Below are 57,671 nucleotides of genomic sequence, written 5' to 3'. Positions count from 1 at the left end.
ATCGAGCGTGAACTGATTAACAGCGGCCGTGTCCGTTTTGTTGCCAGTGCGGTTGAACGTGAGGAAGTCCGTGAAGAGCGTGAAGATCAGCAATCTAATTCAACCGAAGAGACTGCAAACGCTTTGGCCGCAGAAACCGGTGCAGATTATATGATGCAGGGTGTTATCACTTCCATCACAGATGCTGTTGAAGGAAAGAAAGTAATCAAATATCAGGTCAGTATGGAATTGATTCACCTGCAGACAAATGAGAAAGCCTGGATTGGTGAGAACGAAGTCAAAAAATTGATTAAACAATCCAAATCCAAATGGTAATAGGGAATGTCTCAATCTAAAAATAGCATTTATTTAAGTATCAGCCTGATTTCTGTTCTCTTTATTTCCTCCTGTGCCAGTACTCAGACTTTTCAACAGCAGTATGTTGAGGCCTCTGAGTCGGTCTCCAGGAGGGATTTTCAGGGTGCCAGTACAATTATTGAGTCACATAAGGAAGAGAGTTATAAGGAGAAAGACCGGGTCCTGTATTTTCTGGATGTGGGAATGCTTTACCATTATTCCGGTGAGTATGAAAAGAGTAATGCTGCACTGGATAATGCTGAGCGGGGCATCGAAGAGCTTTATTCTAAGAGTATTTCTAAAGCAATAACTTCTGGAATCCTTAATGACAATGCCCTGGAATATGCCGGTGAGGACTATGAAGATATCTATCTGAATGTCTTTAAAGGGCTGAATTACATTGCCCTGGGTGATGAAGAATCCGCCATGATTGAGATTAAACGTGTGCATATCAAACTCAATATTCTTGAAGATAAATACCGCTCTCTTATTGAGGAATATAACGATTCCTCAGAAGCAGAGGGGCAGATTGAAGCTCTGAAAAACCGTTTTCACAATGATGTGCTGGCCCGTTATCTTGGACTGTTGCTCTATCGTTATGAGAACAGTCCTGACAGTGCCCGGATTGAGCGGGATTATATCAAGGATGCTTTCCTGTCCCAGAGTCATCTATATGACTTTGATATTCCTGAACTTCCGGAACTTGAAAATGATTCGGAAATGGCACGGCTCTCTGTTCTGGCATTCTCAGGAGTTTCTCCCCGGAAGGTTGCCGAGACATTTTATCTGGATACAGTAAAAAATGGTGTTTTTATCACTTCTGTCAGTCAGAATGAAGAGTATATTAAGTCAGTTGTGGGTTTTAATTTTCTGCTGATGCCCGGAATTGGCTCCGGTTATCATTTTAAATTTGAGTATCCCCGGATGGAACAGATGCACAGTAAGGTCAACAGAATTGTCCTTCTTGTGGACGGAGTTCCTGTGAAAGAGCTTCCTCTGATTGAAAACATGGAGAGGATTTCAAGAGAGATCTTTTTAATCAAGCAGCCTCTGGTTATAGGTAAATCTATTTTACGGACCGTAACAAAAGGGATCGTAAAGGAGACCGGCAAGACTGCAGTAAATGATTCCATGAGTGATGATGCCGGTGGAATGGTCCTGGGAATATTGATTGGTTTTGCTGCTGATGTTGCTGTGGATGCCACCGAAAATGCGGATCTCAGGATCTCCCAGTATTTTCCGGCCTATGCTCATAGTATTGATTTTGCTCTTCCCCCGGGAGAGCATGATGTCAGTATTGAATATTATAAAGACAGTACATTGATATTCAGAGATCAACGGGGATCATTAAATTTGCAGTCCGGTGAGCTGAATTTTGTAGAGTCATATGTGCTTGAGTAGCCTTTTCTTAATTATTTGTGTGTAGATTGGAGTTTATTATGAAATTAAAATATGTATTTCTATTATCCCTTATTCCGTTATTTCTTTTTTCCTGTGCTTCCGGCGGAAGCTCATCAGAACGGTCGGGAGGAAAGAAACCTTCATGGGTGGATGATAAACACTCACTCTATCCCAATGATGAATATCTGGTGGAAATTGGAGAAGGCAATTCTCTTAAAAGTGCAAAGCAGGATGGTCAGGCTTCTTTAGCACGAATCTTCAGGACTGCAATAGTTGTAGACAGTACAATCAGCACACGCTACGAAGATCTGTCTGATGGTGACACTATTCTGGAATCACGGATGGAAACAACTTCTGATGAATCTATTACACAGTTATCCGATGAAACTCTGATCAATGTACATTTTGCAGAATCCTGGACCAGTGATATGGGTAAGGTCTATGTGGTTGCTTATATCGACCGGATGGAGACTGCCAATATTTATCGCCAGAGGATAGATCAGGACGGCATGAAAACCCAAGCCTTTATTAAAAAATCAGCCGAACAGAGCGACTTGCTCAGACGTTATGGATTTCTTGATGGAGCAATGGTCATGGATGTAAAAATTCATTCCATGAAGGATCAGCTGGATATCATCTATCAGCCCTTCGCAAGAGCTGTAATGCTACCCTATGATCCTGCGGTGCTCCATTCTGCATATGCGGATACAGCGGAACAGATGCAGTACTCCATAACTGTAGAAGGGGATCGAGCCGGCAAGGTCGCTGCTGTTGTTTCCCAGGTTCTTACTGACCGGGGATTCTCTGTGACAGAGGGGGAGTCAAAGCTTTCAGTTACCGGCCGGGTGAAAATGGAAGAAGTTACCCTCAATAACGATTATAAAAACCTTCGCTGGACTCTCTTTATGGAGATGCGGAATGAGAAGGGAGATGTTGTTGTCTCCATAGATGAGAAGAAACGGGAAACAGCCATATCTCTTGAAGAAGCCGAATCCCGGGCTTATCGCTCCATGGAGGAAATAATGCTTAAGAAGTTCCTCAGAGGAATGGAAGACTATTTTGACAGCTTTGCCATGAACTGATTTCTCAAATTATGCTTATCTTGAAGACCCGGTGAAGCCGGGTCTTTTTTAGTTTGTTTCAGCTTTGACGAAACAATCTTCTGAGAATTATAATAGCCCTTGAAAGGAGTCTGTATGGCCAAAAATGATGAGCTGAACTTGATCCCCGCAGTTGAATCCCTTGTATTTACATCTGGGTTTTGGATGATACCGGTGCAGTTCTCCGACTTGAGATTTCCTGAATCTCTGATGGTGATCAGAAACTCTGAGTTGATAACATATAAAGAAATAGGATCAGGTAAAAAAGATGATGAAGCCTATTGTCTCAGTATTAAAAAAGATGGAATCAATATAAGCGCTTCGTCCACAAAGGGTTTTCATTATGCTTCAGTAACATTGATACAGCTGCTTTTATTTTTTAAAGAGAGTATCCCCTGTCTGGAGATAGGTGACTCTCCTCGTTTCGGATGGCGAGGATTTATGCTGGACTGTTGCCGATTCTTTCAGCCTGTGGATAGTATTCTGGAATTGATTGACGTTCTGAGCTTATATAAATTCAATATACTTCACCTCCATCTGACTGATGATCAGGGATGGCGCCTTGAGGTACCAGCTTATCCTGAGCTGACTGGAATAGGCAGCCGCAGGGCGGACAGCGTATATCAGGATAATCGTCACACAATGGGAGAACTCCATGAAGGATTCTATTCTGAAGAAGATATCAGGACCATTGTAGAATATGCTTCTCAACTTTGTATTCAGGTTATTCCTGAAATTGATCTTCCCGGTCACTCCATGGCGGCTCTTGCTTCTTATCCGGAGCTTGGCTGTAGGGGAGACCGGCAGGAGGTCCCCTGGAAAGCCGGGATATACAAGGATATTCTTTGTCCGGGAAAGGAGGAGGCCAGGCTTTTTGTTGAGGCTGTCCTGAAACAGACCGCCCGGCTCTTTCCTGCATCACATGTTCATCTGGGTGGTGATGAAGCTCCAAAGGCCCGATGGAAAAAATGTCCCCATTGTGCTGCCTACAGAGAGAATCATGGAATTAGAAGTCTTAAAGATCAGCAGGTACATTTTACTAATCAGGCTGTTTCTATCCTTAGAAAACTGGGGAAAACCCCTATAGTCTGGGCTGAAATCTGTGGTGATAATCTCGATAAGTCGGCCATCGGGCAGTATTGGCTCTTCAGAAAAAAAAATGCATATAAACAGCTGGAGAAGGGGAGGCAGATGATTTTTTCAGCCCATGCCTCAACTTATATTGATCTATCTCATGCTTACGTAACTCTTAAGAAAATTTATGCTTATGATCCGATTGCTGAAGGGGATGACCTTCCGGGAGCAGATCATGTTCTGGGAGTGGAATGTCCGCTCTGGACAGAATGGGTGCATAACAAGGATCGTAGGGACTTTCAGGCATTTCCCCGATCAATCGCCATGGCAGAGGTCGGCTGGACCAATCCAGAGGATAAAGATTACAAAAGTTTTGTCCGGCGTCTGGAGAGACACCTTGTATTGCTAAAAGAGCGGGGGATCAACGCAGCTCCTGCTAAAGAGTGGAACCCCGGTAAACTGGCAAAATTCAGAGCCATGTGGCGGATGATTGTCAATGGTGGTGTAGAAGACTAAAGTATAGAACCAATGACCGATTATCCATAAAAAAGGCTGTTCTCCTGATGGAAAACAGCCTTTTGCTTATTTATAGAATGACTATTCCACTGGAGGGATAATCAGTACCTGTCCGGGATAGATCAGATCTGGATTGGGAATGGCTTTCTGATTCCGCTGCCAGATTTTAGGCCAGAGGTAGGGATCATCATAGATCTCCTGGAACTCGGCTATTCTCCACAGACAGTCAGTAGCTACTTCTCTGTAGGTAACTACATAGGTTCTTCCTACAGCATTGGCTTTATAGGCTCTGATATAGGCTTCTGCCTGTGTCAGCAGCTCTTTGGATTTATCGTAGTTTCCAGCATTCCGTTCTTCGATTGCCATCTGCCACAGTTCCTTGGCTTTTTCAAGAAGTCCGCTTACAGACATTCCTGCTGATCTTACAGTCTCCTCTTCCTCTTCTTCTATGATCTGAGAAAGATCGTATTCCATCAGCTCGGATTCTTCGGTTTCATATTCTTCACCCACTGCATCCATCAGAGGATTTTTATTCAGGTAATCGGCTCCTGACCATGGAGCGGCGTCCAGGATCTCACCTTCTTCAGACTGTACTGTCAGGGTTGAAGCATCTTCCAGCTCCATCTGAATCTGCATCAGTCTGGCATCGGTTGCGGCCTGTTTCTTTCTGACTCTTGTGAGGTAGAGAGTATTTTTTGCTCTGAATTTTGCTTCCTTCATTTCGGCTTCACTGTTTTTCAGATCATACTGTCTGAATTTGATCATACCGTCAGACAGAAGGTAGCTTGCCTGGTTGAACTCCTCTCCGGCCCAGAGGTATGCTTCCTCTTTCTCGGCATCTTCCAGGTAGTTCTTGGTATCTCTTTCAAGAATCTGAATCCAGCGGATGTTTTCATCAAGTATCTTGTATAGATTAGCAGATTTAATTCCAGAGAGGGCCATATCTTTTTTAGCCTGATTCAACTGTTCGGCTGCAATGGATTCTCTTGTGTACTCAAACTGCTGCATAACTTCAGCATAGGGTTCGGGGCTGTATTTGTCAGCGTCAATTGAAAGAAGTTTGGCTTCCCAGGAATCCAGGGCTGCATAGGCTTCATCTTTGAGTCCGCTCTTACCAAGCTTAAAAGCTTTATCACCTTTTTCTATGACCCCTGCCAGAAGGACTCTGGACTGCTCGGGATCGCTTTCGGCCAGTTCTTCGGCTCTCTTCATATCGGCATAGGCTTCTTTCATAAGATCCGGTGCAAAACGTGAGCCTTCTACCATTTCTGCTCTTTCCAGAGCCTGTTTAGCTAGTGCAAGTTCTTCCTGAGAAACAGCCTCAATAACAGGTTCTTCAGATTCGGGTTCGGGTTTTATTACAGGCTGCTGACCCTGGCCGCTTTCAATAACGGGTTCTTCGACAACCTCTTCGGGAACGGCTTCATCAACCGGTTCTTCTTCGGGTTCAGGTGCAGATTTACATGAAATAACAATAAACAGAGAAAGAATTAATAAAGTAAACAATATTTTCTTGTTCATGCGGTCTCTCCTCATGGAACATAGTCTAGCACGGGGGAATAGTGGAGTCAAAGGGAAGCCCTCTTTCGGAGGCTGAACTTCCATTTTTTATTCACTTTTATCCCTACCAGAGCTGATGTACCTCATTTTTAATAAGATCATCATATATTTTTTGTACACCATGCATCTGAGATTCACTCAGCGGAGCCATTGCAGCAGCAGCGGCATTGCCTTTCATCTGTTCCCGGCTGGAGGCTCCGGGAATTACAGAACTTACCTGGGGATGCATGAGTATCCAGCGCAAAGCTGTCTGAGCCAGGTTCATTTCAGGGCCGAAAAGTTCTTTCAGACGCTCTACAGCATCCAGTCCAAGCTCATAGGGGACTCCGGAAAAGGTTTCTCCCTTATCAAAAGCCTTGCCGTCTCTGTTGAAATTTCTATGATCTCCGGAAGTAAAACTACTCTGTCTGCTGAACTTACCTGTAAGCAGTCCGCTTGCCAGAGGCACCCTGACTATAATCCCCACATTCCGCTTGGCTGCCAGGTCAAAAAACCAGTCCAGAGGACGGTGACGGAACATATTGAAGATAAGCTGTACGCTTGTCACATTGGGAAATTCTATAGCTTTTGAAGCTTCTTCAATCTTTTCCACGCTGACACCGAGGTTCTGAACCTTTCCCTGTTCTTTCAGGCGGTCAAAAGTCTCAAAAATCTCCGGACGGTAGTAGACCTGTGTGGGAGGGCAATGGAGTTGAATCAGATCCAGAGTTTCCAGTTGAAGCCGCTTCAGGGAGTCCTCAACATAGCGGGTGAGCACTTCAGGACTGTAGCCTTCACTGACATGAGGATTTATCTGTCGTCCGCATTTCGTAGCAACATAAATTCGATCCTTCTGAGATTTCAGGAAGGTCCCGATGGATTCTTCACTCATTCCATCGTTGTATACATCTGCCGTATCAATGAAGTTCAGACCGTTTTCAACAGCCGATTCCAGAATTGCCTGTGCAGATTTTTCTTTATAAGGATCTCCCCAGCGGCCTCCCAGCTGCCAGGTTCCCAGCCCTATTTCACTGATTTTATATCCGGTTTTTCCCAAAGTTCTTTTTTTCAAAATCTGTTCCTTTTTCCATCATTGCTGTATTCAATATTCAGATCAGTCTTTTTCATACAAGATATGTAAATAAGTGATTATTATATCATGACAGTGGGATATCTGCATTTGAAAAGGCTGTCCCGATTCATGATTATTCTTTGATAAAATACTGAAAGTGATAGATAATAATCGTAAAGATAACAAATTCGGGAGCCCGCTCATGTTCGATCTGGTCATAGCTAATGGAAAAATTATCACATCTACCTCTGTCACCCTGGGTGATATAGGGATCAAGGATGGAAAGATCGCTGCCTTGGGTCAGGATCTGGAAGGGGCAAGAGTCATTGATGCGGCCGGCAGACTTGTCACACCGGGGGCTGTGGACACACATGTCCATCTGGAGATGCCCATCGGCAAATATACTTCTACCGATGATTTTTATACCGGTACCAGAGCTGCAGTATACGGAGGCACAACCAGTATTATCGACTTTGTAGAATCCAGGCAGGCTCAGACATTCAGTGACGCCCTTGAAGAGCGGAGGGCCCCGGCAGCGGCCCGTTCTGTTATAGATTATGGGTTTCATATGACCATAGGTCCCGATGATCTGGAGAAGCTGGAGCAGATTCCGGAAATCATGGAAGCAGGCTGCGGCAGTTTCAAACTCTATATGGCTTACGGGCTTCATCTGCGGGATGATCAATTATATAAGGCACTCTCGGCGGTTGGAAAAGCCGGAGGTCTTCCTGTTGTTCATGCAGAAAACTGGGATATTATCTGTGCCTTGATCGAAGAGAATATTGCAAAGGGAAATACATCTCCCCATTGGCATCCCAGGAGCCGTCCGGAGGAATTTGAAGCCGAGGCTGCAGGGCGTGTCATACAGATTGCCGGTCAGGCGGGATCCCGGGTGCATATCTTTCATGTTTCCTGTCCTCAGGTGGTGGAAGAAATTTCAAAAGCCAGGGCTCAGGGACTGCCCGTTACGGCGGAGACCTGTCCCCAGTATCTGCTGCTGACACAGGACCTATATGACAGAGAAGGCGTGGAGGGGGCTCTGCCGATCTGTTCTCCTCCCTTAAGAAGTGATAATTCCAGAAGAGAGCTCTGGCAGGCTGTAGGCAGCGGTCTTTTTGATACAATTTCTACAGACCACTGTCCCTTCTGCAGGGAAGAGAAAGCTGCAGATCTCTCTGCATTTAATAAAATACCCGGAGGTATTCCCTCCATGGAGATCCGTTTCTCTGCTATGTACTCCGAGGGAGTGGGGAAAGAGCTGATTTCAGAGAGTGAGTGGGTGGATCTGTGCTGCACTACCCCGGCGCGGCTGTTCGGATTGAAACAAAAGGGTGAGATTGCCATCGGCAGGGATGCGGATATCATTATTTTTGACCCGGAAAAAGAGTGGACCGTCACTCCGGATGAACTGCAGGAATCTGCCGGATGGACTCCCTATGAAGGCATTAAGCTTAAAGGGCGGCCCGAATATACAATCAGCAGGGGAGAAATCCTTTTGGAGAAGGGTGAGTTCAAGGCAGAAAAGGGAAGAGGACTCTTCCAGAAAACCGAAACAAAGGGCTGAACTGATTCCTCAGTAGATCCTCACTCTTTAGTCAGATCCTTAACGGATTCTCTCTCAATCATTACAGGTTCAAATATCAGTTCCATGGGGTGAATCCTCTCACCCTGTTCCAGCTCATCAATCAGAATCTTGGCAGCCCATCTTCCCAGATTATATTTGGGGTGTTCGAAGGTTGTCAGCGGGGGATGAACCAGGTGGGTATTGTGAAAATTATCAAAACCTATTATTGAGATATCGTCAGGTATGCTGATTTTCAATTCCCTCAGAGCTTCATATCCCTGCAGGGCAATGTTGTCATTGAAATAAAACAGGGCAGTCACTTCTCTGTTTGATTTATAAAGGAGTTCTTCAGTACAGAGATAGCCCTGATTCTTATCCCGGGCTTCATCTGCATCATCGTAGGAGACTATCAGGTTTGGATCGATATCAATTCCTGCTTCCTCAAGGGCCTTGCAGTATCCGTTATATCTGAAACAGGCAGCCTGAACATCGCTTTTATAAATCATTCCAATTCTCTTATGTCCTTTTTTAAGGAGATATTTTATCGCCTGGTATCCGGCCTGCTCATCGTTGATGGTTACCGTTGAAAAATCAGTATTGTTTTTTCCCCAGTGGGTAGTTACCACAGGAATCTTCAGTGAATCCAGCATTTTCATCATGGGGTGTTCTCTTCCGATCAGGAAGTTCCGGGATGGTTCAAGAATCAGTCCCTTTATTCCCTGATCTATCAGTCTCTGAATGGATGAGATTTCTCTGGAGTAATCCTGATTACAGTTGGCAAGAACAAGAGAATATCCCGACTCATAGAGGGTATCCTCAATCCCCCTGATAATTTCAGGATAGATATAGTCCATGAAGTAGAAGTTGCCAAGACCGATGAGTCCGCCGTTCTCACGCTCCTCTTTTTTATGAGAGACGAAGAATGTCCCGCTGCCGTGTTTTCGGCTGACAATCCCCTCTTTTTCCAGTTCGAGAATCGCTTTTCTAACGGTATTCCGGCTGACTTCCAGATCATCCATCAGCTCAAATTCCGTAGGCAGCTGCCTGCCTGTTTCAAAGCGCTCTTTTGTGAAAAGATTGAGAAGGTAATTTTTAACTTGTATATACTTTGGTTCCATATTCTATCCTTACCGCTGCCATCCTAACAGAAAGCAGCTTCCTTTTCAGCCTCTTTTTATGGCCATCCCTTCAAAATCTGCAGGCAGGTCACATCCTGTGAGATCCTGGCAGGCCAGGGCACAGAAGGCACCGGTAAAACGGAGATCAGCCTCGAAGTCATCACTAATGGTATCTGTCTTCAGCACAGGACCCACAGTATTCCACTCATTTCCCTTGATGGACCAGTAGAATTGCAGGATATCAGCCCTTATCTCCACCTTCAGATGAACAGCGCCCTTGTTGGGAATGTTCACATTATAGGCAGGGTAGGTGAATTCCTTGTGCTGACAGCTCTGGAGATGGAGTACTCTCCCTCTCTCTTCATCCCAGGAAACATGGAGGTAGTAATAGCTCCCTGTGTCATAATATGCAGAGATACCTGCGGATTGCTGAAAACTCCAGGGATCAGTTTCCACACTGGTGGAGGCTGTAAAAAAAGGGTGATCAACCCTCAGACCGATAAGAGACTGATTGAACAGGCTGCTCATGGATTCCTTACCATACATTCTCAGGTATCCGGGACGCTCAGTGAGTGACATGTTTCCATCTTTAGGTATTCGAAGAGTCTGGAAGGGGCCTGGAAGCCTGGGTGCATTGAAAGAATAGCTCTCCTCAGGAGGGAGGGGCTTTTGTACAGCCTTGCTGTCTCGGGGGAGAGGAACAATCAGAGATGGCTCGTTCCCGCCAGTTGCAAGACGGGGCCATTCTCCTGTGGGCCAAGCCAGCTTCTGGATAGCTGTTTCACGTCCGAGGAGACAGTTGCCGCCGTCTATGGAGGGGCGTCCTGTAAGATGAACAAAATACCATTCACCTCCGGGAGTCTGGACTATATCTCCGTGACCTGTTTTCTGGAGCACAGAATCGGGATAGTCTCTTGCGGTTATCAGTGGGTTTTGCGGATGAATCTCATAGGGGCCGTGGATACTTTTACTTCTGGCTACTGTTTCACAGTGATCGTAGCAAGTGCCTCCTTCGGCACAGAAGAGATAATAGAATCCATCTTTCTTATAGAGGTGGGGACCTTCTACAAGACCATGATCACTTCCCTTGAAAATAAGTTCGGGTTTTCCGAGAAGTTTCTTCTCCTCCACTGAATATTCCTGCATGACAATGCCGTAGAAACTATTTTTTTTCCAGGGACGGTGGTCCCATATCATATTGATATAGTATTTCTTTCCATCCTCATCATGGAAGAGGGATGCATCAAAACCGCTTGAGTTCATATAAACGGGATCTGACCAGGGGCCTTCAATTGATTCTGCTGTGGTCAGATAGTTGGGGGAGTCTTTATAAATACCCTGAAGTGAATGCACGTTTGTATAAATCAGCCAGAACTTCCCGTCTGCATGACTGAGACAGGGTGCCCATATTCCTCCCTGATCAGGAACACCGCACATGTCCAGAAGATTCTTATCTGCCAGAGGCCTGCCTGCCAGCTCCCAGTTCACCAGATCTTTTGACTTATGAATTTGTACTCCGGGGAACCACTGGAAGGTACTGTTTGCTATGTAATAATTATCCTCCATGCGAATAATGGAAGGATCCGGGTTGAAGCCGGGTAATATGGGATTAGTTATTTTATTCATTCCTATCTCCATGGTACAAGATGTTCTTTAGTTGTTCTTTATATAATGGAAGCTGTTCCTATATATGTCAAGGAAAAGGTATGAATTATTGAAATATCCTTTGACAGCTGAGAAAAGTCGTTGTAATATCAAGAAAGAACGTCGATGTCTGCAGTTTGGCAGAACATCTTAAGGTACAAATTCCAAGGAGGATCTTAAATGATCAATAAGAAGAGAATTCTCAGTTCTACACTGTTACTGCTGATGGTTGCTCTCGTTTCTTTTTCAGTAATAGGCTGTAAAAAAGAAGAAGCTCCCAAGGCTGCAGAAGCTGTTGAAGCAAAAGTTATGGCCCGGACAGATTACGCAGGTGATATTGTTGTATGGTCTTTTACAGATGAACTTCAGGACATGATTCCCATGTTTGAAGAAGAATATCCCGGAATCAAAGTAGAGTTTGTTGTTATTCCCAATGCAGATGAAGTATATCTGAACAAAATCAACACTACTCTCAGATCCCGCTCCGCTACTCCCGATGCATTCACCGGTGAGGCTGCATTCTATAAACAGTTTATCAATGCCGGTTACTGGGAGCCCATCTCCAAAGCTCCATATAATGCGGAAGATCTGGTTAAAGATCTTGTTCCCTATGTTCCAAACTCCAGCCGTAACGCCGACGGTGAAATTACTGCTCTGTCCTGGCAGGCTACTCCCGGTGCCCTTTTCTACAGAAGAGGACTCGCCAGGGAAGTTCTGGGAACAGATGATCCTGCTGAAGTTTCTAAATGGACCAGCGACCTGAACAAGTTCTATGAACTTGGTGAAAAAGTTAAAGAAACCACAAATGGTGAAAAATACCTTCTGGCGGGATTCTCTGATATGTCTCAGTTTATTTTCAACCTGAGAGACACGCCTTATATTGTTGACAACAAACTGGTAATACCCCAGGGCATGCTGGATTACATGAAAATTGCCAAAGACATGAGAGACAATGGTATTGAATCTGGAACTACCACTTGGCAGCCACCCTGGTTCTCTTCCATGAAAGACGGTTCTGTAATGTGTTATATCCTCCCCACATGGGGTCTTCACTATGTTCTTAAGCCCAATGCAGAGCCCGAAGCCGATAAAGGTGAAAAAGAATTCTCCGGTGACTGGGGACTCGCAGTTCCTCCCGCATCCTATAGCTGGGGCGGTACCTGGATCGGTATCAATGCTCTCAGTGAAAAAAAAGACCTTGCCTGGGAAATCGTAAAATATCTGGGTAGTGATGAAGGCTTTCTCGAGAAGTGGGCTAAAAAAACCGGTGACTTTGTTTCAAACACAAAGGTTATAGAAAAAATTACTCCTACCTTTTCAGAACCCTTCCTGGGTGGACAGAATCATTATGAGTACTTTGCAGCTGAAGCAAATAAAATTGATGTCAGCCACAGAGGCCCCTGGGACTTCCAGATTGAAAATGCATGGGGTGACCAGGTTTCTCTCTATGCCAGTGGAAACAAATCCTTTGATGATGCTGTTGAAGACTTCAAAAAGGCAGTAAGTGAAATTCTGCCTGATGTTGATGTTCAGTAATTATTAAGGCTGCGATCAGTTCCTGATACTGCAGCCTGATAAAACCGGATATTCTGATTAGTGGAGTATCCGGTTTTATTGTATGTTTTATTCAAAACTATACTAGAATATATTTTATACACATCTTCATAAGGAGTTGATATGGCCAGAGATCTGTTTAAAAACCGGGATAACAAAGGGTATCTGTTTATTCTGCCGTATTTTCTGGCGATGCTTACCTTTCAGCTTTATCCAATTTTTTATACATTTTATTTAAGTTTTTTAAAACCAGTCTCACTTATCAAAAATGAGTTTGCCGGCTTTGAAAACTATGCCAGGCTTTTAAAAAACCCGCTGTTTTATACAGCCATCGGAAATACATGGTTTATCTGGCTGATGAATTACATCCCTCAGATAGTCTTTGCCTTGCTGTTGGCTGTTATTTTAACAAATCCAAAAATCAAAGGGCGGGAAACTTTCAGAACCGTCTACTTCCTGCCTAACCTGGTTACCGCAGCCTCTATCGGTGTTCTCTTTGCAGTTCTTCTTGACTGGAGATTCGGAGCCTTGAATCATGCCCTTATTAAAATAGGAATTTTCAATGAGCCCTATGAATGGCTCCAGGATAAAATGGCTACCAGAATGGCTGTAGCTCTTATTCAGTGGTGGCAGTGGTTCGGATATACAATGATCATATTTATGGCCGGTCTCAGTGGAATCTCCGATGAACTGTATGAAGCTGCTCATATTGACGGTGCTTCAGCATCCCAGTCTTTCTTCAAGGTCACACTGCCTCTCTTAAAGCCGACCATGCTTTATGTAATGGTTACATCCCTGATCGGCGGGCTGCAGATCTTCGATATTCCCCGTGTTCTTACAAATGGACGTGGTGGACCCGATAATGCTCTGACCACAATAGTTTTGTATCTCTATAATCAGGGATTCAAGAACTTCAACCTTGGATATGCTTCGGCATTGGCCTATGCCCTGTTTGTAATGATACTGGTATTTTCAGCCATTTCGTTCAAGATCATAAAAACAAGGGATTAGGAGGCAGAACCGTGATAAACAAAAAAACACCCGTTATAACTATAGTGATGTATGCTTTTCTGATCATACTGTTCTTTGTCAGCATTGTTCCCTTTTATATGATGATCATCAATTCCACCAGAAGTAACACTGAGATTTCTCAGGGAATCTATCTTCTGCCCGGAGATCAGCTTAAGGCCAATTATGCGATTATTCTGAAAAAGGTTAATATCTGGAGAGGATTTGTCAGCTCGGTTATTATCGCTGTTCCGGCGGTACTGCTCTCAGCATTCTTTTCGGCTCTTACGGCCTATGGTTTTGCAAAGTTTAATTTCAAGTTCAAGGAGACCCTGTTCTGGATTGTACTGGGAACCATGATGGTTCCACAGCAGCTTGGTCTGATCGGTTACTACGATTTATGTGTAAGGTTGGGATTGATTGACAGTTACGCTCCCCTCATTCTGCCGAATATTGCCAATGCCAGCATGGTATTCTTTATCCGCTCCTATATAGAGAGCAGTATTCCTGATTCTCTGATTGAAGCGGGGCTGATTGATGGTGCGGGAGAGTTATATATCTTCAACAGATTGATTCTTCCTCTGGCGATGCCTGCGATCGGTACCATGTCCATGTTTACTTTCATTTACAAATGGAATGACCTGATTAATCCTCTGGTGCTGCTGAACTCTGCAGAAAAATTCACTCTGCCCGTGCTTATCTCCAATATCCGCGGACTCTATGAAGCGAACTTCGGAGCCATTTACCTGGGTGTCACTATTTCTGTTGTCCCCATCATTCTTGTTGTGGTTACTTTCAGTAAGTCTCTGATCAAAGGACTTACAGTGGGTGCTGTTAAAGGATAAGACCTCTTTAATTAAAATGATTCCCCCAGGGCAAAGTAGATGGAAAAACTGTCACGGCCCCAGGCAAAATCCAGACGCGCATTGACTCTCTCTGTGGGGATCATGGCAAATCGCAGACCGAATCCACCGGCAGGAAAGAGGGTTGCTTCCGAAATAGGAGTATATCCGTAAGTGGTTCCCAGTCCGAAAAATCCTGCCAGACCGAAACGCTCCACAGGGAAAAATCTGTATTCTGCCTGACCTTCAATGGTTGATTTATCTTTAAATTCTCCTGACATATATCCTCGGATACCGCCTCGTGAACCGAGACTGGACAGCTGGTTTTCCGGAATATCTCCCAGGCCTGTCTGAGTCTTGATATTCCATGACAGAAGATGTTTCTCCTGACGGTCCAATATCTTGTACTGGCTGTAGTCTGCAATGATTTGACCGTAAGTGGTAGAGCTTCCCAGCCATGTGTCGGCATATGTTCCCTGCAGGTTTATCTGCATGCCCGAGTGAGGGGCAAATTGTGAATCCCTTGTATCCCAGGAAGCATATGCGGATATAGAAGAATTATATTGTGTTCCTTTCGGTACACCTGCCAGATCCAGTATGAGTTGAGCCAGATCATCGCGCCCATATATATCATAGATCTGAAAATCATAACCCAGCCCGGTAAAAAGATCCCGCCAGGTTCTGTATTCGACTTTTGTTCCTGAATAAAATCCCCGGCTGTATGCCCATACGTCAAGATTCTCCCCGGGTGAATTACCCGGGAGGTAATAGCGGTAGAGAACCCGGGCTCCTGCACCATAGAGGCTCAGCCGCCAGGTATCTTCAGCAAGGTGGAATTTCTGATTCAGACCTCCGATGATGGTGCTGTCATCTATATCCCAGTCCGGTTTGGACCACAAGAAGAATCCCATCGTTGTTGACAGGGGAGAAATCTTATCAGATTTATCTACCGGATACATGACCATGGGTAAGATCTGTATTCCTGTTCCTAAATTCGGGTTATAGAAGGGGCCGGGTACTATGGTCCATTTTACTTTTTTTTCTTCTTTTGCAGAATCTGATTCTTCGGCAATAAGGCCTGCCGGAACAGCAAGTAGAAGAATAAATAAAAATAATGGAATGGTGTATAAAAATTTCATGGCTTACCTCAAGATTGATAAAATAAATATAGTTCATTTTTATTGATTTTATCAATCTTTTTGTTAAGCGAGGCTAATAAAATATGTTCAGGAGCGCTGCAGCTGAAGAGCTATTCATAGCCGGTAATTCTATGATGCCTCTCAACAAAAAATCCTCCCGGGTCTGATTTGTCCAGGCAGCCTGATTTGTTTCTGTGAATAGTAATCACTGAACTATTGTTAAGTCGTGTTAATCTATATATATTTCTTTCTTCATCTCATTGTAAATAAACTGTTGTTAAGTGATCACCTAACATTCATGATTAAAGATGGAACCTTTCCTTATTTAGGAAAAGAACTATTTTGGAGGAAGAAATATGAAAAAAGTTTTACGGATTACTGGTCTACTGTTTCTGGCTTTTGCATTGCTCGGATGTGCCAGTCAGCAGAGTACTTCTACAGTGGATGTCAGAAGTGTTGAGTATCCCCTGTCGGGATTTTCTCCTGTTGAGAGAGTGGCTGCAGAGGCAGCTGAGGGCGCAGTTGTTGAGATCAATGTCTTTTCGACCAATGATGAGCATGGCTGGGTATTTGACTGGGACTTCGGGCAGGCTCAGCCTCGTTCTTATAAAGGTAATCCCGTACACAGCGGTTTGAGTAGAGTATCAACTCTATATAAAGAGAAATCAGCGATGTATTCCAATCCTGTTTTAATCTCCGCCGGTGATACTATTCAAGGAACACTTCTCTCTTACTATTACAACTTTATTGAGAGTGATATGGAAAACCCCATGTCCCGGATGATGGGAAAGATGGGTTATTCCTACTGGTCACCCGGAAATCATGAAGTGGAACAGGGAAATAAGGTTGCCAACAAGGTAGCCAATGAAATGGCTGCACAGGGTATTGCTGTTATCTCTGCCAATACGGAGTGGAAGGGGACAGGAGAGCCTTACTATCTTCCTTATGCTGTTGAAGAAATTGATGGTGTGAGAATCGGTTTTCTTGGTATGACTACCCCCGGAATCCCCATGTGGCTGGCTGAAAGCACACATGAAGATCAGGTTTATATGGATATGGTTGAGTCTGCTGAAAAATATGTGAAAATTATGAGAGAAGTGGAGAAGGTTGATGTTCTGATCGGTGTATTTCATGCCGGTATGAATGATGCCTATGACAGTGCTAAAGCCGAGTCTTCGGGTGTGCCTATCCCCAATGCTTCCCGTCTTGTCGCCGATGCCATCGGATCAGGTCCTCAGGGAATTGATGCCATTATCACTGCCCATTCACATCAGTTAATTGATGATGAGCAGAACAGTGAATTTAGAAATGATGAATATACTAATGATATAAAGGGAGTTAAATTCGTTCAGGCTAAAAACTGGGGAAGCCATCTGGGACATCTTCAGATTTCTGTAGCAGCCAAAGACGGCAGATGGATGGTGGATGGCATCAATGCCATGACTTACTCCATGGAAGGTGTTGAGGAAGATCCTGAAATGCTCAGCTATATGTCAGAATACATTGAAGGTTCCAAGGCCTATGCGGCAGAAGTTGTAGCCCAGGCGGACAATGATATTCTTGGTCTCCGGTCCTACTATGAAGAGAGTGAGATTGTTGATCTTATCCATGAAACTCAGCGTCAGTTCTCAGGTGCTGAGATAAGCATTGCTGCTACTTTCAATGCTTCACTCAATATTCCTAAAGGGGATATAACTGTAGGTAATATCGCAGGTATCTATATCTATGAAAACTTTCTGAATGCCCTGGAGATGACAGGTCAGCAGATAAAAGACTACCTTGAGTACTCTTCCAATTACTTCAATGTTGTCACAGAAGAGAATGTAGATTCTGTTCCACTGGTTAATCCCGATGTGAGAGGCTACAACTATGACATGGCCCAGGGATTCTATTATGAGATTGATCTTACCAAAACCCCCGGTGATAGAATCGTTAATATGAAGAATCTTGACGGTTCAGCCTTTGATCTGAGCAAGACATATAATGTTACTCTCAACTCCTATCGCTATAACGGTGGAGGCGGTCATCTGGCTGCAGCCGGTCTGATGGAAGGTACTGAACTTAATGCTGAAACGACCTATATTTCTCAACTGGCCATGAGAGATCTGATGGTGGAATACCTCAAAGAGAAAAAGAGCTGGGGTTCCGGTGATATTGAATCCAACTGGAAGCTGGTTCCTGAAGATCTGGCCGCAAGGGCCATTGAAAATCAGCTGAATGCAGGAAATGCCGGACGCTGACTTATGACTTATAAATGAATTAGATAACCCGCCGGGATTTTCGGCGGGTTTTTTAGCAGGAAGTAGAGTAGGTTTTAGAGTGAAATTCCTTGAGTAGGGAAACATAATGATGTATGGTTGTTTCAGAGAGTTATAAATGAAGAATGAACCAATGTATCTTAACGTCTATCGAATTCTTGTTAAAAGGATTGAAGGCGGTATATATCAGACAGATGAACTCCTCCCTCCCGAACCAGTACTTCAGGAAGAATTTCAGGTCAGCCGGACAACTATCAGAAAAGCGATGGAAATGCTTACCAGGGATAGTTATGTTATTATAAAACAGGGAAAAGGTACGAGAGTCCTGGACCGCCAGGCAATGTCTCAGCAACTCAATTATGTCAGTTCTTTCTCAGAAACTCTCAGGAAGAAGGGTTGTACGGTTTCCATAGATTCAATAGAATTTGAAAAGATATCTGCAGATGAATCTATGGCCGGAGAGTTGGAGATTGAAGAAGGTCATGAGCTTTTTCTTTTGAAGCGAGTGGTCTTGTCCAACGAAAAACCCATTGCCATTGTGAAGAATTATCTGATTCCCAGATTTGTTCCCGGTTTGCCTAATGACTTTAAAACCATAACATCTCTTTATCAGTATATTGAACAGAAGTGGGGAATCACAATTGAATCTGCTCTGGACCGTATCACTGCCAGATCCGCGGATGAACACGAGGCTGCTATCCTGGGGCTCGAAGACAGGGCTCCTTTATTGATTGACCATAGGCTGACCAGAACTATGGGCACCCCATTTGAGCTGGTTTATCTGATTATAGATGCATCATCCTATGAATTCAGTATTTTTATGAAAGGTAGAATTGACTGATTTTTTATTTGACAGTTTAAACATCATGATGTTACGATGATAAACATAGTGACGAAGTAATGAATTGTTGGGTAATTGCACTTATGCATATTGCTCTGTAAATAAAGGAGTCTCCATGAATAATTTTGACTACTACAACCCGGTAAGGGTGCATTTCGGCCCTGGAATATTAAAGGATGTAGGAACTCACGCCAAAACACTGGGTAAACGGATATGCCTTGTTTCCTACAAAGAGCTGGGACATCTTGAGCCGCTATGTGATAACGTCATTGATTTACTAAAAAAAGAAGGATGTGCAGTTTTTCCTTTTTATGAAGCAGAACCCAATCCTGATATTTCTACAATTGCAGCAGGAGCCGAATTCTGCCGGGAAAGAAATATAGATCTTATCATAGGGCTGGGAGGCGGTTCAGCCATGGATGCGGCTAAAGCGATTGCTGCTGCGGTTTTCTATGAGGGTGATCTGTGGAATATGGTCTATAGCAGACATGATCATGTGGATGCGGTTCCTCCTTCTGAAGCACTTCCGACTCTGATGATTCCGACTCTGCCTGCCACGGGCAGTGAGATGAATCAGTGTTCTGTTGTGAGTAATCGAACACTTAAAGAGAAATCTTATATCTGGGCTGAATGCCTCTATCCTAAATCTGCGGTCATCGATCCCGAATTGACTCTGACTCTCCCGGCTTATCAGACAGCCTGTGCAGCAGCAGATTCAATTTCTCATGTCCTGGAGATTTATATAAACGGAGAGGAACATTCTCCCCTTCAGCACTCCTTCCAGGAGGGAGTCATGAGGACAGTCATCAGTAATATTAAAATTGTTCTGGATAATCCCATGGACATCGATGCCCGGTCCAATCTTCAATGGGCGGCTACCTGTGCCATTAATGGCTGGGCTTCTCCCGGGGATGCCTGGACTCCTATTCATCAGGTTGCTCATAACCTGACTTCTCTTTATGGAATTGCCCATGGTGCATCACTCTCTGCTCTGATGCCGGCCTGGATGAAATCATTCAGCTCCAGAAGGAAAAATAGATATAAGCAGTTTGCAATCAATGTCATGGGAGTCTCTGAAGAAGGAAAGAGTGAGAATGAAATTATTGAGACTGGAATAAAAGCATTCGAAGATTTTTTGACAGACATTGGCGTTCCGGTCTCTCTGAAGGATGTTAATGTCTCTGCCGGGAAACTTTCCGAAATAATTGAGGGAGTCAGAAAGGTCAGTTTTAATGACGAAGGTCTTCTGAACTGCATTCCTCCTGTCTCGGCTGAAGATATCCGGACAATGCTGAACAATGCTCATCCCGCATAAATTCGGAAACAAATATATAAGGACACTATGGTGAATAAAATGGAGATAACATCCAAGGAGATAGCTCAGATGATGGATCTGAGTTGTGTTCAGGCAGACAGTTCTCTGGAAGAAATACATGACGCCGCAGAAACTGCAAAAAAATATAACTGCATCTGTGTTTTTGCTCTACCGGCGCACACTCCGGTTCTTGTTGAGGCCCTGAAGGACCGTCCTGACATTTTAGTGGGCGGAGCGGTCGGATTTCCTGATGGGGGAGCTACAACAGCTTCTAAGGTTCAGGAAGCTGAAGAACTGAGAAAGATGGGTGTTAATGAGCTGGATATGGTTGTGAATATTGCCTGGTTGAAGGCCGGTGACTATGAACTCGTTGAAAATGATATCAGCAGTGTTATAAAGGCGGCAGGTAATCTTCCTGTCAAGGTGATTCTGGAATGTCATTACCTGAGTGATGAGGAAATTGTAAAAGCCTGTCAAATCTGTGTTGACTGTGGTGTCGATTTTGTAAAAACAGGAACAGGATGGGCTCCTACCGGAGCTACTCTTGAGAATGTAAAACTTATAGCAGAGACCGTGGGAGATCAATGCAGGGTCAAGGCTGCCGGAGGAGTTCGGGATCGGGAGACATTGCTGGCCATGTATAAACTGGGTGCTACTCGATTCGGGGTTGGTGTGAGAACTGCAAAAACCATATTAACTGGCGGATCTGATTCCGATTCTTACTGATTCCTGGAGGATGTATGAAACAGCAATATGTTATTGCCTGTGACCTGGGTACGGGAGGATGTAAGTCTTCCTTATATGATATTGACGGTAAATGTCTGGATGATCTATTTATTGAATACTCTACTTATTACCCATCAGATAATATGCATGAGCAGATGCCATCTGAATGGTGGAGCTCTGTAAAAGAAAGTATTAAAGGTCTGCTGGCTGAAAAGACGGATGAAATAAGATCTTCCATTGCAGGCATAGGGCTTTCCGGTCACAGCCTGGGGATGGTCCCCATAGATGATGAGGGTCGTCTTCTTCTTGATTCAGTACCGATCTGGTCTGATTCGAGACCGGGAGATGATGAGCTGAAACCATTTTTCAGCAGAGTCCCGGAAGAAGATTGGTATATGCTTACTGGAAATGGTTTTCCACCTGCACTTTATACGGTCTTCAAGATTTTATGGATGAAACAGAATCAGCCTGAAATTTTTTCCAGAACAAAAAAAGTCATAGGAACAAAAGATTACATAAATCTCATGTTGAGCGGTACTGTGGCAACAGACTTTTCATATGCATCGGGAAGCGGTGTCTATGATTTGAAAGGGTGGAAATACTCTGAAAAATTGATAAATGCTGCAGGGCTTGAACAGACTTTATTTCCTGAAATTTATGCTTCTTCAGATGTTATAGGTACGGTTCTGCCGGAAATAGCTGCTGAGCTGGGTCTGGGGAATAATGTAAAAGTCATTGCCGGTGGAGTTGATAATTCCTGTATGGCCCTGGGGGCAAAGTGTTTTACACCGGGCCGGATATATAATTCACTGGGTTCTTCCAGTTGGATTGCAGTTTCTTCAGAATCCCCTCTACTGGATATTGAGAAGAGACCTTATGTATTTACACATGTAGTCCCAGGCTTATTTGCTTCGGCTACAGCGATTTTCTCTGCAGGCAGCAGTTATAAATGGTTTACACAAATCCTCTCAGAGAAGGATTCTGTGCCGAATTTCAAGGCATTGGATCATGCAGCCGGGCAGATTTCTCCAGGTAGTGAAAATCTACTTTTTAATCCCAGTCTCGCTGGAGGGAGCTCTCTGGATAAGAGCCCTGATATCAGAGCTGCTTTTCTGGGGCTTTCTCTTTTACATAACAGATCACATATGGTCCGATCCGTTATGGAGGGAGTCGGTTACGGTTTGAAAGTGGCTCTTGATGTGCTTACAGATTTAACTGAAGTAGAGAAAGAAATTACTATTGTCGGCGGGGGCAGTCAAAGCCCCGTCTGGTGCCAGATTCTGGCTGATATTTTTGGAGTAAAAGTAATTAAAACTAATATTGATCAACAGGCGGCAGCATTGGGAGCAGCAGCACTGGTATTGGTTGGATGTGGTATCTGGGAAGATTACTCGAAGATTGATGATCTGCACAAGGTCGAATCAATATCTCAAGTTAATTCTGAAAATCACAAAATATATAAAAACTATCTGTCTATTTTTAAGGATGCATCCGAGTTCCTCGCTGATCTGGGGAAGAGGATGCGTACAAAATAAGGGAACATTCCTCAGTTTGAGGAAGATATATATTGGAGGAAGAATATGAAAAGATTATCTGTTTTATTTCTGGTTGCAGTAATGTCTGTAATGGTCGGCTGTACAAATGGAGACAGTTCTGTAGAGGTTTCATCAGATACTGCTGACAAGGCAGAAGTCAAAATGGCTCCCAAGTCAGATGTTTATTGTGTGGCATTGGGATGGCAGGAGAATGAATCGGGTCAGAGACAAACTGTCGGTTATGAAGACGCATTTGCTGATTTCGGAATTCCCGCTGATAAGGTCATGTGGTCAAATGCCAATTATGATGCAAAGCTCCAGTCTGAGCAGATTGATGCATTTATCAAGATGAATCCGAAAGCTTTGTTTGTTACTCCTTCAGATCCTGCCGGTATTACTCAGGCTGTTAAAAGAGCCACTGATGCAGGAATCCCTGTATTCGTTGCTGATGCCATTATTGCAGGAGTTCCTGCAGTTACATCCATCTGTTCCAATGACTTTGGAATGGGTACCTGGTCAATGAAATGGATTATTGATCAGATAGGCGGCAAAGGTAAAGTTGCTGTTATTGATCTTCCCAGTAATGAAGCATGGGATCTTCGTGGACAGGGTGCCCGATACATACTTAGTCAGTATCCAGATATTGAAGTTGTAGCAAATTGGTCCTGGGATTCCACAGGAGCAGTAACTCCTCGTCAGGCAGTAGAAAATATGCTTACTGCAAACCCCAATGCAGGAGATCTTGATGCAATCTGGTGTGCATGGGATGGAGCCGCAATGGAAGGTGCACTGGCAATCCAGGATGCAGGACGCGCAGATGAAATCATTACAACAGGTATCGATGGTGGCGAGTATGCTTTTGAAATCATGAAAGATGATGGTGTCTTTGCCCTGACTATGGCCCAGAGTATTTACTACATGTCATATAACAGTGTGCGTTATGCAAAAGATTATCTGGATGGAAAACAAGTTCCCAGATTTATCATTGCTCCTGTATACGCGGCAACTCAAAGTGTTCTTAAGGCTGCTCCCTCTGATGCATTTAACTATGACATCCCCGGAAAAGCTGATGAATATGGTTGGACTCCTGTTCTCTAATAATTCAATTTAATAATATTCCATTCTGACCCATATGCTTTGCATAAGGGTCGGGATGTTTCAATTAAAAAAGGAGTAATCAGGTGGCTGAATACAGTCTTGAAATGAAGGGTATCAGGAAACAGTTTCCCGGTGTTCTAGCCCTTGATGATGCAGATTTTTCCCTAAAAAAGGGAGAAGTACATGCATTGCTGGGAATTAATGGTGCCGGTAAGTCAACATTAATAAAAGTATTATCCGGAATATACCGGAAAGATCAGGGAAGTATTCTTATCAATGGAAAATCGGTTGAGATAAATGATACGGTTTCATCAAAAAATCATGGTGTGGCCACAGTGTATCAGGATCCACAGATGATTCCATCATTTACAGCCTATGAGAATATCTTTCTTGGAAATGAATCGGAAGGGAAAGGACTTTTTCCTGTCATAAATCGAAGAAAATTAAGACAGAAAGCAGGGGCGCTATTGAAGAAATTCCCTGTGAATTTAGATCTAAATATTCCTGTCAGTTCGTTGGAAGCTGTTGAAAGGGAGAGTGTGGCCATCTTGAGAGCCCTTTCTCAGGAAAATATGCATATCCTGATTTTGGATGAACCAACTTCAATTTTAACACAAAAGGAAATCTCTGTGCTTTTTGAGCAGATTAAACTGCTGCAGAAACAAGGTATCTCTATTATATATATCACCCATCGTCTGGATGAGGTTTTTAAAATTGCCGATAGTTTTACAGTTTTCAGAAATGGCAAGGATGTAGGTTCATATCAAACTTCGGATGCCGGGATGGATCATGCAAAGATTGCCGAGCTGATGCTGGGAGATAAACTGGAGAAAATCTATCCGGATAAATCCAAAAATATTGCTGAGCTTGTTTTAAAAGTTGAGGATCTGACTCTGAGCGGAGCATATCAGAATGTTTCGTTTGAGGCTCGTAAAGGGGAAGTTCTGGGTGTTTTTGGACTTGTCGGGTCAGGAATTGATGAACTATCCAAATCTTTGTTTGGTGTACTTCCACCCACAAGCGGATTAATCGAAAAGAATCATAAGAAGATCAAGTTAAAGTCTGCAGTTGATGGTCTTAAAAATGGTATCTATCTGATTCCAGGAGACAGGCGGCAGGAAGGTCAGATCGGCGATGAGTCTGTCAGCTTTAATATGACTCTTTCTAATCTAAAAAAAACCTCGACCGCTGCTTTAGTTAATCATAAAAAAGAAATAGCAGACAGCCGGGAGCTTATTGATAAACTGGATGTACGGCCAAAAGACAGTACGAAGAAAGTCTCCCTGCTCAGTGGTGGAAATCAGCAGAAAGTCGTTATTGCCAAGGGACTGTATACTGACTCCGATATTTATATTTTTTGTGAACCTACTGTAGGTGTTGATGTCGGTGCCAAAGCAAGTATCTATCAGGTAATAAGGGATCTTTCAGTGGATCATTGTGTTCTTGTTATCGGGTCTGATTGTGAAGAGGTTTTAGGGATCTGTGACAGGGCCATTGTTTTGTATAAAGGACAGATGGTGCTGAATAAGGCTGCCCATGATGTCAAACTTGATGAAATGCTCCTGTACGGGCTGACCGGTGGAGATAATAATGAATAAAATTAAAGAGAACTTTTCAATTATAGCCTTTTCATTGCTGACTCTTCTTGTTTTGATCATTTTTGGAACATTCAGCGAGCAATTTTTTACTGTCGGCAATTTTTTAAAGGCATTTAAACATCTCTCTATCACTGCTATTTCGGCATTGGGTCTGACATTTGTAGTCAGTATTGGTCACAATGATATGTCTTTTCATTATTTCAGCTGTTTTTCAGCTATGACAATGAGCTGGTTGATCGGTCTTGGATTTCCTCCATTGGCCGCCATTCTGATCGGATTATTACCTGCTGTATTGTTTGGATTTATCAATGGGGTTGCCATAGGCACTCTGGAACTGCCGGATATGATTGTTACAATAGGTCTGGGGTCTGCTGTGTATGGATTGGCTTATATCTATAGTGGTGGATCTTATATTTATAGGAATTTTCAGAAAAGCGGGATAATGGAGCTGAATAATGCAACTGTTGCCGGTTTGCCCCTGCCCGTCATATTTTTGATTATTCTATATTTTTCAGCATGGTTGCTGCTTCATCGCTCCGTTCATGGTCGAAGATTTTATGCCATAGGCAGCAATAAAACAGCCGCCCTGTTCTCAGCCATCCCTGTAAAAAAATATATTATTGCCGCATTTGTTATTTGTGCTGTACTAAGTTCATTTACAAATATGGTTCAGATAGCCGCACAGGGAAAGGGGTATCTGAAGGGTGGATTGATGCTGTTAATGCCTTCATGGGCTGCAGTTTTTGTAGGGATTTCCATTTTTAAGAAACCAACAGTATACGGAACCTTTTTAGGAGCCTTTCTTATTTCAATAATGCAGAATGGTTTTACTCTTATGGCTGTCCCTTTTTATTTTATGGATCTTGTAATAGGTATAGTCCTTATTTTTTCTATCATTATTTCTGGATTGGAATTTACGGGAAAAAAGAAGAGTCAGGTTTTGAAAAAAGGAGAAATCAATGCAGCATCGTAGAACCGGTATCGCTACACTTTTTAAACCGAATCTAATTCTTTTATGGGTCTTATTTCTTATGGTTCTGTTTTTCTCTACCCAGTCTCAGGCATTCAGATCTGTTGACAATCTAATGGAGATCTTACGCTCCTGTGGGATCATTGCTTTGATGGTATTAGGTGTAACATGGATTGTTGCCAGTGGAGAAACTGATATCAGCTTTCCGGAAATTGCCGGTTTCGCCAGTATGATGACTGCTTTAATGGTCAAAAATGGAATGATCTGGGGAATGGCAGCCATGGTGGCTATCCTTTCCGGGATACTCTATGGATTATTGAGTGGAACCCTTATTACCAGATTCAGATTTCCTGCCCTGATTGCCACGATTGCCGTAGGAAGTCTGGCTAAGGCAGTGGCTAATATTATTAATAAGGGCCAGCCTCTCTACCTGATGTCTATTGATCCGACTGTTCAATTTCTTGTTTATGGAAAGGTTCTTGGACTCCCTGTTCTTTTTCTATTGGTCGTTGTCATTTACGGGATAGCTGCCTGGATACAGGATTATACTACTACGGGACAGCATCTCTATGCTCTGGGTGAAAATCGAAAGGCTTCACTTGAAGCGGGGATCAAAGAGAAAAAAATAATAATGAGTTTCTTTGCATTATCAGCCTTACTTGCATCATTCAGTGGAGTGCTGTTGGCAGCATCATTCAGTTCCGGTCAGCCTCGAATCGGCAGTTCTTTTTTTATTGACGGATTAACAACTGTTTTTCTTGGTGCCATGATTATAAAGGCCGGTAAACCCAATGTCATTGGTACGCTGATCGGAGCCATAATTATTTCTGTATTGAGTAACGGTATAACTATGCTGGGAGTTCCCTATTATATTGGATCGATTATCAAAGGGATTCTGATGATTGCCGGTGTTACGGTGATTGTATTATCCAGAAGAGGAATTATTAAATAGCAGATTGAGAATATATTGAAGATCTTGAGGCTGTCTCATAAATAATGAGACAGCCCTTTCTTTTTATAATAGGGATCTCATATAGGATAGAGAACTCTCTGTTTCACTCATAGAATCTCCGGTTCCTTCATACTCGATGGAAATAAAGCCCTCATATTTTCTATCAATAAGTATCTTAACCATCTCTGGTAGATTGATTTCTCCCCCACCTGCTATGGTTCCTGTCATTTTGTGTCCAGTTTTCGAAGATTGCTCTCGTGACAAATCCTTTTCAACAATCTGGCTGTAATTTGAATTTTTTTCACTAACAAAGTCTTTAAAGTGAACATATTCTATGTAGGGACTTAATTTTGAAATGGACGATATTGGATCTTCATCCGCCAGAAGAGGGTTTGCAGTGTCAAAATTCAGCCGGACACAGGGAGAATCAACAAGGTCAAGAATGTTTTTTACTTCTGATGAATGGCAGCTGTAGGGACCAATATTTTCAATAATCAGTTTCAGGTTCCGCTTCTCCGCTTCATCTGCTGCTGTTTTAATTCCGTTGACAATTTGAACTTTTGCATTCTGTTCATCTGGATTTGAGTCTCCTGCCAATATCCTGACAAAAGGCGCCTTGAGCTTTTCAGCAATATCCAGATCATGGATGAATTCTTTACTGAGTATACTTCCAGTTGTAGAGAAATCACTTAATATTGTGTAGCAGGATACTTTGATCTTTCTTTTCTTTAACTCTGCCAGCACTTCCTCAAGATTCTTCTCTCTTTCCATATAGTAACTGAGCAATTCTACATATTGTAATTTTTTCCTTGCTGCCCATTGTATAAATGAGAGTTGAGATAATTCTTGAGCCTGAATCATTCTGTCCATACTCCACATGCTTACTGAAGGTTTCATTTCCTCTCCTTAAAGATCATGACGTTGTTATGTATTGTAACATAATACAGTGAATACTCAAAATATCATTTGCTTTCAGTCGTCTCTATCTTCCGATTTATTTTTATCTATTTGATGAATTCAGTTGAAAAACTATTGCAATGGAAGGTGTTTTGAAATAATATCGAAAGTAAATAGAAAGTTGAATGTAAAACTAATGAAGAATTATATGAATAGAAAATACAAATACTTTCGAATGAAAGAAAGATAAGGAGAGGTCTATGGCAGAAATTGTTGTAATGCCGAAAGCCGGTAATTCAGTTGAATCCTGTATCATACTTGAATGGACAAAATCTGAAGGTGATACAGTCTCGGTTGGAGATGTTTTATGTGAGGCGGAAACCGATAAGGCTACCGTCACTGTCGAGTCGACAGCATCAGGAGTTCTTTTGAAACAGTTGTTTCAGGTGGATGATGATGTTCCTGTTATGCAGCCCATGGCTGTAATTGGTGAGGCTGGTGAAGATATCACTGCCCTGCTTGCTGAATTGGGAAGCGGATCTGCGGATTCTTCTCAGGCATCGGATGCTGCTGTAGAATCTCCTGCCGCAGCCGAAGCCTCTCCTGCAGAGCAGTCCGCTGTTCAGGCATCACAGGAAGTTGCAGCCGGAACATCCGGTTTTGCTTCACCCCGGGCCAGAAATCTGGCAGCCGCCAAGGCTGTCGCTCTTGATAAGATATCCGGTACCGGACCTGAAGGACGTATCGTGGAACGTGATGTTCTGGCCGCTCTTGAAGGTCAGGCTCCCCTGACTCCCGCTGCCATGGAAGAATTGATCCGCAGCGGTAAGACAGCCCCTGCCAGAGGAACCGGTCTTGGAGGCCGTGTACTTAAATCAGATCTGCTTGATGTACCTGCAGCTTCTGCCGTGCTTAGTTCTGCGGCTGTATCAATGGACTTCCCCGGAGAAGCATCTGATATCAAAGTTAAGGGTGTCCGTAAGATCACAGCATCAAGAATGCTTGAATCTCTGACGCAAACTGCACAGCTCACCATGAATACTTCAGCCGATGCAACTCGTATTCTAGCTCTGCGTAAACGGCTCAAAAACTCTCCCGAAGAAATGGGACTGCAGAAGGTAACAATCAACGATCTTGTGATGCTTGTTACAGCACGGACTCTGAAAGATTTTCCCGAAATGAATGCCCACTTCCTGGGTGACAGTATTAAGCAGTTCAAGTCAGTACATCTGGGATGCGCCGTTGATACTCCCCGGGGACTGATGGTTCCTGTAGTCCGCTTCGCCGATACACTCAGCCTCAAAGAGCTGGGCACAGAAACTAAGAGAGTCTTTGGTAAATGCCTTGAGGGTCAGGTTGATCCTGAAGAGCTCACAGGCGGTACATTTACCATTACAAATCTTGGTGCCATGGGGATTGAAAGTTTTACTCCCGTACTGAATAAGCCGGAAGTCGGAATCCTGGGTGTATGCACCATACAGCCCAAACCCGTAATGAAGGGTGAGGATGTAGCTTTTATCCCTCATATGGGACTGAGCCTGACCTTTGATCATCAGGCAACTGATGGAGCACCTGCCGGACGTTTTTTGAAGGCACTTGTTGCAAATCTTGAAAATATCGATCTTGTACTGGCTCTGTAGGCAGAAGGGGTAAGAAGGATAGAAAATGGAACATTATGATCTGATAGTAATCGGAGCCGGACCTGGGGGCTATGTTGCCGCCGAGCGTGCCGGACATGCAGGCAAAAAAGTTCTGCTTATTGAAAAAGATAATCTGGGAGGCGTCTGTACAAACCACGGATGTATCCCCACCAAGAGTCTATTGAACTCTTCCAAATTGTATAAGAAAGCCCTCCATGGTGAGGCTTACGGAGTAATTGCCGGAAATGTAGAGTTCAGTCTTGAAAAGGCTATGGCCCATAAACAGGAGACAATCGATACACTCCGAAAGGGTATTGCCTTTCTGATGAAGACAAATAAGGTTGATGTTGTTTTTGCAGAAGCCGAAGTGGTATCAGCTAAAACAGTAAAGGCCGGCGGTAAAGAATATAGTTTTGATAATCTTTTTGTTGCCAGCGGCTCCACGGCCTTTGTCCCTCCCATTCCCGGAGCTGATCTGCCCCATGTTCTGACAAACGAAGGAATTCTGCAGGTAGCAAAACTTCCCGAGAATCTGGTTGTTATCGGTGGTGGTGTTATCGGGGTTGAGTTTGCATCCTTCTTTTCTGCTGTAGGTGTGAAAGTCACCGTTGTTGAGATGATGGATGAAATCATTCCCCTTATGGATGCCGATTTTTCCAAAGCCCTGCGCAAGAATCTCTCCAAAGTGGATTTCCATCTGAAGGCAAAGGTCACAAAGATCGATGCCTCCAATGTCTACTTTGAAAAAGACGGTGCTGAAACAGCACTACCCGCAGATATGGTTCTTATGTCTGTAGGCCGTCGGCCTCTGACTCTGGGTCTGGAAAAAATCGGTGTGGATGTGGCAGCTCAGGGTATCCGTGTGGATGAGCAGATGAGAACCAATCTCCCCGGCATTTTTGCCATCGGTGATGTGAATGGGTTATCTCTTCTGGCTCACTCAGCCTCCCGCATGGGAGAAGTTGCGGTGAATACTATTCTTGGAAAGTCGGACCTGATGCGTTACGGTGCTGTTCCCTGGGCTGTTTACACAGATCCCGAAGCAGCAGGCTGCGGACTGACCGAAGCTCAGGCCAGGGAAGAAGGATTCGAAGTCAAAACTGCTACTGTACCTATGCGTGCCAATGGCCGCTTTCTGGCAGAGCAGGGAAAAAAAGAACCCGGAATGTGTAAGGTCGTCGTAGAAGAGGGAAGTGGTCTTCTTCTGGGAGTCCATATGCTTGGTGTATACAGCTCGGAAATTATCCATTCGGCGGCAGCCATGATGGAGATGGAACTGAGAGTTCAGGATATTAAAGAAATTATCTTTCCCCACCCATCGGTGTCGGAAATTATTAAAGATGCCCTGTGGGCCTTATAATCAAGGAGAATAAAAATGGCACAGCAAATTACAGTAGATCCTAAGAAAATCAGAAAGGCGGATGTTATCAAACTGAAAGACATCCCCGTCAATCAGTATAAATCAAACATAACTGCGGAAACAAAAAAGTTCGGTAAGGACGGTCTGAAACGGGCGTACTACGATATGCTTATTATCCGTGAGTTTGAAACCATGCTTAATAATATTAAGCGTGAAGGTAATTATCAGGGAATTGAATATAACCATAAGGGTCCTGCTCACCTGGCTATCGGTCAGGAATCTGCCTATGTCGGACAGGCTCTGGCTCTGGACCCCGATGACTTTATCTTCGGATCTCACCGTTCTCACGGAGAAATCCTGGCTAAGAGCTTCAAGGCCGTTTATGACCTGGATGAAAGCAAACTGACTTCCACCATGGAAGGCTTTATGGGTGGAGATACACTTAAAGTTGTACAGGACCATCACAATGGTGAGTCTGTACGTGATACAGCTGAAAACTTTGTTCTCTATGGTGCTCTTGCGGAAGTTTTTGCCAGAAAGGCCGGATTCAACAGAGGTCTTGGCGGTTCCATGCATACCTTCTTTGCCCCCTTCGGCAGTATGCCCAACAACGCCATTGTAGGTGGTTCCGGGGATATCGCTCTGGGAGCCGCACTCTTTAAAAGAGTCAACAGAAAGAAAGGTATCGTTATTGCCAATATCGGTGACGGTTCTCTGGCTTGTGGTCCTGTTTGGGAAGGCCTGATGATGGCTGCCATGGATCAGTACAAGACTCTCTGGGACAAGGATCTGGGCGGAATGCCTCCTTACCTGCTGAACGTCTTCAACAACTTCTATGCCATGGGTGGACAGCCTGTTGGTGAAACCATGGGATTTGGAATGGCCGCCCGTCTTGGTGCCGGTGTTAATCCCGAAAATATGCATGCCGAGCGTGTAGACGGGTTTAACCCCCTCTCCGTAGCCGAGGCAACAGCCAGAAAGAAAGAGATCCTCCTGAAGGGAGACGGTCCCGCCCTTCTGGATACAATCACCTACCGGCAGTCCGGTCACTCTCCCTCGGATGCCTCTTCCTACAGAAGCAAGGATGAGATGGATGCCTTTGCAGCAATGGATTGTATTGTTGAGTTCGGTGATTACCTGAAGAAAAACAAGATTGTTACACAGAAAGAAATGGACGGCATGAAAGAGAAGGTTGTGAACAAGATAACCACAACCATGAAGCTCGCCATTGATGATTCTGTCAGTCCCCGCGTGGACGGACAGTTTATTGAATCTGTCATGTACTCCATGGGTAATATGCCTAAGATGGAAGAACGGGAAGCAGAGGTTCTGATGCCTCTGGAAGAAAATCCTCGTGTAATACAGCTTAAGAGAAAAGCACGTTACGGTTATGATGAATCTGGAAAGAAGCTTCCCGCCAATAAAACTTATGCCTTCAGAGATGGTATCTTTGAAGCCATGGCACACCGTTTTTATGAAGACCCCACCATGATTGCCTACGGTGAGGATGTAAGAGACTGGGGCGGTGCATTCGCCTGTTACAGAGGTCTTACCGAAGCCCTCCCGTACCACCGTTTTTTCAACTCTCCTATTTCTGAAGCGTCTATTGTCGGTTCTGCCGTCGGTTACGCCATGGCCGGTGGCCGTGCAGTTGTAGAGCTGATGTATTGTGACTTCCTGGGAAGAGCAGGGGATGAAGTATTCAACCAGATGCCCAAATGGCAGTCCATGTCAGCGGGTGTTCTTAAAATGCCTCTGGTATTAAGAGTATCTGTGGGTGCCAAGTACGGTGCACAGCACTCCCAGGACTGGTCTGCACTTGTTGCCCATATTCCCGGACTGAAAGTCATGTTTCCCGCCACTCCCTACGATGCAAAGGGTATGCTGAACCTCGCCTTGAGAGGAACCGACCCTGTGATCTTCCTGGAAAGTCAGAAAGTATACGGCGAAGCCGAACTCTTTGAAAAAGACGGAGTTCCTGAAGGCTACTATGAAGTACCTGAAGGTGAACCTGCAGTCCGTAAGGAAGGTAATGATCTGACTATCATGACCATCGGTGCAACACTGTATCCTGCCATGGATGCCGCAAAGGTTCTTGAAGAGAAGTACGGACTCTCTGTGGAAGTTATCGACCTCAGATTTATCAATCCCCTGAACTATGAACCCCTGGTGGATTCGCTTAAGAAAACAGGACGTTGTGTTCTGGTTTCCGATGCGACTGAGCGTGGATCATTCTCTCACAATGTGGCTTCCAATCTGACACGTCTGGCCTTTGATTATCTGGATGCTCCTCCTGTGGTTGTGGGTTCCAGAAACTGGATTTCACCTCCTGCTGAGATGGAAGAGATTTTCTTCCCCCAGATCAGCTGGATTCTCGACTCAATTCATGAGCAGATCCTGCCCTTACCTGGACATACTGTGGAAACAGTACAGACTAACGGTGACTGGGTTCGCAGATTGAGAGAAGGTGTCTGATTCGATTTAGACTGAAATCTTAGTTTTATTTATTTGTTTTATATCCTGCGAGAGTTATCATATGGCTCTCGCAGTTTTTTCTTTAAGGTCTATGGGTATGCCATATAGACCTGGGGATAAAGGCCTGAAAATTTTCAGGTCTCCCTGGCCGCTCTTTTAACTCCTTTTTAGAGCGGCCTTTTTTGCTTACAGTCAAAATTTCATCATCCAATCTACAAAACATTAAACTCATTGAAAAATAACTATCCCATTATGGACTCCTGTGTTATTCTTTTTTTGGTGAGTAGCAACTCACTTTTGTGGAAAAACACTTTAATTTATGTTTTTAGAAGAGTGTTTTTATCTTTACGGCATTTATAGGCCTAAAATTTGATGGATTATGAAAACTCTTTAATTTGCTTTTTGTAGAATATCTGTTATAAAGAAGGTTGGGCCGTTTGAGGAAAACAGGAGGACGCTTATGTCAGAACTAGCTATGGGAAACAAGGAAGTATTCTTAAGGAAACTTAAAAAGGAGACAGGCGATATTCTGGAGAGTCAGTTCAGAATAGATATCAATACCAAAGATAAGATTCTTGAAGAGTATTTTACCAAAGGATATCTTCCCCGCTGGTATTTTTACAGTAATACCGCCGACACTATTGCGCATCATATTTACATGCTTACTCATTTTCTGAATGCAAACAGCGATATGCTGAGCCAGTCGGGAATGAATGACAATTCCAAAACATATTTTATCAATGTAGGCCGTGATTACCCCGGTCGCCTTGCAAGAATTATTGAAAAAAACCTCTCCATGGATATTGTGGCCATGGACTCTGAGTCTACTGCCAGCGGACTGCGTATTGTCACCATTGATAAGCGAGGTGAAAACTATGTTGTCCTTACAGATGAGGAAAAGAAAAATGCAGACATCCTGCGGGATCATGTCATTACATACGGTAAGGAAAACAAGCTGAAATTCGCTCAAGAATTCCTAAATACTATTTCTCATAAATATATGAGGGAGGAACTTTCAGTTCAGCGCTACCCTGACAGAATCTTTCGTCATCTTCACCTTTTCGAAAAAGCCTCAGCAAGCAAAAAAATTGTTGTTGAATCATCTATAATCAATGACACACTCCGCCTCTCTATGTCCGGTATCAATCCTGAAAAGAACTTCATTTTTGAGGCTCTTAAGTATTTTAAGAAAAACAGGATCAATCTGGAGAGAAGTTATTACGACCTTTTCGGAAACGGTGAAAATCAGGTCGGTATCTTCTCAATCTATATTAAAACTCCTGCCATGCATTACAAGGACCTTGAAGAAATCATGAGAAAGAGTCTTTCAGACTTTGTCAATGTTCCCCATCTTTCAAGGGAAAACAGTATTGAAATGAGGATTGAGAATCTGATCAGGAAAATCTCTTCCTCCCTGACTGAAGAATCTCTTACTGTCTGTCTTGATGAACTTAAGACACTTTGTGCGGAGAATCTCAAACCCGGTTCTGAAATGGGAAACTTCTATCTCAACTCTGTAACAGATTTTCTGGAAGCTGCATCCATTGCCGGCCTGGCGGACAATCCCGCTATTCTGCGAATTCTTCTGGGATTCGAGCGGTTTGATGAGTTTTTTGTATCCTGTCCCAAGGATGGAAAGATAAAGAATGTACCCGGTTACAGAATCAAACATAGTACGGTGCGCGGACCTTCAAAAGGCGGTCTCCGTATCGACCCCATTGTCAACTTCTGTGAGGTCGCAGCTCTCTCCTTTATGATGACCTGGAAGAGTGCTCGCAGCCGAATCCTGTTCGGTGGTGCCAAGGGTGGTTTTATGCTTAATCCCAGGGAGTACGATCCCAGGAGTATGGACTTCTTTGATTCATTGAGTAACTTCGGCCGTTCCCTTTTTCTGGTGACAGGCCCGGCCAAGGATGTTCCTGCAGGAGATGTCGGATGCGGTGCAGATGAAATCGGCAGGATGTTTGAAGGATTCAAATCGGCACTACGTGACCTGGCACTGATGGTATATGGTGTAAGAGCCAATGTGACCATGATCGGAGATCAGATTATCTCTCTGGAAGAGGCAAGAATCCTTCTTAAGGAAGGTTTTAATATTGATTATACTGATAGCCGGATACTCAAAGAACTTGGTGCAAATCAGGATTATCTGGAACTTGTTGTGGCTGCGCAGATTACTGGAAAACCAAGAATGGGAATCAATGCCCGTACAGGTGCTACCGGACGTGGTATGTGTTATGCCACCCTGGCGGCAGTAGCCAATCTCTATCTGGAAGGAAAATGGGATGCCTCTGAATCACTGACAAAGAAAGAGGAAGCACTTCTGAAAAATATGGTTGGTATTGATGTTCCCTTTATTCTTAAAAAAGGCGGACTTGATATCATAACTTCTGATGAGTGGAATGAATTGCAGAGTTCAGTCTTTCCTAAACTTCTGAAGTCTAAGAAGATGGTTGTTCAGGGTTCCGGTAAGGTTGGAAGCTCTATTATCAGAGAACTTGCTGCCTATGGTGTCAATCTTGTTGCTGTATCCGATGCGGGTGGTGCCATTATTGGTAATAACCTTGATCCCGAAGATGTTATGGCATCAGTGAGAAACTCAATGGATCTGGAGGATCGTTCAGTCAGAGCCTCAGTCATTCATACCCAGAAGAATGTAAACGAAAAGATTTTAGGTGCCAGTGAAGGTTCTGCTATTCTGGAACTTGAATGTGATCTCCTTTTTCCTGCTGCTCTGGAAAATGCGGTAACCGAGAAAAATGCTGCCAAGGTAAAGGCAAAAATCGAGATATGCGGAAGTAATGGAAGTAACAGTTCCAAGGCAGAGAAGATTCTGCAGGAAAAGGGTGTCCTGGTTGTGTATGACTTTTTGGCAAACAGTGCTGGAGTTACGGCCTCCTATTTTGAATGGCTGCGTAATCATTATCAGAGAAGCCGTTATGAGGCTGAAAATATTTATGAAAAGGAATTTAATGATTCAGTCATGAATCCCTTTATCATGCCCGAATTCCTGGAGCGGATTAAATCAGTGCTTGCACAGGAGGAGTCTCCTGAGGTGACAGAGCAGTGGAATATGATTCTCCGTGACATTATGTTCTCAGCTGTGAATGAAGACTATGCCTTTGCCCGGGAGAATAAAGTCTCCCTCAAGGATGCCGGATTCATCAACAGCCAGATGCGTGTCCTGGCTGCAGCAATGACTAAAATGAACAGCCTTCAGGCCGCAGTTCTGGAAGAGTCTCTTTCAGAAAAACCAAGGCAGATGCTTAATGAATTTCTAAAACACCCGGAAATTGAAATCTTTAGAAATCAGGCAGGCTGATTCCCACTTTATTACAATTCGGCCGGGCTTGAAAGATTTGCTTTACGCTCGGCCGGCTTAGCTATACTATAATGCTATGTCCAAATACACCCTCTTACTTGCGGATGATGAACAGATCATCCGTGAAGGAATCAGCAGAAAGATAAACTGGGAAGAAGAGGGATTTAAATTCCTTCCCCCTTGTGAGGATGGAGAGTCCGCCATAGAGGCAGTCCGTGATTTTCAGCCTGATGTTGTTATAACCGATATCTGCATGCCGGGGAAAGACGGGCTCGAAGTAGCTCAATTTATTGCCGAAAACTCACCGGATACTCTGGTTATTATCCTTAGCGGATATGAAGATTTTGACTACGCCCGGCAGGCCATGCTGGTCAATGTTCATGAATATGTACTAAAACCTCTCAGCTCCCGGAAAATCCGTGAGCTTCTGGAGCGGATCAGGCAGGAGCTCTCCAGGAGAAAAGCTTTTCAGTTGGATATGAACAGACTCCTGCAGCTGCAGGAAGAACACCGGCAGGTGATCCGGGAAAGATTTCTGTGCAGGGTACTCAGCCGTCCCATAAAAACGGAAGAGATTCTTGAGTATCAGGATATTCTTCAGGGACAGATGCCGGCAAGTGATTACTACAGTGTTCTGGTGGTGGATCTTGATTCTCAGGATAAGCCTTCTCCCGGCGTACTTACACAGGATCTTTACCTTCTGGCAGTCCGGGAGGAAGTTGAGAAATTCAGAGAGAAGGTTCCCCGGATGCTTATCTGCCAACCACCTGAGCCTGCTGTCTGTATAATTCTGTATGATGATAAAGAAGCATCCCTTAATCATACTGCCCGATATCTGGCCGAACAGCTTGGCAGATCAATTTCTGTCCTTCCTGACTTTACCATGTCTATCGGTCTGGGTGGTTCAGTGCATGGAATGTCTGAATTGCACCTCTCAACCAGGCAGGCATATCAGGCTCTTGAAAACCGCCTTATTATGGGAAACAGTTCGGTCTTCCTGTTTCAGGATTCTGTAGACAGTAATGCCGACAGGCACAACCGCTTCCTTCAGAATGCAGACAGATTAATGAATGCATTGAAACAGCAGTCCGCCGATTCAGTCTCTGATCTGGTAAAGGATTTTATATTTATTCTCCGGGACAGTGGTTTATCTCCGGTTCGTATCCGTCTTGAAATTGCAAAATTCACATTTCGAGTCATTGATTTCCTGGGAAGCCTGGAAGACAGTCTTTCATTTGATGACCTGAACAGGCTGAGTGAGTCTCTGGCTGGCATACCAGGTCTTGAAAATATAGAATCTGTTGAGGATCGCCTTGTATCCTGCCTGGGAGAAGTTTCAGGCCTTCTGAAAGAGAACAGGCGGACATTCCCAGAGAAGAAAATCAATGAAATCCAGGCCTATCTTGAAAAAGAGTATACTTCTGCAGATATTACAGTGGAAAAAATTACATCTCTTTTCTTTATAAGTCCCAGTTATCTGAGTAAACTGTTCAGACAGTTTATGGATAAGACCTTTGTTGAGTATCTGACAGGGCTGAGGGTCTCCAAAGCCTGTGAATTACTTAAAACCAGTGATAGAAAACTTTTTGAGATAGCGGAACTTGTGGGCTATTCTGACTCTCGCTATTTCTCCAGTTTATTTAAGAAAAACACCGGTATGACTCCCTCTCAATACAGGAATAAATTGTGAGAAATTATTCCAGAAGGACCAGCTACAGTATCAGGAATCAGCTTATATGGAGTTTCTCAGCCATGCTGGTTCTGGAACTCCTTGTATTTGGAATCACAACCAGCATTCTTTTTGAACGGACTCTTAAAGAGAACAACAACAATTATGTTTCACAGATGATTCATCAGATGAATGGAATCATAGATAACTATATCTCCTATATGGACGATATCTCATCTGTTGTCATGCAGCATGAAGATGTGCAGGAGTATCTCTCTTCTCCCAGCCTCTCAGACATAAGAGAGTCTCTCAAACCGGGAGTGCAGGGCTTTCTCTACTCTATCAAGGAGATCCGCAGCGACCTGGTTAATCTTATTCTCCTGTTTGAAGATGGGGATTTTATCAGCTCGAATCCTGAAGATGTACTCAATGACGCCTTTGATTTCAGAAATGAAGATTGGTATCAGAAGGCGGGGCTGCAGTTTCAGAAACCATATATCACATCATCACATGTTCAGAACCTGCTGGAAGGGCAGTATCCATGGGTGAACTCAATAAGCCGTTCCTTTCACCTGAATGGAGAGAAGAAGGGAATCCTGCTGCTGGATCTTAACTATGATGTTATTCAGGAACTCAGCAGTAATGTGGAGATAGGTGAGAAAGGATACATCTTTATTATCAATCCCGAGGGGGAAATCGTTTATCATCCACGGCAGGACCTGATTTACAACGATCTGAAACATGAAAAAATAGAGCAGATTCTGAATTTGAAAAAAGGCTCTCTTCTTTCGAGAGTCGATGATGAGGATATTCTGTATACCTTTGGCAGTTCGGCGCAGACGGGCTGGACCATAGTGGGAGTCTCAAATGTGAAAGAGCTCCTTGCAGGCCGGCGGGAGCTTCAGAATTTTCTCTGGCTTTTGACTCTACTGACTTTTTCCATTGTTATACTCATCTCCACTCTCATCTCAGGGAGAATCGTTCAGCCTATAGAGAGCCTGCGTAAGTCCATGCAGGAGGTGGAGAAAGGAAATTTTGATATTAAGATAAACGTGCAGTGTGATCATGAGGTTTATGATCTGGCCGAAGACTGTAATATTGCTATCAAGAAGATAAAAGATCTGATGGTTCAGAATGAAAAGGAGCAGGAGCTAAAGAGAAAGAATGAATTCAAGGCTCTTCAGGCGCAGATCAATCCCCATTTTCTCTACAATACTCTGGATTCAATCATATGGCTCATAGAAGGTAATGAGAATGATGAAGCCGTCAGGATGACCGAAGAGCTGGCGGATTTTTTTAGACTCAGTCTGAACAAGGGGAGAGAGATTATTCCCATTCGCCAGGTCATAGAACATATTTCATCCTATATGGTTATTCAGCAGATGCGATATAAGAACAAGATGGATTATCGAATCCTTGTTGATCCGGAATTATACTCCTTTTATTCATTGAAACTGCTTCTTCAACCTCTTGTTGAGAATGCAATCTATCATGGAATCAAGAATCAGAAGAAAGAGGGGATGATCACCATCAAGGCTGTAAAAGAGGGTGAAGTTATCAGGTTTTCTGTAGAAGACAGCGGGCCCGGGATCGACTCTGATACCCTTGAGCAGCTTCGGGCTGGAAAAATACCTGCCTCCTCACGCAGTGGAATGGGCCTGCAGAATGTTCAGGAACGTCTGCATATATTTTTCGGAAAGGAATATGATCTGTTTTTTGAAAGTGAAGAAGGACATGGAACCTGTATCGGATTCACCATTCCCTTTATCAAGGAGCCACCGGTATGAAACCGAGTAAGATCATCTCGCTGAATATCCTCATTGTATTTGCTGTACTTCTGATGTATTTTTTCTCTACCAATATGAATTTCTTTTCTGTATTCAACAGGGAATATGATGTGGTTCTTGTTATGAAAACGACTGAAAGAATCAGCGAATTCTGGGTAATTCTTGAGAAGGGTGCTATTCAGGCCGCAGAAGATCTGGGGGTTAATATCACGATTAACGGACCGGACATGGAGGACAATATTCAGCAGCAGATAAATATTATGGAAGAAGTTATTGAGAGTAAACCTGATGCAATCATACTTGCTGCAACAGATTTTAATCGTCTTGTTCCTGCAGCAGCCATGGCCAGAGAAAAGAAAATTGATCTTCTCACTGTAGACTCGTTTATCTCCAGTAATGATTCACAATGCGAGATAGGCACAGTCAATATTGCTGCCGGGGCCAAGCTTGGCGGCTATATGACGGGGCAGCTTAATGCCGGAGATACTGTGGCAATTATAAGTTTTGTTGCAGACAGTTCTCCTGCAATTGAACGGGAAATGGGAGTCCGGTCCGCTCTGGGTGAACAATTTAAAATCCTGGATACTATTTATACTAATAACAATATGAATCTTGGCTATTCTGAAACAAAGCGGATTTTATCGGAATATCCTGAGCTTAAAGCCATAGCTGCATTGAATGAAAATTCTGCCGTAGGTACCTACAGGGCTATAAAAGATTCAGAGAGGGCAGGGGATATTCTTTTCGTAACCTTTGACAGCGACCTGGAGCTGATACAGGGGCTTGAAGATGGAATTATCAAGGCCACCCTCGTACAGAAGCCATATAATATGGGATATCTTGCAGTTCAGAATGCATATTATTTGATTAAAGGAAGATCTGTACCTCCCTCTATTGATACAGGCTCTGAACTGATTTCCAGAGAAAATATGTATGATATCAAGAACCAGAAACTTCTTTTTCCCTCAAAATAGAATCTCAGATTTTCTCATTTTTTTAATCTGAGAAGTGTAAAATTCTCTAACTTTCACTGTAACAGTGCTGAATTTTGAACATTTTGTACTGAATCTTCGCTTACGGGATTCCAAAACCGGGTTTAATCTGATTTCAGTTCAGGGTTTCTCCTGAAGTATTTTTTTATTTTTTCAAAGGAGTAAATATGAAAAAATTTCTAGTATTGCTGGCTATGGTCTCGGTTTTGTTTGTATCTTGCCAAAAAAAAGAAGCTGCGGCACCCGAAGCAAAAGTTGAGGAAAAGAAGGAAGAGATCGTTATCGGTGCTCTGATCAGAAACACTGATGAACAGTTTGTTGCTGACTATGCTGATGTTCTTAAAGGACTTGCTGCCGATGCCGGTGTAACCCTGAAACTTCAGGATTCACGTGGTGATATGGCTGCTCAGCTTGACCAGATGAATACTCTTCTTGTACAGGGTGTAAAACACTTTGTTGTTGTTGCTAACGTATCTGAAGCTACAGAAGATATGGCTAAAGCCATCCACGCCAAGGGCGGATCTGCAGCTTTCTCAAATATTCAGCCCTCTGTTGAAGCCCTGAAAGTTGGACCCAACTTCTTCCTGGCTTCCTCTCCTGAAACTGTAGCCGGTACTTTTCAGGCTCAGATTCTTGACGAGTATTTCACAGCTAACCCCGAGAAAATGGCTAATGGTGATCCCGATGCCATCGATGCAGTCTTTATTTATGGTCAGCTCGGACATCCTGCACAGGTTTACAGAACTAATGCAGTAAAACAGGGTCTGATTGACGCTGGTTACAAATTGAATGTTGTTGCAGAAGACACAGCTAACTGGAAACCTTCTGAAGCACAGTCAAAAATGGACGCATGGATTTCTGCTTACGGCGGTGAGTTTGATGTAGTAATTGCTAACAATGACGGAATGGCTCTTGGTGCAGTTGAATCTCTGATTACTAACGGTTATATGGATGATCCTAATGATCCTACAAAAGACATCGATGGTGACGGACTTGTTCTGAGCATTCCTGTTGTCGGTGTTGATGCAACTCAGGTTGCTGTAAAAGCCATGGATGAAAAGAAACTCCTCGGTACAGTTCTTCAGGATGCAGTTGGACAGGCTACTACAGCTTTTGAACTGGCAATGATGATGGCTACTGAAGGTTCTGCAGCCGGTAAATCTGCTTGGGGAATTGCTCCTCTTACAGCTCCTATTGCAGAAGCTCCTGCTAACGACGCAGCTATTGTTGGACAGTGCTACCTTGTACCTTTCAAGGCTGTTACCATGTCTAACTATAAAGAGTTCATGCAGTAGATTTTAGACTTTAGTCTTTATTCTTTGGTACCCGGTGTATGCCGGGTACCATTTTGTCAGAATCCGGAAGCGTTCTGTTTCCGGATTTCTATTAAAAAAATTGTTTAGGAAAATATTATGTCAAAGCAGCAGGAGTACATCCTGGAAATGCACAACATATCCAAATCATTTCCCGGAGTTAAGGCTCTGGATAATGTAAGCCTGAAGGTCCGTCCCGGTACTGTTCATGCCCTTATGGGAGAGAATGGAGCCGGGAAGTCCACCCTTATGAAATGTCTGTTTGGAATGTACACCAAGGACGAGGGTGAAGTTTACCTGAATGGTGAAAAAGTTGATTTTCATAGTGCCAAGAATGCACTGGAATCAGGTGTTTCAATGATTCATCAGGAACTCTCAAATGTTCCTGATCGCTTTGTGATGGAAAACCTTTGGCTGGGAAGAGAACCTCTGCACCGCATTGGACCCCTGGCTCTGGTCGATCACAAGAAAATGTACAATGATACTGTAGAACTCATGAAAACTCTTGATATGGAGATAAATCCCAAGAGTAAAATGAGTGATATTTCAATTTCCAACCAACAGGGATGTGAAATAGCCAAGGCTGTTTCTTATAGTACCTCCGTTGTTGTTATGGACGAACCAACTTCTTCTCTTACGGAGACAGAGGTAAATCATCTTTTTAAAATTATCAATAATCTGAGAGATCAGGGTGTTGCTATTATATATATATCACACAAAATGTCTGAAATATTTGAAATCTCTGATGAAATTTCCGTAATGAGAGATGGACAACTGGTTGCCACAAAACCGGCTTCTGAACTGGATGACGATAAACTTATCAATCTGATGGTAGGACGGGATATGACCCACCGTTTTCCCCCTATCGATTTCAATGTCGGTGAAGAAACAGTATTGAAAGTTGACAATCTGACCGCCCTGAATCCCCGTTCTTTCAAGGATATATCCTTCGAATTAAAGAAAGGTGAGATCTTGGGTATCGGTGGATTGGTGGGTGCTCAGAGAACTGAGCTTGTAGAAGCTATCTTCGGTATGCGTGGCATCGCCTCGGGGATGATCGAAGTTCATGGAAAACATGTAAATATTAAAAGTCCAAAAGAAGCTATCGGTCATGGAATCGGGCTAATTACTGAAGACCGGAGAGGTACAGGAATTTTCCCCCTCCTCTCTATTCTGGATAATACTTCAATTCCCTCATTGGATGATTACTTGAAAAAGAGTCATCTCCTTAACCACAAGAAAATCGAGACTGATTCGGTTAAGATGAACAAACAGCTGAGAACTAAGACTCCAAACTACCATACACCCATTCAGAATCTGTCCGGGGGAAACCAGCAGAAGGTTATTGTTGCCAGATGGCTTATGACTTCTCCTGACATCCTGATAATGGATGAACCCACAAGAGGGATCGATGTGGGCGCTAAGTATGAAATCTACCTGATTATGACTGAGCTTATCAAACAGGGGAAATCAATTATTATGGTGTCTTCCGAGATGCCTGAACTTCTCGGAATGGCTAGTAGGATCATGGTTCTATGTGATGGTAAAAAAACAGGAACTTTGACTAGAGAAGAGGCAAATCAGGAATCTATTATGCGGCTGGCCGCTCAATTTTCATAATCATTAGGAGTATAATTCGATGGAAAATACGAATAGTAAAATTGCCGGCATTAAGATTCCGGCTAAATTAAAAAATATCTTAAGTACACATACAAGTCTGATCACTTTCATTGCGATGCTCATCTTTTTAGGTGTCATTACAAATGGAGCTGCTCTGAGAATCGGTTCTCTACAGAACCTTGTTGTTGCAGAGGCAGTTAGAGCGTTTGCTGCTCTGGGTGTTGGAATGATCATCATCACTAGAGGTATTGACCTCTCTTTAGGTCAGGTTATAGGCCTTTCAGCATGTGTAGCATCATCCTTTTCACAGACTGCTGACTACAACAGTGCTTTGTATGCAGGTCAGGAGTTTGCTCTTTGGGTCCCTGTCGTTGCCGGTATTACAGTTGGTGCTTTGTTTGGTCTATTTAATGGTATATTAGTGGCATATGGAAACATTCCTCCCTTCATTGCTACCCTGGGTTCCATGTCCATAGCCCGCGGATTTAAGCTTATTTATACACAGGCCTCTACACTGGGGTCTCTGAAGAATGAGTACAAAGTTATTTCACAGGGATTTCTTGGTCCCATTCCTTATCTATTGCTTTATGTGCTTGTCGCCGCCTTTGTTATCTGGGTACTGATGAACCATACAAAACAGGGAAAAAGCATCTACGCCATTGGTGGTAATGCCATGGCAGCCAAGGTTTCCGGTATTAACGTAAAAGCCCAGTTGGTCAGAGTGTACCTGTATGCAGGTATCCTTTATGGAATCGCAGGTATTCTTCTTTCAGCACGTCTTGGACTGGCTAACCCTCTTACAGGGAACGATATGGAGTTGGATGCTATTGCGGCTGTAACAGTTGGTGGTATCTCTCATGCCGGTGGTGTGGGTACAGTCGGTGGTATGATGATCGGTCTTATGACCCTGGGTCTTATCAACTTCGGTATGACCTTCCTGGGTGTAAACTCCTATTTCCAGTTACTTGTAAAAGGTGGAATTATCATTCTTGCCGTTTATATGGATATGAGAAAACACTCTAGAAAAGAATAAAAAAGAAATAACTCCTTTTAACCCGCAGGCTTCCTCCTTTGCCTGCGGGTTTTTTCTTTATAAGAGTGTACAGATGGTCATCAGTCAAAAATTAGTCTGAACCGAAATAAAGCATCATCTTTATACCACATGGGGAAATTGGTTCCCCAGAGGTTATTGTGCAGGTTGAAATGGAAACCTTCTGAAAGAACAGGCTGCTTTGTATCAAATTCCAGTATACGTGGACGGCCGGGGCTTACCAAGGGTGCATCCAGGCTCTCAATTTTCAACTGGCCATCTCTTCCTTTGTAGCAAATACCCCTTTGAACGGCATGAAGGGCTCTGTTCCCGTTGTGGATCACATCGAAAGGTGATATCTCTTCACCCATTTTGTCCATGAACCAGGATTGCGGATCACCCGGATTCATCGGGAATGATATCCATGAGGCTTCGGGCATCCTGTTTGCCTGTTTTTTGAACCACAGCAGTTCCACTTCCAGGTCTCCGGTATCCCGGGTGAACCGGAATGTTGTCTGGATTTCTGCAGGAGCACCGTATTCTGAAACAGCTTCAGGCGGCATGATGGATTTTACGAGGACACAGATGTCCCCGGTATTTTCTTTCAAGTAGAATTCCGGTTTCAACGGCTGATAGAATCTGTGGGTCAGGTGATCCAGATCCTCCATTCCGGGCTTACTGAAGTCCGGGACAGCCCACTCCCGGGTTTCATCCCTGTTGATGGTGTATCTGTTCTGAAATTCCTCATAGGATGCTGCCGAAAAGGTCTCATACCGGAATAATCCGATTTGCTCCCCGGGATTGCACCACTCCTTCTCTGTCTTTGTATCCACCAGGGAACAGACAGCACCGGTTTCCGGGGAGAAGGATACTTTGAACCTTCCAAGCTGTTCTATCTCGGGAGGATTAACAGCTCTGTAGCCATCTGTTGAGGAGCGGCGGGGAATGATAGCCTGAAGAGCATCTTCCGCTTCCTTTACCATCCGGGAATCGGAAAGGCAGGATATACTTTGCTCCAGATAGGAGCGTTGTTCGACCCAGGACTGTTCCATTTTTTTCCATGATGAAGCAATGTTGTCCGGGCTTGTCATTCTGGCAGCTTCAAAGTCTATCCGGGAATAATTCCGGTAATCTTTCAGATGGGTTTTCTCATCCAGTCCCCATGTATGCTCAGGAATAAACAGCAGTCTCTGTGAGAAGCTGTCAATCTCAGGAGCTGTCAGGGAGAACCCCGAGTCACGCCATTTCTTCCGGAGACGACACAGCTGCCTGAAAGCAGCCGTTTTTCCGGGATCAGTTCCAGCTCCATGAATCCAGGTGTCTCCGATCTCTTTTGTGATGACCGGAAGGTTTTGTGAAAATGGCAGAAGCCTCCGGGCATACCCGTCAAGGGTGGACGCCTTGACCCGGCAGTGTTCATACTCCTTTCGAAGGGCATTGAATAATTCGGACAGTTCGGTCCCCGAGGGAGGACTCTGGTTATCTTCCGCGTGGGCGAAGTACAAATGGTCCTTCATCCCTTCAAGCTGGGTAAAGCGGCCGTAACCGCTCACATAATTGACAATCACTTCACTGCCTTCGGGAGATTGCCACCGGAACAGAGGCGGGAGATCGGCAGTCCTTGAAGCGGGATTCACACCTAGATGGAGAAATCTGACCCCTGCCTCAGCCAGGAGGGGGATAATGGCCCGGCAGTGTCCGGGGACATCGGTCATTTTTGCGGCAATGGTTTTTTTTCCAAACCGCTCATCCAGCCTTTTGGACAGGGACAATCCGGCTTTAAACAGATCGGGGTCCATCAGTTCCGTATGTGTTGTGAAGGGGAGAGCATGCCAGACGATCTCCCCGGACAGAATTGCCTCTTCCATCTTCTTTCTCATAGAGGGAGTGCTCTTCTCCAGGAATTCATGGATCAGCCAGGACCCTGTTGTCCAGATAAATCGGTCCGGCCCCTCATCCTGTCTTTTTTCTTCCGCAAGCTCCAGGGCCCGGGGGATGAAGCTCTCCATATAGTCCCGGATCACATTTTCTGCCGTAGCGGTGAATCCGATATCCAGGTGGGTTTTGAAAACCACGTGTATAGTGCTGTTCTTTTTCATAGAGACATTTATCCTTTGACCGCTCCGCTGGCAATGCCCTTGATGATGTATTTCTGCATGAACATATAGAAAATCAGCATGGGGGCAATAGCCAGGACCATCATGGGGAACAGATTGGTCCAGTCTGTGCTGAACTGGCCGATATTTCTGAATACTTCAAGCAGAATCACCGCCTTTTCCCGGCCTTGAAGGAATAGAAGGGGAGTGAGAAAGTCGTTCCATATGCCCAGGGATTCCAGGATGATCACTGTGGCTACTGCCGGTCTCAGGAGGGGAAAGGTGATGCTCCAGAATGTTCTGAAGACACTGCATCCATCTATGTAGGCCGCTTCGTCGAGCTCCGCGGGTATTGTTCTGATAAATCCGGTGAAGAGAAATATTGAAAAAGGAACATGGGTGAAACTGACAATCAGTATGACACCGATCAGTGTATTCATAAGTTTTAAAGATATGACCAGCTTGTACAGAGGGATGAGGGCCATATGATAGGGAATCATAATCCCCGCCAGTATCCCGAAGAACAGTATCCTGTTCAGCCTGTGATTCCGTCTGGCCAGAGGGAATGCCGCCATGGAGGAGAGGATGACAAGGATAAAAACTGATGAGGCGGTTATGGTAAAGCTGTTTCGGAAGGCTTTGGGATACTCCATGGCTTTCCAGGCCTTGATGTAGATATCAAAACTGATACGGTCGGGAAGTCCCAGTGGGTGGGCGATGGCTTCTGCCGGAGTTTTAAAGGTCGTCACGAGGAGATAATAAACTGGTATGGCCATCACTGCAGCCAGGCCGATCATAAAAAATTCGAGGATCATGTCCCATTTTTTCTGAGACCGAATGGGTGATAGAAAAGGACGGATGACTAATTTATTTTTAAAAGCGACTTCTTTCATTGCAGTTTATCCTCTCTGCCTTTCAGGTATTTAAGCTGTATAAGGGATATTGCGGCGATAAAGAGGAACATAACAATTCCGAGGGCGGAACCGTATCCGTATCGTCCTTCTGTAAATCCCTTCTGTATCAGAATTGTTCCGATGGTTTCTGTTGCATGTCCCGGACCGCCGCCGGTCATGGCAAAGACGATATCAAAAGCCTTGAAAGAGCCGATCATCACAATCATACAGGTGATTGTCAGGGCTGGCGCCAACATGGGGAATGTAATTTTAAGAAACTGCTGAAACCAGCCGGCACCGTCGATTTCGGCCGATTCATACAGATCGTCCGGGATGGACTGCAGGTTTGCAAGATAAATAACCATAGACCATCCGCAGCCCTGCCAGACCTGGGTGAAGATGATGGAATACAGGGCTATATTCGGGTTTCCCAGCCAGTTCACCCGTGCCAGACCGAGGGATTCCAGGATATTATTCAGCAGCCCGTAATCTGATGAAGACATGATAAATGACCAGAGGTACCCCACAACCAGAATACTCAGGACACTGGGAGCAAAGAAAACCATCCTCAGAAAATTTCTGGACTTCAGATCCCTGTTCAGAACAACTGCCAGAGGAATAGCCAGACCGTTCTGGAATACCGTCAACAGAACCGCGAAGATCATCGTATTCCGGATGCCTGTCAGGATATCCTTGTCATGAAACAGCTTTATGAAATTTTCGAGTCCGATGAAATTAATTTCCCGGGAGTAGGCGGACCAGCTGGTCAGGCTGAAATAAAAACCGCCGATTACGGGATATACAAAAAAGATCAGATATCCTATAAGAGCCGGTACAAGCAATACTTCATACTGCATTTCCCGCTTGAGTAATGTCATTTTATTTTTCATTATTATTCCTGTTCGGATAAGAGAGCTGAAGCTCTGCTGAAATATCAGCAGGCTTCACTTTCTCCCGTTCAATACCCCGGCCCCCCGAGGGGGACAAGTTGAAGGACAGGCAGCTGGCTGCCTGGGGGAATTGAATAAATCCTTATATGATTATCTGTTTGCCTGTATTTCTGCTGCTTTGGCATCTACAGTCTGCAGAACTTCATTGATGGATTTTCCACCGGCTATGAACTCCTGCATAGATTTTCCGTATTCCATAATGATGGCCTGGGCACTGTACCAGTTGTTCCAGGGGCAGTACACATTCCCTTCGGCAAAGGCATCAAGACAATCTGAATATTCCGGTCCCAGATCACTTTTTACACCTTTTAAGAAGCTGCTGGAACTATTACCTTCCAAAAGGATTTCCTGTGCTGTTGTGCTTGATATTTTATCAAGAACAGCATAGGCGGTCTCTTTCACTTTTGAATCCGCATTGATGGCAAAAGCGGTTCCGGGACCTCCTACCAGCCATCCGGTTCCTTTACTCAAACCGGGGATGGGAAACATACCGAAGTTCCCCTCAGGATTCTTGGCTTTAAGGTCTCCCTCCGCCCAGGGACCGGATTCCCACATGGCCGCTTTACCCGAGGCAAACTCATCCTGTGCCCGGGAGTAATCGATACCCAGCATTTCGGGAGTGATAAAACCACGGTCTACTATGACTGACCAGGATTCCACAATTTCCGTCCAGCTTTCGGCCATAAAGGCTTCTCCATTGTTGAAGGCTTCATCAAAGTTACTGTTTGCAGGGTCTGAATAGAACTCATTCAGAACCATGGCGATAGACTGTTTCATTTGGGGTTCCCAGGATTTGGCTCCCATAATCTGGGGTTTCACACCGTTGTCCTGCAGTGTCTGATGGATGTCCATCCATTCATCAAAGGAAGCAGGGGGAGTCAGATCATACTGGGCAAAGATGTCTTTATTATACCAGATCCCCTCAAACCAGGAGAGGAGAGGTGTGGCATAGATTCCACCTTTATAGCGGAAGGGTGAGAGACCCGATTCGTGATAGCGGTCTACAAATTCCTGATCACTCAGATCCTGCAGGTATCCCGCCTGGGCAAGACTCTTTACCTGAGCTCCCACTTCAATTAGATCGGGACCCTGTCCGGCTGCCAGTTGAGTATTGAGAATACTGTCATACTGATCATTGGAGACAAACTGGTACTCTACTGCCGCTTCCGGCAGTTCTTCGTTCAGATACGACATCAGGGATTTCATTCTTTCTTCTGTGCCGATTCCCATGATCTTTACTTTTACAGCTGCTTCTTCACCGGCAGCATCCTGCTGACCTCCTGCGAAGACTCCTCCCGCGATGAAAGACAATAGAATAACTGCGGTCATAATTTTACGTAACATACTTTCTCCTTTTCGGATTTTATGTGTCCGCCCGTCGGCGGATGGTTGATTTATCCCGGGATGTTTAAATTATACCTTGTTCCCATTATCCCGAAAGAGAAACATATTCTCATTTCTGGCAGGATATTAAGATAAGCGGCAGGATCAGAGCCTTGATTTGTACTCTCTGGGAGTGGTGCCGACATATTTTTTAAACATTTTACTGAAATACCCGGGGGTCTCATAACCCACCTTAAGGGCGACTTCATAGGTTTTGTCATTGGATTCATGAAGGAGTTTTTTGGCTTCTTCTATCCTGTGGGCTGTAAGGTAATCCCAGATATTCAAACCTGTCTCTTTTTTAAAGAGGTAGCAGAGGTAGTTTCGACTCAGACCGACATCCACGGCAATATCCTCCAGCCCAATGGGTCTGCTGTAATTATTTTTCATATAGAGCCGGACCTTTTCGATGAGTCGGCTGTTTTCATCCCGGGAAGTCGAATGAGATACTGTGATAATCCTTTCTGAAGGGGAGAAAAGCCGGTTATTGATCAGTTTCATAATAGTTTGATAGGCATCATTCAATGTGTCCAGATCGTACTGACATTCACTTACAACAATTAAAGGCTTTGTACCGTCTCCTTCTGTAATGTTTTGTGATATTGCTTCAGCACTGTACTGCCCGAAAGTCTCATAGTCCTGATCATTCCCACAGCAGATAAGGACAACCCACTCTTCGGGACTTTTCCTGAATACAATACTCCTTCCGTCTATACCGGAACATTCGGAAACTGAGTTTCGTATTTCCCCGTCACCCTTCTCTGTTTCTGAAATTACAAGGAGATACCAGCAGGTATTCTCTGTATCCATATCCATTTTTTTCAATTCCGTTAATATATCCTGAACGTCGGCTCCGGGAGACAGGAGCCTTGAGAGAAGCTGCTCCTTTTCTCTCTGTTTGCTCTCGCTCAGCTGTACCTGCATCCTGACAAAATTGTTTTTCCTGCTTCTTTCTGATTCAATCAGTCCTGATAGCCTCTGTATCTCTTTAATCATTTTTGTCTCATCCAGGGGTTTCAGAAGATATCCTGAAGCTCTCAGAGAGAGGGCTTTCTGAGCATACTCAAACTCTCCGTAGGCACTCAAGATAATGACTTTCAGAAAGGGCCTGTTCTCTTTGATCCATTCCATCAGTTCAAGGCCGTCCATAACAGGCATTCTGATATCAACGATGGCAATGTCCGGTTCTTTTTCTGTAATAAGGGGAATCGCTTCCCGTCCATTACAGGCTTTTCCGACAATCTCCATGCCCAGTGAGGACCAGTCGATTGCCAGCTCCAGGTATTCCAGGGTCCATTTCTCATCATCCACAAAAAGTATCTTCATATCACCCTCTCTTCCATGAGGCAGGTATTGTTATCTCCACATGACAGCCTTTGTCCGGTTCACTGCTGCAGACCAGCCCATAGGGTGAGCCATACTTCAAGCGGAGCCTTTCATGGACATTCTTCAACCCTATACTGGAACTCGTATCCATTTCGTTTTCATTATTAAGATGCTCTCTGATCTTCTCCAGGTTATCCTTTTCCATTCCTGTTCCGTTATCAATCAATGCGATATGAATATCCTCATCTTTTCGGGTAATGCGGATCTCCACTTCTCCCGGAGACTCTTCTCTGAATCCATGGCGGATGGAGTTTTCAACAATGGGCTGAAGGATGAATTTGGGTACCATTGTACTCGCCAGGTTTTCGGGACAGTCAAGAGAGAGGGATACCATCCCCGGATACCGGTAATCCTGTATCTGCATGTATTCTCTGACATGTTCAATCTCCTGTTTTATCGGGACTGTTCCTTCTGTATCATAAGTGGCGTATCGGAGCATGTTCCCCATGAGGGTGACAATATGGTTCATTTCGGCTGTTTTACCGCATACGGCCAGGGATTTGATCAGCTGAAGGGTATTGAACAGGAAATGGGGATTGATCTGTGCCTGAAGAGCTTTTATTTTGGCATCTTTGTTTACAAGGTCCCGGGAGTACACATCCCTGTTCAGTTTATTGATCCTGTCCACCATCAGATCGATCCGGCCTGTCAGTTTTTCCATCTCATCATAACCGGGATCATACAGCTTCAGATCAAAATCCCCTTTTTCCACTTTTTCCATTTTTCTCATCAATCTGAAAATGGGTTCGGAGATCCTCCGGGATATAAACACAGATGTCAGGTACACCAGGAGGATACAGAGGATTATCAGGATAATAGAAAAAGCCCTTATGTTTTCAAGGTAATCCAGGAGTTCTTCTATGGGGCTCAGTGCTATGATTTTCCACCCTGTCACCTCTGAAGAGGAGAATACAGCAACCATCTTTCGGGATCCATCGTTGAGCATAAAATGCCCTTTATCCCGGCCCTTAAGATGGGAAAGGAGATTTTCAAGGAGGATGGCGTTATTTTCCGCCGGGATTGTGGAATAGATGAGTCTGTCATTGCTGTCCAGTACCAGGAGTGATGTCTTCCCTGTCAGTTTTACGGATTCATTGAAGGCTTCAATTTCCTGAATCTTGAGATTACAGAGCACCATGCCCAATCTGGTCCTCTCTGTATTCATATAGTCAATCACGGGGATAATTGCGGATATCACTTCACCCTTGTTGAGGCCCGAATCGTAATAGTATCCCTGAGGATGACTGCTGATGAAAGTGACCCGGGTATAACGGGAAAGGTCATGGGGAAACCACTCGGTTTCTAAGAATCGAAAATCCGGACGAACACTGGCATTGGTGTAATACTGCACCAGACCGTCATTACTCAGGATAATATAGTCTTTTATTTCTAAATTGAACTTCTGAATCCCTACCAGAAAATCCGAGACTTCCCGGTTATAAAAGAGCCTGTCTGCAAAATTGTCCTCTCTGAGGTCCTTCATAGGAGTAATCACAGTATCATTGCTGCCGATGATCCGCAGGTTGTTTTCTATCCGGTTGAAATAGGAATCAATATATCTCCTCTTCTGGTCAACGATCTGGGTGGAATACTCAAGAATCTCCCGGGTCATGGAATAGGATGTGTACTGATAGATGGAGAGGCTGATGATACCTATGGCGCTGATAAAGAGGATTGAAAAATAGAAGATCATGTGACTGCGAATGGAGCCTTTTTTTAAATTTCTCAACAGGATTCCTCACCGGTATGATTCAGCCTTACCATGTTAAGCCTGTAATTCTTAAAGATCAAACAATATATGTTTCTCTTTTTCATTCTGGCATAGAGATGTATTCAGGGAAATAGAACAATATTATTAATATCTCTTCTATATTACGCCTGCCGGTCCGGGACTATACCTGCCGGACTGCGCTGTCCCTCCGGTATATCAGGGAAGAATCAGATTGATCAGAGGATAGGCAGCCACGGTTATCAGTCCTGCCAGTACAATTGCAAGTCCGCTCATGGCGCCGATCAGTTCTCCCAGCTCCAGTGCCTTTGCTGTACCAATGGCGTGGGATGTGGTTCCCATGGCGATCCCTTTGGCTACAGGATGATGAATGCGGAAAAGGGCATAGACCGGTGCATAGATGATAACTCCGGATACTCCGTTAAATATTATAGCAATCATTGTTATACCGCTGATTCCATTGATGTTTTTAACCATCAGCAGCCCGAGAGGTGTTGTAATTGAGCGGGGAATCAGTGACCTTAAAAGAAGTTCATCCACATTGAAGAGGCGGCAGAGCACTATGGTGCTTACAATAGAAGTAAGCACTCCTGCAGTTATTCCTGCCAGGATCGGCAGCTTATGAGACTGAAGTTTGGCCCTCTGTCTATAGAGGGGTAGTGCCAGCAGAATTATAGAGACAGGAAGCATCTGTTCCAGATAGCTGGCTCCCTTCATATAGTTGGCCAGAGGAATCTTTACAATTAGAATCAGGGCCATAAGAGATAGCATGGCGATAAGGAAGGGGTTCAGTACAGTGATCCCGGTCATGGCATTTATCTTTTTACCGGCGGCATAGGCGGCCAGTGTAATAATCACTCCAAAGAATATGTTGTCTGTCAGTAAATTGAGAATTTCAGTCATGGTCCTTCTCCGTTTTAAGAAAGAGCTGAACAACCATACCGGTCACTCCCATCACAAGAACATTGCTGATTAACATAATCAGAACCAGTTTGACCCACACACCTTCGAGTATCCCCAGAGAGTCTATCACCTTCACTGCGGGGGGGAGAAAGAAGAAGGCGAGATTCTTCAGTATCAGATCTGAGATTCCACCTGTGAAATACTCTTCTTTAAAGACTCCTGTAATCAATAGAAGTAGAAGGAGGATCATACTGCTCAGGCTTGATGGAAAGGGTATTAATTTCCCAATCAGTATCCCTGCTGCAAGGAGCAGGGCGATAAGAATTATTTCTCTGCTTAGTTTAATCATGTGCTCAGAATTATAGTGAGGAATCATAAGTGATACAATTCATGAATTAAAAAAACAGTTTATTTTAATATTGCCAAATGATTCCATATCTTTGTTGTTTTGTATTGGCATTTTAAAGAACTAATCATATAATGATTATATCTATCAATATCAGGCCATTCGATCTTTAGAATTAAAGCACCAGGACTATAGAACAGTCCTGGTAGTAAGAGGAGTTTAGAACATGACAAATTTAGAGAAAGCAAGAGATCTGCTTAAGCAGTTTAAGGGTGATGATTATCTGTTCGGTGCAGGAGTTATGTCCCAGGTTGGAGATGTTGCCAAAAAAATCGGGAAAAAGGCTATTATTATCAGGGATAATTTTCCCGGAAGTGATGACTTTGTTGCCGTTATTAAGAAATCCCTGAAGGATGCGGGTGTGGAAGTTGTCGGTGAAGAGGCCGGTGCCAGACCTAACTGCCCCCTGGAAGACCTTTCAAGAATTACGGATGCCCTCAAGAGTTCCGGAGCCGATATAATTGTCAGTTTTGGTGGTGGATCTACTATCGATGCAGCCAAGGCTGCTGAAGTGCTCAGAACCCTGGGTGGAGAAATTGAAGACTATTTCGGAGTCGGACTGGTTACTAAGGCATGTGAAGAGAAGGGTATTAAACTCTGTCCCCATATCGCAATTGAAACTGTAGCCTCTTCCGGAGCTCATCTGACAAAATACTCCAATATTACCGATGTGAAGTCCGGTCAGAAAAAACTGGTTGTGGACCCCGCAATTGTCCCTTCTCATCCTGTATTTGACTATGAAGTTACCTACGGTTTACCCATGGGTGTCACTATGGACGGTGGACTGGACGGTATTGCACACTGTCTGGAAGTTTATTACAGCTCTGTTGGAACAGACAGCTATGAAACCTGTCAGGAAATTGCCGAAGCCGGTATCTCTCTTGTTGTTGAATATCTGCCTAAAGTAATTGCAGATCCTAAAGATACAGCATCCCGTGATGCCCTGTGCCTGGCAACCGATATGGGTGGATACGCCATCATGGTGGGTGGAACAAACGGTGGACACCTTACCAGTTTTTCATTGGTTGATGTACTGTCTCACGGTAGAGCCTGTGCCATCATGAACCCCTACTATTCAGTTTTCTTTGCACCTGCGGTTGAAAAGGAACTCAGGATTGTCGGTAATATCTTTAAGAAATACGGATACTCCTCAGTCAATTTTGAATCACTTTCCGGTCGGGAACTCGGTAACGCTGCAGCCCAGGCCATGTTTGATCTGGCAAAGGCCATTAATTTCCCACTGACTCTGGGTGAGGTCGAAGGTTTCTCTGACAAGCATGTTGAAAGAGCCCTGACCGCTGCCAAGAATCCTCAGCTGAAAATGAAACTTCAGAATATGCCTGTTCCCCTTAATGCTGATCTCATTGATGAGTATATGGGACCCATTCTTCAGGCAGCCAAGACAGGTGATCTGTCTTTAATTAAAAATCTCTAATAAGGACTTAATGAAATGACGACTTCTTTTGAACTGGGAGATAAGCTCTTTAAAGTGGATCTCCCCTCCAATACTGATATCCTCAGGATGAAGGGTGCCGAAAAGGTACAGAATCCCCGTGACGTTATTCGGGACAGTCTGGAACATCCTATAGGCAGTGGTAGTTTTTCCTCAATCGTCAGGAAAAAACTGGATGAGAATCCTGATGGAGAAGCCGTCATTGTTATTTCTGATAATACAAGACCTGTCCCCTATAAAGGGGAGCAGGGAATCCTTATGCCTATCATTCGGGAGCTTATGGATGCCGGTGCCAGGGCGGAGCAGATTACTGTACTCTGTGCTAACGGTACCCATATTCCCCTTGTGGATTCAGTTTTCCGTGAAATGATTGATCCCGAGGTTTTCAATCTGGGAGTTAAGGTTATAAACCATGACTGTCTGGATACGGAGAATCTTAAATTCCTCGGGCACTCTAAGTCGGGGACAAAAATTGAGATTAACCGGATCTATGTGGATGCTCATATTAAGATTCTTACAGGGCTGGTGGAGAGCCATTTTATGGCCGGGGTGTCAGGTGGACGTAAATCTATCTGTCCCGGACTGATCGGTGAGGATTCCACCTTTATTTTTCACGGTGTTCAGAATCTGGATCATGAAAGATCGACCGACCTTATTCTTAAGGATAATCCCTGTCATGAAGAGGCACTGGATGTTGCGTCTACCATCGGTTCGGATTTTATTTTCAATGTTACCCTCAATGATGATTATGATGTAACGGGATTCTTTGCCGGTGATATGATCAAGGCTCATGAGGCGGCTTTCGAGAAAGTAAAAGCCAGTGTGGGGATTGAGTGCTCGGGTACTTACGACATTGTTGTGACCCATGCAGGATTTGTGGGTAAAAACCATTATCAGGCTGCCAAGACAGGAACCGCTGCATTGCCCCTTCTTAACAGGGACAGTTACCTGATTATTGCATCAGACTGTACCGATCCCGATCCTGTAGGAAAAGATTCCTACCGAAAAGTTCTTCCTTATCTGAAAAATAAGAGTACCGAAAGTTTTATTAATCTTCTGCGTTCTGATAATTGGAAATTTATTCCAGATCAGTGGCAGGTTCAGATGTGGTCCAAGCTTTTTAAGGTGATTCCTCAGGAACAGTTCATCTACTATGCTCCCCAGATC

At 44.1% G+C, this 57,671-nt stretch carries 43 protein-coding genes (2 of these 43 running past the window's edge); 29 read left to right on the top strand and 14 right to left on the bottom strand.

The genetic code is table 11. The annotated features are described in order from the left end of the window. From DV872_RS01930 to DV872_RS01915, 4 genes are all read left to right on the top strand, one after another. A protein-coding gene (locus tag DV872_RS01930; RefSeq protein ID WP_114628150.1) for a penicillin-binding protein activator LpoB crosses the window boundary here: on the top strand, positions 1–315 show its 3' portion. Its footprint begins 279 nt before the window's first position; the window shows 315 of its 594 coding nt (coding positions 280–594); its start codon lies off the left edge, out of view; the stop codon is at positions 313–315. 6 nt (positions 316–321) lie between these two features. Beyond that, positions 322–1,737 (top strand): hypothetical protein, encoded by a 1,416-nt coding sequence (locus DV872_RS01925; protein ID WP_114628149.1) that lies wholly within the window; start codon positions 322–324, stop codon positions 1,735–1,737. Positions 1,738–1,775: 38 nt separating this feature from the next. Beyond that, on the top strand, positions 1,776–2,819 hold the full coding sequence (locus tag DV872_RS01920; protein ID WP_114628148.1) for an LPP20 family lipoprotein: 1,044 nt from the start codon (positions 1,776–1,778) through the stop codon (positions 2,817–2,819). 114 nt (positions 2,820–2,933) lie between these two features. Next, on the top strand, positions 2,934–4,427 hold the full coding sequence (locus tag DV872_RS01915) for a beta-N-acetylhexosaminidase (RefSeq protein ID WP_114628147.1): 1,494 nt from the start codon (positions 2,934–2,936) through the stop codon (positions 4,425–4,427). A gap of 81 nt (positions 4,428–4,508) precedes the next feature. Here the strand turns inward: DV872_RS01915 and DV872_RS01910 are convergent, their stop codons facing one another. Next, on the bottom strand, positions 4,509–5,948 hold the full coding sequence (locus DV872_RS01910) for a LysM peptidoglycan-binding domain-containing protein (protein ID WP_158546782.1): 1,440 nt from the start codon (positions 5,946–5,948) through the stop codon (positions 4,509–4,511). Between the two features lie 103 nt (positions 5,949–6,051). Then, positions 6,052–7,038 carry an aldo/keto reductase gene (locus DV872_RS01905; RefSeq protein WP_114628145.1) on the bottom strand — a complete coding sequence of 329 codons (987 nt, stop codon included), beginning with the start codon at positions 7,036–7,038 and terminating at the stop codon, positions 6,052–6,054. A gap of 157 nt (positions 7,039–7,195) precedes the next feature. On the opposite strand from DV872_RS01905, the gene hydA reads away from it, so the two are divergent. Then, complete coding sequence (gene hydA, locus DV872_RS01900; protein ID WP_158546781.1) at positions 7,196–8,602, top strand: dihydropyrimidinase; 1,407 nt, start codon at positions 7,196–7,198, stop codon at positions 8,600–8,602. A 20-nt stretch (positions 8,603–8,622) separates the two neighbouring features. Here hydA and DV872_RS01895 read toward each other — a convergent pair whose 3' ends face one another. Together DV872_RS01895 and DV872_RS01890 are read right to left on the bottom strand one after the other, a co-directional pair. Further along, positions 8,623–9,720, bottom strand: coding sequence for a GntR family transcriptional regulator (locus DV872_RS01895; protein WP_114628143.1), 1,098 nt, complete (start codon positions 9,718–9,720; stop codon positions 8,623–8,625). Between the two features lie 45 nt (positions 9,721–9,765). Then, a complete protein-coding gene (locus DV872_RS01890) occupies positions 9,766–11,346 on the bottom strand; it encodes a glycoside hydrolase family 43 protein (RefSeq protein ID WP_114628142.1) in 1,581 nt (526 codons plus the stop codon). 198 nt (positions 11,347–11,544) lie between these two features. Between DV872_RS01890 and DV872_RS01885 the strand changes: the two genes are divergently transcribed. From DV872_RS01885 to DV872_RS01875, 3 genes are all read left to right on the top strand, one after another. Then, positions 11,545–12,900: an ABC transporter substrate-binding protein gene (locus tag DV872_RS01885; RefSeq protein WP_114628141.1), complete on the top strand. Its 1,356-nt coding sequence runs from the start codon at positions 11,545–11,547 to the stop codon at positions 12,898–12,900. A 141-nt stretch (positions 12,901–13,041) separates the two neighbouring features. Further along, positions 13,042–13,929, top strand: coding sequence for a carbohydrate ABC transporter permease (locus tag DV872_RS01880; protein WP_114628140.1), 888 nt, complete (start codon positions 13,042–13,044; stop codon positions 13,927–13,929). 11 nt (positions 13,930–13,940) lie between these two features. Then, the gene (locus DV872_RS01875; protein WP_233516405.1) at positions 13,941–14,771 is read left to right on the top strand and encodes a carbohydrate ABC transporter permease; all 831 of its coding nucleotides are present in this window, start codon (positions 13,941–13,943) and stop codon (positions 14,769–14,771) included. Positions 14,772–14,782: 11 nt separating this feature from the next. Here the strand turns inward: DV872_RS01875 and DV872_RS01870 are convergent, their stop codons facing one another. After that, complete coding sequence (locus DV872_RS01870) at positions 14,783–15,907, bottom strand: BamA/TamA family outer membrane protein (RefSeq protein WP_114628139.1); 1,125 nt, start codon at positions 15,905–15,907, stop codon at positions 14,783–14,785. Positions 15,908–16,263: 356 nt separating this feature from the next. On the opposite strand from DV872_RS01870, the gene DV872_RS01865 reads away from it, so the two are divergent. The 9 genes from DV872_RS01865 to DV872_RS01825 all read left to right on the top strand — a co-directional run bounded on the left by DV872_RS01865 (position 16,264) and on the right by DV872_RS01825 (position 27,200). Beyond that, on the top strand, positions 16,264–18,147 hold the full coding sequence (locus tag DV872_RS01865) for a bifunctional UDP-sugar hydrolase/5'-nucleotidase (protein WP_114628138.1): 1,884 nt from the start codon (positions 16,264–16,266) through the stop codon (positions 18,145–18,147). Positions 18,148–18,283: 136 nt separating this feature from the next. Then, complete coding sequence (locus DV872_RS01860) at positions 18,284–19,006, top strand: GntR family transcriptional regulator (protein WP_114628137.1); 723 nt, start codon at positions 18,284–18,286, stop codon at positions 19,004–19,006. Between the two features lie 115 nt (positions 19,007–19,121). Next, positions 19,122–20,321, top strand: a complete 1,200-nt coding sequence (locus DV872_RS01855) for an iron-containing alcohol dehydrogenase (RefSeq protein ID WP_114628136.1) — start codon at positions 19,122–19,124, stop codon at positions 20,319–20,321. 39 nt (positions 20,322–20,360) lie between these two features. Further along, the gene (deoC, locus tag DV872_RS01850; RefSeq protein WP_233516406.1) at positions 20,361–21,047 is read left to right on the top strand and encodes a deoxyribose-phosphate aldolase; all 687 of its coding nucleotides are present in this window, start codon (positions 20,361–20,363) and stop codon (positions 21,045–21,047) included. Between the two features lie 14 nt (positions 21,048–21,061). Further along, entirely contained in the window at positions 21,062–22,582 is a 1,521-nt protein-coding gene (locus tag DV872_RS01845; protein ID WP_114628134.1) for an FGGY-family carbohydrate kinase, read from the top strand. A gap of 45 nt (positions 22,583–22,627) precedes the next feature. Continuing rightward, complete coding sequence (locus tag DV872_RS01840) at positions 22,628–23,680, top strand: sugar ABC transporter substrate-binding protein (protein WP_114628133.1); 1,053 nt, start codon at positions 22,628–22,630, stop codon at positions 23,678–23,680. An 83-nt stretch (positions 23,681–23,763) separates the two neighbouring features. Then, positions 23,764–25,278 carry a sugar ABC transporter ATP-binding protein gene (locus DV872_RS01835; RefSeq protein ID WP_114628132.1) on the top strand — a complete coding sequence of 505 codons (1,515 nt, stop codon included), beginning with the start codon at positions 23,764–23,766 and terminating at the stop codon, positions 25,276–25,278. Then, positions 25,271–26,251 (top strand): ABC transporter permease, encoded by a 981-nt coding sequence (locus tag DV872_RS01830; protein WP_114628131.1) that lies wholly within the window; start codon positions 25,271–25,273, stop codon positions 26,249–26,251. The genes DV872_RS01835 and DV872_RS01830 overlap by 8 nt, the downstream gene beginning before the upstream one ends. After that, complete coding sequence (locus DV872_RS01825; RefSeq protein WP_114628130.1) at positions 26,238–27,200, top strand: ABC transporter permease; 963 nt, start codon at positions 26,238–26,240, stop codon at positions 27,198–27,200. The genes DV872_RS01830 and DV872_RS01825 overlap by 14 nt, the downstream gene beginning before the upstream one ends. A 63-nt stretch (positions 27,201–27,263) precedes the next feature. On the opposite strand, the gene DV872_RS01820 is transcribed toward DV872_RS01825, so the two are convergent. Next, complete coding sequence (locus tag DV872_RS01820) at positions 27,264–28,097, bottom strand: sugar phosphate isomerase/epimerase (RefSeq protein WP_114628129.1); 834 nt, start codon at positions 28,095–28,097, stop codon at positions 27,264–27,266. Between the two features lie 260 nt (positions 28,098–28,357). Here DV872_RS01820 and DV872_RS01815 point away from each other — a divergent pair, with 260 nt between their 5' ends. The 10 genes from DV872_RS01815 (at position 28,358) to DV872_RS01770 (ending at position 45,308) form a co-directional block, all read left to right on the top strand. Further along, positions 28,358–29,737 carry a dihydrolipoamide acetyltransferase family protein gene (locus tag DV872_RS01815; protein ID WP_114628128.1) on the top strand — a complete coding sequence of 460 codons (1,380 nt, stop codon included), beginning with the start codon at positions 28,358–28,360 and terminating at the stop codon, positions 29,735–29,737. Positions 29,738–29,762: 25 nt separating this feature from the next. After that, positions 29,763–31,097 carry a dihydrolipoyl dehydrogenase gene (lpdA, locus tag DV872_RS01810; protein WP_114628127.1) on the top strand — a complete coding sequence of 445 codons (1,335 nt, stop codon included), beginning with the start codon at positions 29,763–29,765 and terminating at the stop codon, positions 31,095–31,097. A 15-nt stretch (positions 31,098–31,112) separates the two neighbouring features. Further along, on the top strand, positions 31,113–33,572 hold the full coding sequence (locus DV872_RS01805; RefSeq protein ID WP_114628126.1) for a thiamine pyrophosphate-dependent enzyme: 2,460 nt from the start codon (positions 31,113–31,115) through the stop codon (positions 33,570–33,572). A 460-nt stretch (positions 33,573–34,032) separates the two neighbouring features. Beyond that, on the top strand, positions 34,033–36,894 hold the full coding sequence (locus DV872_RS01800; RefSeq protein WP_114628125.1) for a Glu/Leu/Phe/Val dehydrogenase: 2,862 nt from the start codon (positions 34,033–34,035) through the stop codon (positions 36,892–36,894). Positions 36,895–36,970: 76 nt separating this feature from the next. Next, positions 36,971–38,584, top strand: coding sequence for a response regulator (locus tag DV872_RS01795; RefSeq protein ID WP_114628124.1), 1,614 nt, complete (start codon positions 36,971–36,973; stop codon positions 38,582–38,584). Beyond that, positions 38,581–40,350, top strand: coding sequence for a sensor histidine kinase (locus DV872_RS01790; RefSeq protein WP_114628123.1), 1,770 nt, complete (start codon positions 38,581–38,583; stop codon positions 40,348–40,350). Before DV872_RS01795 ends, DV872_RS01790 begins: the two co-directional genes overlap by 4 nt. Next, a complete protein-coding gene (locus tag DV872_RS01785; protein ID WP_114628122.1) occupies positions 40,347–41,324 on the top strand; it encodes a substrate-binding domain-containing protein in 978 nt (325 codons plus the stop codon). The genes DV872_RS01790 and DV872_RS01785 overlap by 4 nt, the downstream gene beginning before the upstream one ends. Before the next feature lie 185 nt (positions 41,325–41,509). Then, complete coding sequence (locus tag DV872_RS01780; protein ID WP_114628121.1) at positions 41,510–42,637, top strand: substrate-binding domain-containing protein; 1,128 nt, start codon at positions 41,510–41,512, stop codon at positions 42,635–42,637. 117 nt (positions 42,638–42,754) lie between these two features. Beyond that, on the top strand, positions 42,755–44,275 hold the full coding sequence (locus DV872_RS01775) for a sugar ABC transporter ATP-binding protein (protein WP_114628120.1): 1,521 nt from the start codon (positions 42,755–42,757) through the stop codon (positions 44,273–44,275). Positions 44,276–44,294: 19 nt separating this feature from the next. Beyond that, positions 44,295–45,308, top strand: coding sequence for an ABC transporter permease (locus DV872_RS01770; protein ID WP_114628119.1), 1,014 nt, complete (start codon positions 44,295–44,297; stop codon positions 45,306–45,308). 80 nt (positions 45,309–45,388) lie between these two features. On the opposite strand, the gene DV872_RS01765 is transcribed toward DV872_RS01770, so the two are convergent. From DV872_RS01765 to DV872_RS01730, 8 genes are all read right to left on the bottom strand, one after another. Next, positions 45,389–47,404: a DUF5054 domain-containing protein gene (locus tag DV872_RS01765; protein ID WP_114628118.1), complete on the bottom strand. Its 2,016-nt coding sequence runs from the start codon at positions 47,402–47,404 to the stop codon at positions 45,389–45,391. Between the two features lie 8 nt (positions 47,405–47,412). After that, positions 47,413–48,294 (bottom strand): carbohydrate ABC transporter permease, encoded by an 882-nt coding sequence (locus DV872_RS01760; protein ID WP_230391395.1) that lies wholly within the window; start codon positions 48,292–48,294, stop codon positions 47,413–47,415. Next, positions 48,291–49,184, bottom strand: a complete 894-nt coding sequence (locus DV872_RS01755; protein ID WP_114628117.1) for a carbohydrate ABC transporter permease — start codon at positions 49,182–49,184, stop codon at positions 48,291–48,293. Before DV872_RS01755 ends, DV872_RS01760 begins: the two co-directional genes overlap by 4 nt. 150 nt (positions 49,185–49,334) lie before the next feature. Then, positions 49,335–50,588, bottom strand: coding sequence for an ABC transporter substrate-binding protein (locus DV872_RS01750; RefSeq protein WP_114628116.1), 1,254 nt, complete (start codon positions 50,586–50,588; stop codon positions 49,335–49,337). A 144-nt stretch (positions 50,589–50,732) separates the two neighbouring features. After that, entirely contained in the window at positions 50,733–51,953 is a 1,221-nt protein-coding gene (locus DV872_RS01745) for a response regulator (protein ID WP_114628115.1), read from the bottom strand. A gap of 1 nt (position 51,954) precedes the next feature. Then, positions 51,955–53,742, bottom strand: a complete 1,788-nt coding sequence (locus DV872_RS01740) for a sensor histidine kinase (RefSeq protein WP_114628114.1) — start codon at positions 53,740–53,742, stop codon at positions 51,955–51,957. A gap of 198 nt (positions 53,743–53,940) precedes the next feature. Then, a complete protein-coding gene (locus DV872_RS01735; RefSeq protein ID WP_114628113.1) occupies positions 53,941–54,645 on the bottom strand; it encodes an LrgB family protein in 705 nt (234 codons plus the stop codon). Continuing rightward, positions 54,638–54,994 (bottom strand): CidA/LrgA family protein, encoded by a 357-nt coding sequence (locus DV872_RS01730; RefSeq protein ID WP_158546780.1) that lies wholly within the window; start codon positions 54,992–54,994, stop codon positions 54,638–54,640. The genes DV872_RS01735 and DV872_RS01730 overlap by 8 nt, the downstream gene beginning before the upstream one ends. 223 nt (positions 54,995–55,217) lie before the next feature. Between DV872_RS01730 and DV872_RS01725 the strand changes: the two genes are divergently transcribed. After that, on the top strand, positions 55,218–56,486 hold the full coding sequence (locus DV872_RS01725; RefSeq protein ID WP_114628111.1) for an iron-containing alcohol dehydrogenase: 1,269 nt from the start codon (positions 55,218–55,220) through the stop codon (positions 56,484–56,486). Positions 56,487–56,501: 15 nt separating this feature from the next. Further along, positions 56,502–57,671, top strand: the 5' portion of a protein-coding gene (gene larA / locus DV872_RS01720) for a nickel-dependent lactate racemase (protein ID WP_114628110.1). It continues 210 nt past the right edge of the window; the window shows 1,170 of its 1,380 coding nt (coding positions 1–1,170); the start codon lies at positions 56,502–56,504; its stop codon lies beyond the right edge, outside the window.

This window comes from Oceanispirochaeta sp. M1, from assembly GCF_003346715.1.
In the GTDB taxonomy this organism is placed as follows: Bacteria; Spirochaetota; Spirochaetia; order DSM-2461; family DSM-2461; genus Oceanispirochaeta.
This window is presented reverse-complemented; position numbering and strand designations above follow the sequence as displayed.

Excerpts from the sequence above, each read along its gene's own strand:
- DV872_RS01925 (WP_114628149.1), top strand. The coding sequence starts at position 322 with ATGTCTCAATCTAAAAATAGCATTTATTTAAGTATCAGCCTGATTTCT.
- DV872_RS01920 (WP_114628148.1), top strand. The coding sequence starts at position 1,776 with ATGAAATTAAAATATGTATTTCTATTATCCCTTATTCCGTTATTTCTT.
- DV872_RS01915 (WP_114628147.1), top strand. The coding sequence starts at position 2,934 with ATGGCCAAAAATGATGAGCTGAACTTGATCCCCGCAGTTGAATCCCTT.
- DV872_RS01910 (WP_158546782.1), bottom strand. The coding sequence starts at position 5,948 with ATGAACAAGAAAATATTGTTTACTTTATTAATTCTTTCTCTGTTTATT.
- DV872_RS01895 (WP_114628143.1), bottom strand. The coding sequence starts at position 9,720 with ATGGAACCAAAGTATATACAAGTTAAAAATTACCTTCTCAATCTTTTC.
- DV872_RS01890 (WP_114628142.1), bottom strand. The coding sequence starts at position 11,346 with ATGAATAAAATAACTAATCCCATATTACCCGGCTTCAACCCGGATCCT.
- DV872_RS01885 (WP_114628141.1), top strand. The coding sequence starts at position 11,545 with ATGATCAATAAGAAGAGAATTCTCAGTTCTACACTGTTACTGCTGATG.
- DV872_RS01880 (WP_114628140.1), top strand. The coding sequence starts at position 13,042 with ATGGCCAGAGATCTGTTTAAAAACCGGGATAACAAAGGGTATCTGTTT.
- DV872_RS01870 (WP_114628139.1), bottom strand. The coding sequence starts at position 15,907 with ATGAAATTTTTATACACCATTCCATTATTTTTATTTATTCTTCTACTT.
- DV872_RS01865 (WP_114628138.1), top strand. The coding sequence starts at position 16,264 with ATGAAAAAAGTTTTACGGATTACTGGTCTACTGTTTCTGGCTTTTGCA.
- DV872_RS01860 (WP_114628137.1), top strand. The coding sequence starts at position 18,284 with ATGAAGAATGAACCAATGTATCTTAACGTCTATCGAATTCTTGTTAAA.
- DV872_RS01855 (WP_114628136.1), top strand. The coding sequence starts at position 19,122 with ATGAATAATTTTGACTACTACAACCCGGTAAGGGTGCATTTCGGCCCT.
- deoC (WP_233516406.1), top strand. The coding sequence starts at position 20,361 with ATGGAGATAACATCCAAGGAGATAGCTCAGATGATGGATCTGAGTTGT.
- DV872_RS01845 (WP_114628134.1), top strand. The coding sequence starts at position 21,062 with ATGAAACAGCAATATGTTATTGCCTGTGACCTGGGTACGGGAGGATGT.
- DV872_RS01840 (WP_114628133.1), top strand. The coding sequence starts at position 22,628 with ATGAAAAGATTATCTGTTTTATTTCTGGTTGCAGTAATGTCTGTAATG.
- DV872_RS01830 (WP_114628131.1), top strand. The coding sequence starts at position 25,271 with ATGAATAAAATTAAAGAGAACTTTTCAATTATAGCCTTTTCATTGCTG.
- DV872_RS01825 (WP_114628130.1), top strand. The coding sequence starts at position 26,238 with ATGCAGCATCGTAGAACCGGTATCGCTACACTTTTTAAACCGAATCTA.
- DV872_RS01820 (WP_114628129.1), bottom strand. The coding sequence starts at position 28,097 with ATGAAACCTTCAGTAAGCATGTGGAGTATGGACAGAATGATTCAGGCT.
- DV872_RS01815 (WP_114628128.1), top strand. The coding sequence starts at position 28,358 with ATGGCAGAAATTGTTGTAATGCCGAAAGCCGGTAATTCAGTTGAATCC.
- lpdA (WP_114628127.1), top strand. The coding sequence starts at position 29,763 with ATGGAACATTATGATCTGATAGTAATCGGAGCCGGACCTGGGGGCTAT.
- DV872_RS01805 (WP_114628126.1), top strand. The coding sequence starts at position 31,113 with ATGGCACAGCAAATTACAGTAGATCCTAAGAAAATCAGAAAGGCGGAT.
- DV872_RS01800 (WP_114628125.1), top strand. The coding sequence starts at position 34,033 with ATGTCAGAACTAGCTATGGGAAACAAGGAAGTATTCTTAAGGAAACTT.
- DV872_RS01795 (WP_114628124.1), top strand. The coding sequence starts at position 36,971 with ATGTCCAAATACACCCTCTTACTTGCGGATGATGAACAGATCATCCGT.
- DV872_RS01785 (WP_114628122.1), top strand. The coding sequence starts at position 40,347 with ATGAAACCGAGTAAGATCATCTCGCTGAATATCCTCATTGTATTTGCT.
- DV872_RS01780 (WP_114628121.1), top strand. The coding sequence starts at position 41,510 with ATGAAAAAATTTCTAGTATTGCTGGCTATGGTCTCGGTTTTGTTTGTA.
- DV872_RS01775 (WP_114628120.1), top strand. The coding sequence starts at position 42,755 with ATGTCAAAGCAGCAGGAGTACATCCTGGAAATGCACAACATATCCAAA.
- DV872_RS01770 (WP_114628119.1), top strand. The coding sequence starts at position 44,295 with ATGGAAAATACGAATAGTAAAATTGCCGGCATTAAGATTCCGGCTAAA.
- DV872_RS01765 (WP_114628118.1), bottom strand. The coding sequence starts at position 47,404 with ATGAAAAAGAACAGCACTATACACGTGGTTTTCAAAACCCACCTGGAT.
- DV872_RS01760 (WP_230391395.1), bottom strand. The coding sequence starts at position 48,294 with ATGAAAGAAGTCGCTTTTAAAAATAAATTAGTCATCCGTCCTTTTCTA.
- DV872_RS01755 (WP_114628117.1), bottom strand. The coding sequence starts at position 49,184 with ATGAAAAATAAAATGACATTACTCAAGCGGGAAATGCAGTATGAAGTA.
- DV872_RS01750 (WP_114628116.1), bottom strand. The coding sequence starts at position 50,588 with ATGTTACGTAAAATTATGACCGCAGTTATTCTATTGTCTTTCATCGCG.
- DV872_RS01745 (WP_114628115.1), bottom strand. The coding sequence starts at position 51,953 with ATGAAGATACTTTTTGTGGATGATGAGAAATGGACCCTGGAATACCTG.
- DV872_RS01735 (WP_114628113.1), bottom strand. The coding sequence starts at position 54,645 with ATGACTGAAATTCTCAATTTACTGACAGACAACATATTCTTTGGAGTG.
- DV872_RS01730 (WP_158546780.1), bottom strand. The coding sequence starts at position 54,994 with ATGATTAAACTAAGCAGAGAAATAATTCTTATCGCCCTGCTCCTTGCA.
- DV872_RS01725 (WP_114628111.1), top strand. The coding sequence starts at position 55,218 with ATGACAAATTTAGAGAAAGCAAGAGATCTGCTTAAGCAGTTTAAGGGT.